General features: G+C 60.9%; 50 protein-coding genes (2 of these 50 cut by a window edge). 24 read left to right on the top strand and 26 right to left on the bottom strand.

The window, feature by feature from the left end; translation table 11 throughout:
• A protein-coding gene (locus J2W17_RS25445) for a DUF72 domain-containing protein (protein ID WP_307341148.1) crosses the window boundary here: on the bottom strand, positions 1-738 show its 5' portion. It extends 189 nt beyond the left edge of the window; only the first 738 of its 927 coding nucleotides appear in the window; its start codon is at positions 736-738; the stop codon falls past the left edge of the window.
• 308 nt (positions 739-1,046) lie between these two features.
• Between J2W17_RS25445 and J2W17_RS25450 the strand changes: the two genes are divergently transcribed.
• Positions 1,047-3,164, top strand: a complete 2,118-nt coding sequence (locus J2W17_RS25450; protein WP_307341151.1) for a mechanosensitive ion channel family protein — start codon at positions 1,047-1,049, stop codon at positions 3,162-3,164.
• Between the two features lie 135 nt (positions 3,165-3,299).
• On the opposite strand, the gene J2W17_RS25455 is transcribed toward J2W17_RS25450, so the two are convergent.
• Positions 3,300-7,616: a DEAD/DEAH box helicase gene (locus J2W17_RS25455; RefSeq protein ID WP_307341155.1), complete on the bottom strand. Its 4,317-nt coding sequence runs from the start codon at positions 7,614-7,616 to the stop codon at positions 3,300-3,302.
• Between the two features lie 348 nt (positions 7,617-7,964).
• Here J2W17_RS25455 and J2W17_RS25460 point away from each other — a divergent pair, with 348 nt between their 5' ends.
• On the top strand, positions 7,965-8,849 hold the full coding sequence (locus tag J2W17_RS25460; RefSeq protein ID WP_307341158.1) for a sugar nucleotide-binding protein: 885 nt from the start codon (positions 7,965-7,967) through the stop codon (positions 8,847-8,849).
• Complete coding sequence (locus tag J2W17_RS25465; protein ID WP_307341161.1) at positions 8,842-9,780, top strand: NAD-dependent epimerase/dehydratase family protein; 939 nt, start codon at positions 8,842-8,844, stop codon at positions 9,778-9,780. The genes J2W17_RS25460 and J2W17_RS25465 overlap by 8 nt, the downstream gene beginning before the upstream one ends.
• Positions 9,781-9,892: 112 nt before the next feature.
• Here the strand turns inward: J2W17_RS25465 and J2W17_RS25470 are convergent, their stop codons facing one another.
• From J2W17_RS25470 to J2W17_RS25490, 5 genes are all read right to left on the bottom strand, one after another.
• Positions 9,893-10,591, bottom strand: a complete 699-nt coding sequence (locus J2W17_RS25470; protein WP_307341164.1) for an OmpW/AlkL family protein — start codon at positions 10,589-10,591, stop codon at positions 9,893-9,895.
• Positions 10,592-10,823: 232 nt separating this feature from the next.
• Positions 10,824-11,342, bottom strand: a complete 519-nt coding sequence (locus tag J2W17_RS25475) for a DUF3299 domain-containing protein (protein ID WP_307341167.1) — start codon at positions 11,340-11,342, stop codon at positions 10,824-10,826.
• Between the two features lie 10 nt (positions 11,343-11,352).
• Complete coding sequence (locus J2W17_RS25480) at positions 11,353-12,618, bottom strand: ABC transporter permease (RefSeq protein WP_307341170.1); 1,266 nt, start codon at positions 12,616-12,618, stop codon at positions 11,353-11,355.
• 1 nt (position 12,619) lies between these two features.
• Entirely contained in the window at positions 12,620-13,330 is a 711-nt protein-coding gene (locus J2W17_RS25485; protein WP_307341173.1) for an ABC transporter ATP-binding protein, read from the bottom strand.
• Between the two features lie 154 nt (positions 13,331-13,484).
• Complete coding sequence (locus J2W17_RS25490; protein ID WP_307341176.1) at positions 13,485-14,063, bottom strand: DUF2796 domain-containing protein; 579 nt, start codon at positions 14,061-14,063, stop codon at positions 13,485-13,487.
• A 134-nt stretch (positions 14,064-14,197) separates the two neighbouring features.
• Between J2W17_RS25490 and J2W17_RS25495 the strand changes: the two genes are divergently transcribed.
• Positions 14,198-14,536 carry a hypothetical protein gene (locus J2W17_RS25495; RefSeq protein ID WP_307341179.1) on the top strand — a complete coding sequence of 113 codons (339 nt, stop codon included), beginning with the start codon at positions 14,198-14,200 and terminating at the stop codon, positions 14,534-14,536.
• 431 nt (positions 14,537-14,967) lie between these two features.
• Here J2W17_RS25495 and trxA read toward each other — a convergent pair whose 3' ends face one another.
• The 3 genes from trxA to J2W17_RS25510 all read right to left on the bottom strand — a co-directional run bounded on the left by trxA (position 14,968) and on the right by J2W17_RS25510 (position 17,144).
• Complete coding sequence (gene trxA, locus J2W17_RS25500) at positions 14,968-15,840, bottom strand: thioredoxin (RefSeq protein WP_307341182.1); 873 nt, start codon at positions 15,838-15,840, stop codon at positions 14,968-14,970.
• A 192-nt stretch (positions 15,841-16,032) separates the two neighbouring features.
• A complete protein-coding gene (locus J2W17_RS25505) occupies positions 16,033-16,689 on the bottom strand; it encodes a class I SAM-dependent methyltransferase (protein ID WP_307341185.1) in 657 nt (218 codons plus the stop codon).
• Complete coding sequence (locus J2W17_RS25510) at positions 16,686-17,144, bottom strand: YbaY family lipoprotein (RefSeq protein WP_307341190.1); 459 nt, start codon at positions 17,142-17,144, stop codon at positions 16,686-16,688. Before J2W17_RS25510 ends, J2W17_RS25505 begins: the two co-directional genes overlap by 4 nt.
• Positions 17,145-17,262: 118 nt before the next feature.
• Here J2W17_RS25510 and nrdR point away from each other — a divergent pair, with 118 nt between their 5' ends.
• The 12 genes from nrdR (at position 17,263) to J2W17_RS25570 (ending at position 26,092) form a co-directional block, all read left to right on the top strand.
• Positions 17,263-17,727, top strand: a complete 465-nt coding sequence (gene nrdR / locus J2W17_RS25515; RefSeq protein ID WP_003228656.1) for a transcriptional regulator NrdR — start codon at positions 17,263-17,265, stop codon at positions 17,725-17,727.
• Positions 17,724-18,857 carry a bifunctional diaminohydroxyphosphoribosylaminopyrimidine deaminase/5-amino-6-(5-phosphoribosylamino)uracil reductase RibD gene (gene ribD, locus J2W17_RS25520; protein ID WP_307341193.1) on the top strand — a complete coding sequence of 378 codons (1,134 nt, stop codon included), beginning with the start codon at positions 17,724-17,726 and terminating at the stop codon, positions 18,855-18,857. Before nrdR ends, ribD begins: the two co-directional genes overlap by 4 nt.
• Positions 18,858-18,903: 46 nt before the next feature.
• Positions 18,904-19,569 (top strand): riboflavin synthase, encoded by a 666-nt coding sequence (locus J2W17_RS25525; RefSeq protein WP_090179336.1) that lies wholly within the window; start codon positions 18,904-18,906, stop codon positions 19,567-19,569.
• A gap of 31 nt (positions 19,570-19,600) precedes the next feature.
• Positions 19,601-20,692, top strand: coding sequence for a bifunctional 3,4-dihydroxy-2-butanone-4-phosphate synthase/GTP cyclohydrolase II (gene ribBA, locus J2W17_RS25530; RefSeq protein ID WP_307341198.1), 1,092 nt, complete (start codon positions 19,601-19,603; stop codon positions 20,690-20,692).
• A 91-nt stretch (positions 20,693-20,783) separates the two neighbouring features.
• Positions 20,784-21,260, top strand: coding sequence for a 6,7-dimethyl-8-ribityllumazine synthase (gene ribH, locus J2W17_RS25535; RefSeq protein ID WP_003228649.1), 477 nt, complete (start codon positions 20,784-20,786; stop codon positions 21,258-21,260).
• The gene (nusB, locus tag J2W17_RS25540; RefSeq protein ID WP_307341202.1) at positions 21,257-21,757 is read left to right on the top strand and encodes a transcription antitermination factor NusB; all 501 of its coding nucleotides are present in this window, start codon (positions 21,257-21,259) and stop codon (positions 21,755-21,757) included. The genes ribH and nusB overlap by 4 nt, the downstream gene beginning before the upstream one ends.
• A 27-nt stretch (positions 21,758-21,784) precedes the next feature.
• Positions 21,785-22,750, top strand: coding sequence for a thiamine-phosphate kinase (gene thiL / locus J2W17_RS25545; protein ID WP_307341207.1), 966 nt, complete (start codon positions 21,785-21,787; stop codon positions 22,748-22,750).
• Positions 22,747-23,250, top strand: coding sequence for a phosphatidylglycerophosphatase A family protein (locus tag J2W17_RS25550; protein WP_064680019.1), 504 nt, complete (start codon positions 22,747-22,749; stop codon positions 23,248-23,250). Before thiL ends, J2W17_RS25550 begins: the two co-directional genes overlap by 4 nt.
• Before the next feature lie 22 nt (positions 23,251-23,272).
• On the top strand, positions 23,273-24,001 hold the full coding sequence (locus J2W17_RS25555) for a substrate-binding periplasmic protein (protein ID WP_307341214.1): 729 nt from the start codon (positions 23,273-23,275) through the stop codon (positions 23,999-24,001).
• Between the two features lie 257 nt (positions 24,002-24,258).
• On the top strand, positions 24,259-24,876 hold the full coding sequence (gene ribA, locus J2W17_RS25560; protein WP_150801124.1) for a GTP cyclohydrolase II: 618 nt from the start codon (positions 24,259-24,261) through the stop codon (positions 24,874-24,876).
• The gene (locus J2W17_RS25565) at positions 24,873-25,292 is read left to right on the top strand and encodes an MFS transporter (RefSeq protein ID WP_307341219.1); all 420 of its coding nucleotides are present in this window, start codon (positions 24,873-24,875) and stop codon (positions 25,290-25,292) included. Before ribA ends, J2W17_RS25565 begins: the two co-directional genes overlap by 4 nt.
• Complete coding sequence (locus J2W17_RS25570) at positions 25,292-26,092, top strand: cobalamin-binding protein (RefSeq protein WP_307341223.1); 801 nt, start codon at positions 25,292-25,294, stop codon at positions 26,090-26,092. Before J2W17_RS25565 ends, J2W17_RS25570 begins: the two co-directional genes overlap by 1 nt.
• Before the next feature lie 122 nt (positions 26,093-26,214).
• Here J2W17_RS25570 and J2W17_RS25575 read toward each other — a convergent pair whose 3' ends face one another.
• The 5 genes from J2W17_RS25575 to J2W17_RS25595 form a co-directional block, all read right to left on the bottom strand.
• A complete protein-coding gene (locus J2W17_RS25575; protein ID WP_307341226.1) occupies positions 26,215-28,098 on the bottom strand; it encodes a TonB-dependent receptor domain-containing protein in 1,884 nt (627 codons plus the stop codon).
• 123 nt (positions 28,099-28,221) lie between these two features.
• Positions 28,222-30,120 (bottom strand): 1-deoxy-D-xylulose-5-phosphate synthase, encoded by a 1,899-nt coding sequence (gene dxs, locus J2W17_RS25580; protein WP_307341229.1) that lies wholly within the window; start codon positions 30,118-30,120, stop codon positions 28,222-28,224.
• Positions 30,121-30,211: 91 nt separating this feature from the next.
• Entirely contained in the window at positions 30,212-31,099 is an 888-nt protein-coding gene (gene ispA / locus J2W17_RS25585; protein ID WP_307341232.1) for a (2E,6E)-farnesyl diphosphate synthase, read from the bottom strand.
• On the bottom strand, positions 31,096-31,338 hold the full coding sequence (locus tag J2W17_RS25590; RefSeq protein WP_064680011.1) for an exodeoxyribonuclease VII small subunit: 243 nt from the start codon (positions 31,336-31,338) through the stop codon (positions 31,096-31,098). Before J2W17_RS25590 ends, ispA begins: the two co-directional genes overlap by 4 nt.
• A 110-nt stretch (positions 31,339-31,448) precedes the next feature.
• Positions 31,449-32,594 carry a Fic family protein gene (locus tag J2W17_RS25595; protein ID WP_307341237.1) on the bottom strand — a complete coding sequence of 382 codons (1,146 nt, stop codon included), beginning with the start codon at positions 32,592-32,594 and terminating at the stop codon, positions 31,449-31,451.
• A 278-nt stretch (positions 32,595-32,872) separates the two neighbouring features.
• On the opposite strand from J2W17_RS25595, the gene J2W17_RS25600 reads away from it, so the two are divergent.
• From J2W17_RS25600 to J2W17_RS25625, 6 genes are read left to right on the top strand one after another with little or no spacing between them, the layout of a single operon-like run.
• Positions 32,873-33,664, top strand: coding sequence for a YfaP family protein (locus tag J2W17_RS25600; protein ID WP_307341239.1), 792 nt, complete (start codon positions 32,873-32,875; stop codon positions 33,662-33,664).
• A gap of 30 nt (positions 33,665-33,694) precedes the next feature.
• On the top strand, positions 33,695-35,413 hold the full coding sequence (locus J2W17_RS25605; protein WP_307341242.1) for a DUF2138 domain-containing protein: 1,719 nt from the start codon (positions 33,695-33,697) through the stop codon (positions 35,411-35,413).
• Positions 35,383-36,048 carry a DUF1175 domain-containing protein gene (locus tag J2W17_RS25610; RefSeq protein ID WP_307341244.1) on the top strand — a complete coding sequence of 222 codons (666 nt, stop codon included), beginning with the start codon at positions 35,383-35,385 and terminating at the stop codon, positions 36,046-36,048. Before J2W17_RS25605 ends, J2W17_RS25610 begins: the two co-directional genes overlap by 31 nt.
• On the top strand, positions 36,045-40,610 hold the full coding sequence (locus J2W17_RS25615; RefSeq protein WP_307341247.1) for an alpha-2-macroglobulin family protein: 4,566 nt from the start codon (positions 36,045-36,047) through the stop codon (positions 40,608-40,610). The genes J2W17_RS25610 and J2W17_RS25615 overlap by 4 nt, the downstream gene beginning before the upstream one ends.
• A 1-nt stretch (position 40,611) precedes the next feature.
• Positions 40,612-42,231, top strand: coding sequence for a DUF2300 domain-containing protein (locus J2W17_RS25620; protein WP_307341250.1), 1,620 nt, complete (start codon positions 40,612-40,614; stop codon positions 42,229-42,231).
• A 3-nt stretch (positions 42,232-42,234) separates the two neighbouring features.
• Complete coding sequence (locus J2W17_RS25625; RefSeq protein WP_307341252.1) at positions 42,235-43,050, top strand: YfaP family protein; 816 nt, start codon at positions 42,235-42,237, stop codon at positions 43,048-43,050.
• A gap of 92 nt (positions 43,051-43,142) precedes the next feature.
• Here the strand turns inward: J2W17_RS25625 and J2W17_RS25630 are convergent, their stop codons facing one another.
• Positions 43,143-44,204 carry a PDDEXK nuclease domain-containing protein gene (locus tag J2W17_RS25630; protein ID WP_307341255.1) on the bottom strand — a complete coding sequence of 354 codons (1,062 nt, stop codon included), beginning with the start codon at positions 44,202-44,204 and terminating at the stop codon, positions 43,143-43,145.
• A 521-nt stretch (positions 44,205-44,725) separates the two neighbouring features.
• Between J2W17_RS25630 and J2W17_RS25635 the strand changes: the two genes are divergently transcribed.
• Complete coding sequence (locus J2W17_RS25635) at positions 44,726-45,838, top strand: endonuclease NucS domain-containing protein (RefSeq protein WP_307341258.1); 1,113 nt, start codon at positions 44,726-44,728, stop codon at positions 45,836-45,838.
• Positions 45,839-46,114: 276 nt separating this feature from the next.
• Here the strand turns inward: J2W17_RS25635 and J2W17_RS25640 are convergent, their stop codons facing one another.
• From J2W17_RS25640 to exaC, 10 genes are all read right to left on the bottom strand, one after another.
• Positions 46,115-46,354 carry a type II toxin-antitoxin system RelB/DinJ family antitoxin gene (locus tag J2W17_RS25640; protein WP_054616768.1) on the bottom strand — a complete coding sequence of 80 codons (240 nt, stop codon included), beginning with the start codon at positions 46,352-46,354 and terminating at the stop codon, positions 46,115-46,117.
• 322 nt (positions 46,355-46,676) lie between these two features.
• The gene (locus tag J2W17_RS25645) at positions 46,677-47,423 is read right to left on the bottom strand and encodes a S24 family peptidase (protein ID WP_307341266.1); all 747 of its coding nucleotides are present in this window, start codon (positions 47,421-47,423) and stop codon (positions 46,677-46,679) included.
• Positions 47,424-47,651: 228 nt separating this feature from the next.
• Complete coding sequence (gene ppa, locus J2W17_RS25650; RefSeq protein WP_028620880.1) at positions 47,652-48,179, bottom strand: inorganic diphosphatase; 528 nt, start codon at positions 48,177-48,179, stop codon at positions 47,652-47,654.
• Positions 48,180-48,452: 273 nt separating this feature from the next.
• Positions 48,453-49,265 carry a M90 family metallopeptidase gene (locus J2W17_RS25655; protein ID WP_307341274.1) on the bottom strand — a complete coding sequence of 271 codons (813 nt, stop codon included), beginning with the start codon at positions 49,263-49,265 and terminating at the stop codon, positions 48,453-48,455.
• 6 nt (positions 49,266-49,271) lie between these two features.
• Positions 49,272-49,928 carry a DedA family protein gene (locus tag J2W17_RS25660; protein ID WP_307341277.1) on the bottom strand — a complete coding sequence of 219 codons (657 nt, stop codon included), beginning with the start codon at positions 49,926-49,928 and terminating at the stop codon, positions 49,272-49,274.
• Positions 49,929-50,230: 302 nt separating this feature from the next.
• Positions 50,231-50,692 (bottom strand): GNAT family N-acetyltransferase, encoded by a 462-nt coding sequence (locus J2W17_RS25665; RefSeq protein WP_307341279.1) that lies wholly within the window; start codon positions 50,690-50,692, stop codon positions 50,231-50,233.
• A 113-nt stretch (positions 50,693-50,805) separates the two neighbouring features.
• Positions 50,806-51,642: an ethanolamine ammonia-lyase subunit EutC gene (eutC, locus tag J2W17_RS25670; protein WP_373460033.1), complete on the bottom strand. Its 837-nt coding sequence runs from the start codon at positions 51,640-51,642 to the stop codon at positions 50,806-50,808.
• Entirely contained in the window at positions 51,639-53,033 is a 1,395-nt protein-coding gene (locus J2W17_RS25675; protein WP_307341285.1) for an ethanolamine ammonia-lyase subunit EutB, read from the bottom strand. Before J2W17_RS25675 ends, eutC begins: the two co-directional genes overlap by 4 nt.
• Before the next feature lie 50 nt (positions 53,034-53,083).
• Entirely contained in the window at positions 53,084-54,532 is a 1,449-nt protein-coding gene (gene eat, locus J2W17_RS25680) for an ethanolamine permease (protein ID WP_307341288.1), read from the bottom strand.
• Between the two features lie 185 nt (positions 54,533-54,717).
• Positions 54,718-56,238, bottom strand: a complete 1,521-nt coding sequence (exaC, locus tag J2W17_RS25685) for an acetaldehyde dehydrogenase ExaC (RefSeq protein WP_307341291.1) — start codon at positions 56,236-56,238, stop codon at positions 54,718-54,720.
• 298 nt (positions 56,239-56,536) lie between these two features.
• On the opposite strand from exaC, the gene J2W17_RS25690 reads away from it, so the two are divergent.
• Positions 56,537-57,671: the 5' portion of a sigma-54-dependent Fis family transcriptional regulator gene (locus J2W17_RS25690; protein WP_307341296.1), read on the top strand. The gene runs 779 nt beyond the window's last position; only the first 1,135 of its 1,914 coding nucleotides appear in the window; the start codon lies at positions 56,537-56,539; the stop codon falls past the right edge of the window.

A 57,671-nucleotide genomic window follows, 5' to 3' on the forward strand; every position in this document is an offset into this window, starting at 1 on the left:
GCTCGGTTGCTTGCCCTGGTGCCAGGCCTCGATGCGATCGCCCCAGCGTTTCAGCGCTTGTGGCGTGTAACCGCTGGCGTAGAGTTCTTCGGCGCCGTGCAGGCGAAGGTAGACGAAGTCGCTGGTGATATCTTCGCGGTAAGGCCATTTGCCGGCGGTATCGGCGATGACCAAGGCAGTGTCGTAGCGTTTCAGTAGACGGACGAAGGCCGGGTCGACGAAGCTTTCATGGCGAATTTCCACGGCATGACGCAACGGCTTTTTCTTGTAAGCCTTCAGGCTGGCGTGACCATTCACGTGCGAATCATGCTGACGGGCGAGGGCGGCGGCCTGTTCGGTGTCGTGGGGCAGTTGCTGCAGGAACGTCTCGAACAACTCGGCATTGAATTTTAAGTTGGGCGGGAATTGCCAAAGGATCGGACCGAGTTTGTCCTTGAGTTCCAGCACCCCGGAGGCGAAAAAGTTCGCCAGGGGTTTGTGGATGTCACGTAGGCGCTTGATGTGGGTGATGAAACGTGGCGCTTTGACACTGAACACGAAGCCCGTCGGCGTTTCGGTGTACCACTGGGCATAACGTTCGGGCCGTTGCAGGGCGTAAAACGATCCATTGATTTCGATACTGTTGACGGCCCGCGACGCGAATTGCAATTCGCGCTTCTGGGCCAGCCCCTTCGGGTAGAAATCCCCCCGCCAGGGCGTGTACCGCCAACCTGAAATGCCAATGTGAATCGCCGCCATATCGCCTCCCGTCTAATGGTCTTCGGACTGCCTGATCTTTTGATGACTGCGGGACGAGCAACAAAGTTTCGACGGAATTACGGGCGGTAAAACACTTTGAAGTACACAATCGATCAATTGTGGGAGCGAGACCGTCTTGTCACACGGCCCCCTGTAGGAGCTGGCTTGCCAGCGAAGGCAGTCTCAACTACACCACATCATTCAAGGGCCCCATTCGCCAGCAAGCCGGCTCCTACAGAGCGGTCCGTGAACTTGCCTGCCATTTGTCAATCAGTTCCTTACAGATCCTTTAGACGGAGCTCCGCGTTTTGCTCAAATTCAAGACCGCGATACTGCTGGGGGCGTTGCTGATTCTGGGTAGCAACGAGCTGGAAGCCGCCACACTGCCGGGTGTTCCTGACGCCACGGAGGAAGCCGCAAAGCCCGAGCCACTGGTGCAGGGCGGCCTGCTCGGGGCTATCAGTTCCAGCATCGACGACGTTCAGGATAAGCTCGACCTCAACGAAAACCTGGTCGACGCCTGGCGCCTGCGGGCCGATCGGGCGGTGGATGAAGTGGACAAACTGGTCAACCGGCCCTCGAGTCGTTCAGGCTGGAGCGTGGCGGGTGATTTTCTGACGTTGTCCGGTGTCTGGCTCGGCGTCTTTGCCTTGCTCACCGTGCTCGGTGGCCTTCTTGCCACACGGCTGAACCAGGGGCGCTGGCTGCGGACCCGCCAACGCAGCCAGGATTTGCTCACCTACTTGCTGCCTTACACCTTGCCTGCCGTGATCTGCCTGCCGTTGACACTCTATGTCAGCCACTTCCTGCCAGCTTCGGTGGGTCGCGCCCTGGCGTTGTGTTTCGCCTATGCCACCAGCAGCGGCATTTTCTCCACGTCGATGCTGCTTTGCGTGATTGTCATGTTCAACACCGGACACAAACGCGCAGCGGTGCAGATCATTCGCGATTACTGCCCCAAACCCCTGTTCCTGATCGGCTTCCTCGCAGCGCTCAGCGACGCCTTGACCAGCCCGCAAATCGCCCGACAACTGGGCGGTAACATCACCAGCAGCATCGCGGTGTTTACCGGTCTGTTTGCCTCGATCATCTTCGGTTTGCTGGTGATCCACCTGCGTCGTCCGGTGGCGCACCTGATCCGCAATCGGCCGCTGGCTCAACGTCTCAAACAGCCTTCGCTGCAGGAATCGCTGCGGATTTTTTCCGGGCTTTGGTTCTGGCCGATCCTGCTGATGGTCATGGTCTCGGCGATCAACCTGATCGGCGTCGGCGAGGACAACCAGAAGGCGCTGCGCTGCGCGCTGTTCACCACCATTTTGCTGATTGCCGCGGTATTCCTCAGCACGATTTTCCAGCACATGTTCAAGTCGAGCCAGGCCGAAGCGCTCAAGCGCAGCAGCGCCTACAAGGAACGCTTTCTCAGCCTGCTGCACGCCTTGTCGCGGATCGTCATGGCCGTGGCTTTCATTGAAGTCCTCGGGCGGATCTGGGGGGTGTCGCTGTTCGAATTCGCCGAACGCAACTCGGTGGGCCGCGCGATCAGCGATTCGTTGAGCAGCATCGGTCTGATCTTTCTGGTCACCTGGCTGCTCTGGGTGGTACTCGATACGGCGATCCAGGAAGCGCTGAAACCGCCGGTCAACAAGCGCGCGGCGCAGCCCAGTACGCGGGTCAAAACCATCCTGCCGCTGCTGCGCAACGCGATCAAGATCATCCTGGTGGTGATCTGTGCGATCACCACCATGGCCAACCTGGGCATCAACGTCGCGCCGCTGCTGGCCGGTGCCGGGGTGGTCGGCCTGGCCATCGGTTTCGGCTCGCAGCAATTGGTGCAGGACGTCATCACCGGGCTGTTCATCATCATTGAAGACACCTTGTCGATCGGCGACTGGGTGGTGCTCGATTCCGGTCATGCCGGGACGGTCGAAGGGCTGACCATCCGCACGTTGCGCCTGCGTGACGGCAAGGGGTTCGTGCATTCGGTGCCGTTCGGCCAGATCAAGGCGGTGACCAACCAATCGCGGCAATTCGCGTATGCGTTTTTCTCTGTACAGTTCACCTACGACACCGACGTGGACAAGGCCATCGAACTGATCCGCGAGGCGGGTGATTCGATCCGTGACGATGCGTTCCTCAAGTACAACCTGCAAGGGCCGCTGGATGTGTTCGGCGTCGACAAGATGGACCTCAACGGGGTGGTGCTGACGGCGCAGTTCCGTACCGTGTCGGGCGGTCAATATGCAGTGAGTCGGGCGTTCAATCAGCGCTTGAAAAAGCTGGTGGATAACAGCCCTTGGGTGCATTTCGCGCAGACTTATCCACAGCAGGTGTTGATGCCCGGGCGGCAGGTGCATGAGCCGGAGGATGAGGGGACGATGGTGGAGCATTCGTCGGTGTTGTTGCCGGATCAGCCGCGAACTCAGTGATTTGTGGTGGAGTTGCTGGCCTCTTCGCGAGCAGGCTCGCTCCCACAGGGGACATGTGTCGGTCACAAAACCTTGCTCAAACACAGATCAACTGTGGGAGCGAGCCTGCTCGCGAAGAGGCCCCGCCAGACGACATCAATGCCGGATCAGCTTGCTACGCACCTCGGCACTGGCTTGCTGATCCAGCTCCAGCCAAAAATGCTGTTTGCCGGCAATCTCCGCAGCCACCGGCAACCCGTCGCGATACACCAACCGATTACTCGCCAACGCCGGCACTTTCGCTCCGGGTAAAAGCGTACCCGCGAGATTCAGCGGATCAACCCCGCACACTGCTACCAGACTCCCGTCATGGGGCCGGCGCCGAACTTCGCGCAGCAACGGAATCGCTTCAGGCAATGCGAACTGCTCGCCCGCCAGACCACTGACAAACCGCCCGCCACGAATTTCACCCCGTGCCTCCAATCGGTGGAAGGTACGCAGCAATTCCCGCCAGCTCGGCAACCAGTCCGCTTCGCGTTCCAGCAGGCGCCAGAACACTACGCCATAGCGGTGCAGCAAGGTCATGGCGATATGTTCAAGGGTATCGGCCGGCGTCGGCGCCGCACGTTTGCCATCCACCACCGGCGCGGCAGCAGCGCGGCGCAGCAGGGCCCAGCGCCCGGCATCGTCCATCCCGCCGACAAACGCCCCGCGCCCGCGTCGGCTGCTGCGGGCCTGGCGTTTACTGGCCGGGGTGATCAGCGCTCGCAGGCCGGCGAAACTGTCGGCGTTCACCAGACCGGCCCCTACCAGCTCCTGCAAGGCGATTTCCAGCTCCGAACGCAGCAGGTGCGCCTCGTGCATCAGCTCATCGAAAAACAGTGCGCCATGCTGGCTGAGGGCCTGGTGAACCTTTTGGGTTTTCGGTGACAGATCGTCGACCGGGGTTTGCTCGGTCAGGCTGCTCCACAACCCCACCTGGCTGCGCGGCAACAGCAGAATCGGCGTGCTGCGCAGCGCCGTGCTGGCGCTCTTGTTGCGCGCGGTCAGGCGGGTCCAGACCAGTTTGCCGCTGCGGCACAGATCATCCAGCCAGCTCGCCGAATACCCTTTGATTCGTGCCGGCAGAATATCGCTGTCCCAGGCTGAAGCGGCGGCCGGGTAGCCTTCGAACTGAGCGACAATCGCCGGCAACACAGCGCTGCCCTGGCCTTGGGTCGTCGGGGACAGATGCTGCCAGTCAAACAGGAAACGGATGAAATCCTGCAGCGCCACCGGCTCGATTTCCCGCCGCAGACGCTTGACCGTGTAGCGATGGATGCGCGCCAGCAGATGCCGCTCGCACCATTCTTCCCGTGCCGCACCGGGCGTGAATTGGCCGCGCAGCACATAACCTTCGCGCTCCAGTTGAGCCAGTGCCTGGGTGACTTGAGTCGCGGGTAAGTCCAGAGGTTCGGCAATCGCTTGCAGCGGCAATGGACCAAAAGCACTGAGCCGTGCGCGAACCACTTCAAGTGCCGCAGCGTCCGCCTCCCAGGCTTCGTCGAAACCCGGCAATGCCTGCAGCGGCGGCGACAAGGGGGCCTGTGGATAAATAGCCTGCACACAGGTCAGCCGCTCCAGCGCCAGCCATACCGATTGCGCCGGGTTGATTTGCAAACGGCTGGCGCGGCCGCTGTCGGTCAAGGCGTCGAGCCATTCGCGCCAACGGGGATTGGCCTGTGCCTCGGCATCGCTGATGCACGCCAGGCTCATCAACGCCTCATGCATTTCATCGATGCCCGTGGGCGCGGGCCAGGCTTCGTCGCGCACGGCCTGGATCGCCTCGGCATCCAGCGCCCCGAGGTCGTCAGTGGATTGCGGATCGGTCCACCGACGATTGAGCACGGCTTGCGTGCGACGTTCTTCCAGCGGCGCATCGTCGAGAAAGGTGTAGGGCCGGGCGCTAAGGATTTCTGCCGCCAGCGGCGAGGGGGCTGGCAGGTCGCGGCTGATCAGGCGCACGTCGCCACGCTCCATGCGGCGCAACAAGGCCAGCCAGCCTTCGCAGTCCATGGCTTCGTGGAGGCAATCGTCGAGGGTCTGCTCCACCAGGGGATGCTCGGGAATCTCCCGTTCGCCGGCGAGGTTTTCCACGCAGGCACTTTGGTCGGGAAACACACTGGCGATCAGGTCTTCGCTCTTCATCCGCTGGATCTGCGGCGCGACTTTGCGTCCACCGGTATAACGCGGCAGTGCCAGCGCCACCCCGGCATTCCAGCGCCAACGTACGCCGAACAGCGGCGCTTCGAGCACCGCTTGAGTCAGGATATGCTCGGCGCTGTTGCTGTGCAGATAACGCCAGACCTCATCCAGCTCAAAGCTGTGGCTGCTGGACAGCGACAGCACGATGGCATCTTCGCTGGCGGCCGCCTGCAATTCGAAGTTGAAGGTGCGGCAGAAGCGCTTGCGCAGGGCCAGGCCCCAGGCGCGGTTGATGCGGCTGCCAAACGGGGTGTGAATGATCAGTTGGGTGCCGCCCGACTCGTCGAAAAACCGCTCCATCAGCAGCGTGTCCTGGGAGGGCAGGGCGCCGAGGGTCAGACGTGCACGGGCCAGGTAATCCACCAGTTGATCGGCGCTGGCCAGATTGAGGCCCAGGGTGTCGGTCAGCCAGTCGAGCGCGGGTTGCAAATTCCCGGGTGTGGCGCCCAGCAGGTCATCAAGTTGCCCTTGCAGGCGAGCCACGGCGAACGACAGTTCATCGCTGCGACCGGGCGCTTCGCCGAGCCAGAACGGGATGGTCGGCGGTTGACCCTGAGCGTCTTCGACCCGGACCTTGCCGGTTTCGACCCGCAGGATCCGGTAAGAGGTGTTGCCTAGCTGGAAGACATCGCCGGCGATGCTCTCCACCGCAAAGTCTTCGTTGACGCTGCCGATGTTCAGCCCTTGAGGCTCCAGCAGCACGCTGTAGTCGGCGTTGTCCGGGATGGTCCCGCCGCTGGTCACGGCGGTCAGTTTGCTGCCCCGGCGACCGCGCAGCGTGCGGGTCACGGCGTCGCGGTGCAGGTAAGCGCTGCGAACGCCCTGACGCCCGTTGTAGCCGTCGGCGAGCATGTGCAGCAGCGCCAGATAATGCTGTTCGTCGAGTTCGGCATAAGGTGAAGCCCGGCGGAACATCTCCAGCAATGCCTGCTCCTGCCATTCCTGACAGCTGACTTCAGCGATGATCTGTTGCGCAAGTACGTCCAACGGTGCCCGGGGAATCTGCAAGGTATCGAGTTCGCCGCGACGCACGCAGTCGAGCAGGGCGATGCATTCGATCAGGTCGTCGCGGGTGGTGGCAAACAATCGCCCCTTGGGCGTGCCGCCGACCTGGTGCCCGGAGCGGCCGACCCGTTGCAGGAACCCGGCAATCGAGCGCGGCGAAGCGATCTGGCAGACCAGGTCGACGTCGCCGATGTCGATCCCCAACTCCAGCGAGGCAGTCGCGATCAGCACTTGCAGGTCGCCGCGCTTGAGCCGTTGCTCGGCGTCGAGGCGAAATTCCTTGGCCAGGCTGCCGTGGTGGGCGGCGACCGCGTCCTTGCCCAGGCGCTCGCTCAAGTGCCGACTCAGGCGCTCGGCCAGGCGCCGGGTGTTGACGAAGACCAGCGTGGTGCGGTGCTCGCGGGCGAGGGCGGCGAGGCGGTCATACACCAGCTCCCAGACGTCGTTGGCCATGACCGCCGACAACGGCACGGGCGGCACTTCAATATCCAGATCCCGCGGCCGGGCGTGGCCGATATCGATGATTTCGCAGGCACGATCGCGACCGACCAGAAAACGCGAGACCGCGTCGATCGGCTTTTGCGTGGCGGACAGGCCGATGCGCATCAAGGGTTGCGTGCACATTGCCTGCAAGCGTTCCAGGCTCAGGGCCAGGTGGCTGCCGCGTTTGCTGGCGGCAATGGCGTGGATCTCGTCGACGATGACCGTACGAGTGGTCTTGAGCATTTGCCGACCGGAGTCAGAGCCGAGCAGCACGTACAGGGATTCGGGCGTTGTCACCAGAATGTGCGGCGCCGTCCTGCGCATGGCCGAGCGGTCTTTTTGCGGCGTATCGCCGGTGCGCACGGCGGTTGTGATCTGCAGTTCGGGCAGGCCCATCACGCGCAGTTGTCCGGTAATGCCGGCCAAGGGGGTTTGCAGGTTGATCTGGATGTCGTTTGACAGGGCTTTGAGCGGCGAGACATAGACCACCAGGGTTTCGTCGGGCAGGCCATCGGCGGTTTCCAGGCCGCGGTGGACCAGGTCGTCGATGACCGCGAGAAACGCGGTGAGGGTCTTGCCGGACCCGGTGGGTGCGGCGATCAATGTGGAACGATGCTGGCGGATCAACGGCCACGCCCGGGCCTGGGCGGCGGTGACCGTCGGGAAAGTGTTACGGAACCAGGCACTGACGGCGGGGTGGAAGCCTGTCAGGGCGCTGTCTGCGGGGATGGGCAGGTTCATGGAGTAATTTATGCGGGTGGGGGTGGTAAGTTGCAAGTACCGCTCAAGCTCTCTATTGGCCTGTAGGCCCTCATCGTCGGATCGCCGCCCGGGGCAAGCCCCACACAGGGACTGTGTTGAATGCAAAATTTGCAAACAATAGAGACCCCTGTGGGAGCGGGCTTGCCCCGGGCGGCGATCCGACGAAGAGGCCGGTAGCAGCACCACAATTGCAGGAGATGTACACTTTACGGATGACGGTTGCGCTCTAAACCCGCAAAATGCAACGATTCCGGCAACTATCGACGACATTGCCCCCGTGCAGTGTCGATAAGCCATTGTTTCAATCAGACTGGGCCTGCTGACTCTATGCGAATGCGCCTTATGTTACTGGGCGGCGGAAATGCCCTTGGGCAGGCGCTGATTCGCCTCGGTGCGGAGGAAGACATCGGCTTCCTCGCCCCCCGCCCACCGCAAGACGGCTGGGATGCCGCGAGCCTGACGCAACTGCTCGACGACACCCGCCCGGACGCGTTGATCAACCTCGCCTACTACTTCGACTGGTTCCAGGCGGAGGTGGTCAGCGAGCAGCGTCTGGCTGCGCAGGAGCGGGCGGTCGAACGTCTGGCCGAATTGTGCCAGCATCACAACATCGTTCTGATGCAACCGTCGAGCTATCGCGTATTCGACGGCTCCCGGGCCACGGCCTACAGCGAAAAAGACGAACCGGTTCCCTTGGGCCTGCGCGGTCAGGCCTTGTGGCGGATCGAGCAAAGTGTGCGCGCCACCTGCCCGCAACATGTGCTGCTGCGTTTCGGCTGGTTGCTCGATGACAGTCCCGACGGCAGCCTCGGACGTTTTCTGGCCCGGGCAGAAACGCCTGAAGAACTGCTGATGGCCGATGACCGTCGGGGCAATCCAACGCCCGTGGACGACGCCGCCCGCGTGATCATTTCAGTGCTCAAGCAACTCGATTGTGCCGCGCCGCTGTGGGGCACCTACCATTACGCCGGGCATGAGGCGACCACGCCGCTGGCGCTGGGGCAGGCGATCCTGACCGAAGCCCGTGCGTTGCATCCGCTGGCCATCGAAGCACCGACCCCCCAGGCTCACGCCACGCGTCCGGATGCCGCCGAGGAGCCGCAACACGCGGTGCTGGCCTGCAAGAAAATTCTGCACACGTTCGGCATCAAGCCCCGCGCCTGGCGCGCGGCACTCCCGGGCTTACTCGACAGGTTTTATCGCCATGGCTGACGGCCCTGTTTTCATCACCGGCGGTGCCGGTTTCATCGGCTCGCACCTGACCGACGCCTTGCTCGCCAAGGGCCATTCGGTGCGGATTCTCGATGACCTGTCCACCGGCAAGCGCAGCCATTTGCCGCTGGACAACCCCAAGCTCGAACTGATTTTGGGCGACGTCGCCGATGCGGCACTGGTGGCACGGGCGATGCTCGGTTGCAGCGCGGTCGCGCACCTGGCGGCGGTGGCTTCGGTGCAGGCCTCGGTGGACGATCCGGTGAAGACTCACCAGAGCAATTTCATTGGCTCGTTGAATGTCTGCGAAGCCATGCGCAAGGCCGGTATCAAGCGGGTGCTGTTTGCGTCCAGTGCGGCGGTCTACGGCAATAACGGCGAAGGCGAATCGATCGACGAAGACACGCCCAAGGCCCCGTTGACGCCATACGCATCGGACAAGTTGGCGAGCGAGCATTACTTCGATTTCTATCGTCGCCAGCATGACCTGGAACCGGTGATCTTCCGCTTCTTCAACATCTTCGGCCCACGTCAGGATCCGTCCTCGCCGTACTCCGGAGTCATCAGCATTTTCAGCGAGCGGGCGCAGAAAGGCCTGCCGATCACCGTGTTCGGTGATGGCGAGCAGACGCGTGATTTTGTCTACGTCGAAGACCTGGTCGACTTGTTGGTGCAAGCCATCGAGAAACCCCAGGTCGAGGTGGGCGCGGTCAATGTCGGCTGGAACCAGGCCACCACCCTCAAGCAAATGCTGGAAGCGCTGGAGGCGGTGGTCGGTCAATTGCCGCCCGTGAGCTACGGTCCGGCGCGCGCCGGTGACATCCGCCATTCGCGGGCGGACAACCGGCGGTTGCTGGAGCGCTTTACCTATCCGCAGCAGACTTCGTTGCGTGATGGTCTGGCGCGGTTGCTGGGACTTCACCCTTTGTAGGAGCGAGCTTGCTCGCGATGGACGTCAACGATAACGCGTACTTTCTGAATAAACGCGTCGTCCTTGAGACCATCGCGAGCAAGCTCGCTCCTACAAAGGGTAGGTGGCGGGTTTAGAACTTGTAGCCCAGGCCCACCATGTAGATGAACGGGTCGACATCCACGTCGACCTTGGCCCGGGTGCCCGGTGCCACGGCGTTATTTTCCACAGTCGCCGTGGTGTCGATGTCGATGTAGCGCACTTGGGCGTTGATCATCACGTTGTCGGTCAGCATGTAGTCGGCGCCGACCTGAAACGCCATGCCCCAGGAATTCTCCGCCTTGAAGTTGCTGAAGCCGTTGGCGCTGGCTTCGCTGCCGACGTGTTCGTCATAGATCCAGGTGTAGTTGATACCGGCACCGACATACGGCTGGAACGCGGACTTCGCATCCAGCGGGTAGTACACGACGCTCAAGGTTGGCGGCAGGTGTTTCAGGCTGCCGAGTTTGCCGTTGGCAGCCCCCAGGGCGGTACCCTTGAGCTTCACGTCATGCTCGAACGGCGAGGCCGCGAGCAGCTCGATGCCCCAATGGCTGTCAAGCATGTAAGCGAAGTTCAGGCCCAGTTGCGTGTCGCTGCTCATGGTGGCCTTGCCGCCCAGGTCGGCACCCGCCAGCGGGCCTTGGTCGACCTTGACACTGGAGCTGTCGGCATCCGGGTTGACGGTGATCGCACCGGCACGAACGATGATGTCGCCGGCGTCATGGGCATGGGCGAGCGGGGCTGCGAGCGCGAGGGCGAACAGCGAAGCGCTGAGCAAGGACTTGTGCATGGAGGCTCCAGAGGACGTTGAAAATATTCGATGTCCAATGGTACGGAGGCGTCTGGTATGGTCTTTTGATTCAGCTCAATGAAACAGTGATGGCCTTGGTTTTTGTGGGCGGCTCATGGTCTCTTCGCGGGCAAGCCCGCTCCCACAGGGGATTTGTGTTGATGCGCAGACCCAATGTGGGAGCGGGCTTGCCCGCGAATACTATCGATCACACAACTCAGAACTACCGGATTCACTCCGGCAGTTCATACGCATAAATCTTGTCCGCCTCCATCTGATACCCCGCATCCGCCAACTCACTGCTCGATGCCTTGACCTGCAACGCACCCTCGATCCAGTACGGCTGATACAGCTCATCAAGCTTCACACCGACTTCGCTTTTCACATGCACGATCTGGTTCGAAGGCGGTGGCGGCACATGAATGCAGGCGCCGAAATAGGGCACCAGCAAAAACTCCGTAGTGCGACCTTCTTCACTGACTTCCAGCGGCACGATGTAGCCAGGCAAGCGAATGTTCTGGCCGTCGAGGGTGTTCACCACTGGCGCATTCGGCATGTCTTGCCTGGCCGCGGGTGCGGACTCTGCCGCCAGCGCGTCCCCCATCTGCGACAGGTCGTGCAGTGGTGTCATGTTCGGCACTTCCGGTGCGGCATCCGGCGGGATCATTTCCGACCAGGTCAGGTCTTTCGGTGCGGCCGCCCACAGCGGCAGGGCGACCAGCATCAACAACGCAAACACAACGCGGGGCATCTTCACCTCCTCATAGACGGATCGACAGGCCATCGGCCAGGGATTGGCGATACGCACGCCAGGCCGGCACGCTGCCCATCAGCAACGCGGCGCCAAGGATGCCACCGAGCAGCGTCCATTCATATTCGCTTGGCCAGGCGAGGGGCAGATATAAACCGTAATTCGCCTGGACATAACCCTGGGCGACGGCGATGCCCAGGTAGAGCAGCACCACGCCGGCGATCACCCCGGACAGCGTCAACGCAAACGCTTCCAGCACCAGCAAGGTCGCGATGTGCCACGGTCGCGCGCCCACCGAACGCAGAATCGCCATCTCGCGCCGCCGTTCGTTGAGACTCGTGAGAATGGCGGTCAGCATGCCGATCAACCCGGTCAACACCACGAACAGCGAGACCACGAACAAGGCCTTTTCCGCTGTGCTCATCAAACTCCACAGTTCTTGCAGCGCCACCCCCGGCAGGATCGCCAGCATCGGTTCGCCACGGAACTCATTGATTTCGCGCTGCAGGGCAAAGGTCGAAATCTTGCTGTTGAGCCCGAGCATGAACGCGGTGATCGCTTGCGGCGTGAGGTCCATGTTGCGCGCCTGATCGGCGCTGATCCGTCCGTTGCCGCGCGCCGGCACCCCGTTGTGCCAATCGACATGGATCGCCTCCATGCCGCCGAGACTGATGTGCAACGTGCGGTCTACCGGGGTACCGGTGCGCTTGAGAATGCCGACCACGGTGAACGGTTTGTCGTCGTGCTTGACCAGGCTGATCACGGCCACGCCGTGGGCCAACACCAGCTTGTCGCCCAGCTTGTAGCGCAATGCATCGGCGACTTCGGCACCCAGCACCACTTCGAATGGGTCTGTGGCGAAGGCCCGACCGTCGGCCAGCTCCAGGTGTTGTCGACGGCCGTACTGGTAATGCTCGAAGTACGCCTCGGTGGTGCCCATCACCCGATATCCGCGATGGGAGTCACCGAGGGACATCGGGATCGCCCACTTCACTTTCGGGTTGTTGGCGAAGTGTTCGAAGCTGTCCCAGCGGATGTTGTTGGTGGCATTGCCGATGCGGAACACCGAGTACAACAACAGGTTCACCGAGCCTGAGCGGGCGCCGACGATCAGGTCGGTGCCGCTGATGGTGCTGGCGAAACTGGCTTTGGCCTCGGTGCGCACCCGTTCCACCGCCAGCAGCAGGCAGACCGACAGGGCGATGGCGAACGCGGTAAGGATCGCGGTAAAGCGGCGGTTAGCCAGGCTGGCCATGGCTAGACGGAACAAATACATCTCAAACCTCTAACGGGATGGCGGCGCGATTGAGATCGGCCAGCGACAGATTGCGATCGAACAACGGCGCCAGGCTCTGGTCGTGACTGACGAACAACAGGCTCGATCCGGCGTCGCGGCATTCGGCGAACAGCAAGCGGATGAAGTTCTCCCGGGCGTCGTAATCCAGGGCCGAAGTCGGTTCGTCGGCGATCACCAGTTCCGGCTGGCCGATCAACGCCCGTGCGGCGGCGACCCGTTGCTGTTGGCCGATGGACAGCGAATCGGCGCGCCGGCCGAGGATGTTTTCATCTTTCAGGCCCAAGTGCGCGAGCAGGGTGGCTGCGGCCTGATCGACACTGCCGTGACGCTGGATCGCCCGTTCGGCGCGCAGTCTGGAAAAGCGGCAGGGCAGCTCGACGTTTTCGCGCACCGAGAGAAACGGCAGCAGATTGAACTGCTGGAAGATGTAGCCGGTGTGATCGACACGAAAGCGATCACGCGCGCCGGCGCCGAGTTCGGTCAGTTCCTGGCCGAGCAGGCGAATGCTGCCGCGATCGGGCTTCTGCACGCCACCGAGCAGGCCGAGCAGGGTGGTCTTGCCGCTGCCGCTGGGGCCTTTGAGGAACAGGGTTTCCCCCGGCTCCAGACGAAACGCCGGGATATCCAGCAATTGCGGGTGGCCGGGCCAGCTGAAGCCCAGGTCGGTCAGTTCGATGAGTGCTTGGGTCATAGTGCCGGTTTCATGGGTTGTCTCAATCTCGCATCCAACACAACCCCTGTGGGAGCGAGCTTGCTCGCGATAGCGGTGTATCAGCCAACAGAGATGTTGAATGTCAGGGCCTCATCGCGAGCAAGCTCGCTCCCACAGGGGATCTTTGGTGAATTCAGAATTTCAGGGCAGCCGCCTTGGCCGTCACTTCAACCCCTTGCTGCCCGCTCGGGCTGATCAGTTGTACCTGCATTTTTTGCGTCGCCGGGAAGGTGTTGAAGATGTTCGCCAGGTCCAGCGTCTTCAGTGCGCCCGGTGACGGGCAACTGAATTGGTAATGCGCATGGATCTCGCTGTGATCGTGGTGATGCTCGTCCTTGGCGTCATGGTCGTGATCGTCATCGGCGTCCGGCTTGTCGCCGAACAAGGGGCTTTCCAGTTCCTGCTTTGCAATCACGCAGCCAGCGGCTGTCGGCAGATTGAACAGCGCCAGAGGTTTTTCCAGCTGCGCACGGACGGCGGCGACCTTGGCCTTGTCGGCGTCGGTAGTGGCTACGTGTTCGAAACCGACCAGGTTCATCGCCGGGCTTTGCAGCTCCAGTTCCAGGGTCTGGCCGTCCAGCGCAGCATTCAAGCGACCGACGCCGTGTTCGTGGGCACTCAAGCTGCCGTGCTCATGGTCATGGTCGTCGGCAGCATGGGCGACGGCCAGCGGCAGCAAGGCAAACGGCAGAGCGAGAAGCAGACGGCGCATGACGAGTCTCCGGAAGTAAAATGAATATTGTGTTATGTAATCTTATAACGTAATCGTGGAGAGTTTGACCGTCCGCTTGGCGTTACACAAGTCCCATGGGAGCATGTGAGTCAGAAATGTGCAGGAGCAGACTTATGTTGCGTATACGCGGAAGCATCGGCGACTGGCCGGTGGATTTGACACTGGAGCTCGATGACGCCGACTGGGCGCGGCTGGGTGCGCAGTTGCAGGTGGTCAAGCCTGAAGCCAGTGCGGCGCCGGCCAAACCTGTGAATCAGGATGATACGCAGTGGCAGATCGCCAAGGATTTGCTGCGCAAGGCGGGGCAAATGAGCGGGCCGGATTTGCTGGAGCAGCTTGAAGGATTGACCGGCAGCGCGGCGTCGGGCAAGCGGCTGCTGGTGCGTTTGCGCCATTGCGCACAGGTGAAGGTCGAGAGCGGCGCAGATACGCCACTGTACCTCTGGCTGTAGGAGCCGGCTTGTTGGCGAAAGCGGCGTGTCAGGCAACATTAATGCTGGACGTGATGGCTTCTTCGCTGGCAAGCCAGCTCCTACAGGGTTTGAGGTGTTCGGGGGCTGGGGTGATCCCGGTACTGTAGGAGCCGGCTTGCTGGCGAAAGCGGCGTGTCAGGCAACATTAATGCTGGATGTGATGGCCTCTTCGCTGGCAAGCCAGCTCCTACAGGGTTTGAGGTGTTCGGGGGCTGGGGTGATCCCGATACTGTAGGAGCCGGCTTGCTGGCGAAAGCGGCGTGTCAGGCAACATTAATGCTGGATGTGATGGCCTCTTCGCTGGCAAGCCAGCTCTTACAGGGTTTGAGGTGTTCGGGGGCTGGGGTGATCCCGATACTGTAGGAGCCGGCTTGCTGGCGATGAACGCTGACGCGGTGTGTCAGTGATACTCAGTACAACGCAGCAAACAACTTGCGCCGATACGTGGTTACCAGCGGGTGATCGTTGCCCAGCAGTTCGAACACCTGCAGCAATGTCTTGTGCGGTAAGCCTTCGCTGTAGCTGCGATTGCGGATGAACAGCTTGAGCAAGGCATCCAGCGCCGCATCGTACTGCTGGCGGGCAAGCTGCTGGATCGCCAGTTGGTACACCGCTTCATCGTCCTGCGGGTTCTTCGCCAGGCGCGCTTTAAGGTCCGCCGCATCCGGCAGGTCACTGGCCTGGCCGAGAAACTGGATTTGTGCCTTGGCACCGGCCAGGGCCGCCTTGTGCTCATCGCTCTTGACCGCGTCGAGCACGGTTTGCGCTTCGCCCAGCTCGCCGCGTTCGGTGAGGCAGCGGGCGTAGAGAATCAGCGCACCGGCGTTGGTGTTGTCTTCGCCCAGCAGCACCTTGAGGGCGGCTTCGGCGTCGGCGAAGCGGTTGTCATCGAACAAGGCCTGGGCCTGTTCGAAAGGATCGGCCGCCGCGGGCGGTGGCATCTGCACATGAGGTTCAAGCAGGGCGCGGACGGCGGATTCCGGTTGTGCGCCGGCAAAGCCGTCCACCGGTTGACCGTCCTTGAATAGCACGACCGTTGGCAGGCTGCGAATGCCGAAGCGCGAGACGATGTCCGGCTCCACGTCGCAATTGACCTTGGCCAGCAGCAACTCGCCCTGATAGCTCTCGGCGATGGTTTGCAGCATCGGCATCAATGCCTTGCACGGTGCACACCATTCGGCCCAGAAATCCACCAGCACCGGTTTGTGGAAAGAGTTTTCGATCACCGATTGCTCGAAGTCGGCAGTCGTGGCGTCGAAGATGTACGGCGTTTCCTGACTCATGGGGGAATCTCGTAAAAGCGTGGATTGCGCCACTATAAGGCTTGGTGGGGGCTGGCCGGAAGGGTGGGGCATAGGGAGATGCGTTGCCTGACAGGGCGCCTTCGCGGGCAAGCCACGCTCCCACAGGTTCAGCGTCGGTCTTGAGAACACCGCTGAACTTGTGGGAACGAGACCGGCTTGCCGGCGAAGCTTTTAAACACGCCGCGCGTGGTACAGGCTCACATGCCGAAACTCTTCGGGCTCGGCCAGATCCGGCAAGGTCATCGCCTCCAGCATCTCGATGCGCTGATACAACGGATGACGAAAATCCCTAACCCGCGAATCCGCCACCAATGCCTCCCTGCCGCGACTTAGAAATTCGTCGAGCAGCGGCAGGTTCGCCCGGTCATACAGTACATCGGCCACCAGAATCAGATCAAACCGATCCGCCTCGGCAAAAAAATCCGTCGAGTAGTCGAGCTGTACCCCATTGAGTTCGGCATTCGCCCGACACGCGGCGATCGCCAGCGGGTCGAGGTCGCAAGCCACCACTTCCAGCGCGCCGGCCTTGACCGCGGCAATCCCCGCCACCCCGGATCCGGCGCCGAAATCCAGCACCCGCTTGCCTTTGACCCATTCAGGGAATCGGTCGAGATAGCGCGCCACCGCCAGCCCGCTGGCCCAGCAGAAACTCCAGTAGGGCGGTTCATGCAGAATTCGCCGGGTTTCTTCCGGGCTGAACGCGCGGTCCATGTTGTCGCCGTCGATCAGCCAAAGCTTCAGTTCGGTGTCCGGCAAGGCACAGGCCACCAACTGTGCATCGCCGAGCAGCCCGGCCAACGCCTGCTGCAGGTCGAGCGGTGCAATCATGGTGCTTTGACGAACTGCAGTTGACCCATCGCCTGGGTCGTTGGCTGGGTGATGACTTGCGATGGCAGGTGCAAAATCAACTGGCCGGACTGGCTGGCGCGGCCACGCAGTTCAACGCGGGCACTTGCTGGAAAGGATGCCGGGTTGAATCGCAGACGAAACGGCAATATCTGATTGGTGCCTATCAGGCTGGAACTGGCGAGCAATTGTTGCGGGCGGTCCTGGTTGTCGACCACCAGCAGCGCCAGTTCGACCTCGGCACCGGCCGGTACGCCTTGCAAGGTGCCGCTCAATTCACGTTGATGCGCGGGCAACGGGCCGAGGTCGGCGGACTCCCTGGCTTTTTTCTGCGCCTGTTGCGGCGCAGGGCCGGGTTCCGGTGGCTGGGGCGCATCGCTGCTACAGGCCACCAGGAGGCTGAAAAGACTGAGCAAAATGAGCGGGCGTATGGACATCGGTTGCTCCAGCTGGGTGAAATCCATGGATGACCCGTCTGTATACCGCAAAGCCTATGGCTTGTCTTGCCACCCGGATGCGCTACCATGGCCCTCCCTTTTTTTGTTGCCTGCCACCATGCACTGTCCCTTCTGCGGTGCCAACGACACCAAGGTCATCGACTCGCGTCTGGTCGCCGAGGGCGAACAGGTGCGCCGCCGGCGCGAATGCCTGGCCTGCGGCGAACGTTTCACGACGTTCGAGACGGCTGAACTGGTGTTGCCGCGCCTGATCAAAACCGACGGCAGCCGCCAGCCGTTCGACGAAGAAAAACTGCGCGCCGGCATGCAGCGTGCGCTGGAGAAGCGTCCGGTGAGTGTCGAGCGCCTCGAATCGTCGCTGGTGCACATCAAACATAAACTGCGCGCCACCGGCGAGCGCGAGGTCAAATCCCTCGTGGTCGGTGAACTGGTGATGGCCGAGCTGCAAAAGCTCGACGAAGTCGCCTACATTCGTTTCGCCTCCGTGTATCGGCGCTTCCAGGACCTCAACGAGTTCCGCGAAGAGATCGATCGCCTGGCCCGTGAGCCGGTGAAAGAATGACCCAGTCCCCAGAACAAGCCATCCTCGACGCCCACTACATGGCCCGTGCCCTGGAGCTGGCGCGCAAAGGTCACTACACGACGCATCCCAACCCGCGGGTGGGTTGCGTGATCGTGCGTGACGGGCAGATCGTCGGCGAAGGCTGGCACGTGCGCACCGGCGAACCCCATGCCGAAATTCACGCCCTGCACGCCGCTGGCGACAAGGCTCGCGGCGCCACGGCTTACGTGACCCTCGAACCTTGCAGCCATCACGGTCGCACGCCGCCCTGCGCCGATGCGCTGGTGAATGCCGGGCTGGCGCGGGTGGTTGCGGCGATGCAGGACCCGAACCCGGAAGTCGCCGGTCGCGGCCTGCAACGCCTGGCCCAGGCCGGCATCGCCATCGAAAGCGGGGTGCTCGAAGGCGAGGCGCGCAAGCTCAACGAAGGCTTCCTCAAACGCATGGAGCACGGCTTGCCGTTCGTACGGGTCAAGTTGGCCATGAGCCTGGACGGTCGCACGGCGATGGAAAGCGGCGAAAGCCAGTGGATCACCGGCACGGCGGCGCGCTCGGCGGTACAACGCTTGCGCGCCCAGGCCAGTGTGGTGCTGACCGGTGCCGACACGGTGCTGGCGGACAACGCCCGCTTGACCGTGCGTGCCGATGAGTTGGGGCTGGACGCCGGGCAAACCGCGTTGGCGATGAGCCGTCCACCGCTGCGCGTGCTGATCGACGGCCGTTTGCGGGTGCCGCTGGATGCACCGTTCTTCAAGGCTGGCCCGGCGCTGGTCGCCACCTGCATGGCCATCGAAGAGCAATACGCCAACGGCCCGGAATGCCTGATCGTGACCGGCGACGATGGCCTGGTCGACTTGCGCAAACTGCTCGTCGAACTCGCCCATCGTGGCGTCAACGAAGTATTGGTCGAAGCGGGTCCGCGTCTCGCCGGGGCCTTTGCCCGGCAGGGACTGGTGGACGAGTTCCAGATTTTCGTCGCCGGCAAGTTCCTTGGCTCCTCGGCGCGGCCGCTGCTGGACTGGCCGCTGGCGCAGATGAAAGACGCGCCCGAGCTCAAAATCACCGAAATCCGCGCGGTTGGCGAAGACTGGCGAGTCATTGCCATTCCTGTGCCGGCGGCGAGCGTATAATTCCCGGCCTGCGCCACGCGACGGCTTTGTTCTCGAGGAGGACTCCATGTTTACCGGCATCATCGAATCCATCGGCAGTATTCGTGCATTAACCCCCAAAGGCGGAGATGTGCGGGTACACGTAGAAACCGGCAAGCTCGACTTGAGCGACGTCAAACTGGGCGACAGCATTGCGGTCAACGGCGTATGCCTGACGGCGGTTGAATTGCCGGGTAACGGCTTTGCCGCGGACGTCAGTCGTGAAACCCTCGACTGCACGGCCATGAATGACCTCAAAAGCGGCAGCCCGGTCAACCTGGAAAAGGCTCTGACCCCGACCACACGTCTGGGCGGGCACCTGGTCAGCGGTCATGTCGATGGCGTGGGCGAAGTGGTTGCCCGTACTGAAAACGCCCGGGCCGTGGAATTCCGCATCCGCGCGCCGAAAGAACTGGCCAAGTACATCGCCCACAAAGGCTCGATCACCGTCGATGGCACCAGCCTGACCGTGAACGCGGTCGATGGCGCCGAGTTCCTGTTGACGATCATTCCGCACACCCTGAGCGAAACCATCATGGCGTCGTACCAGCCGGGTCGCCGGGTCAATCTGGAAGTGGACTTGCTGGCCCGTTATCTGGAGCGCCTGTTGCTGGGCGACAAGGCTGCAGAACCTACAAAATCCGGAAACATTACTGAAAGCTTTCTGGCCGCCAACGGCTATCTCAAATCCTGAAGCTCAAATTTCGAAAGAAGGGGGGTGCCTTGTGGCGCTCAATAGCATCGAAGAACTGGTTGAAGATATCCGCCAAGGCAAGATGGTCATCCTCATGGATGACGAAGACCGCGAGAACGAAGGCGACCTGATCATGGCCGCCGAATGCTGCCAGCCTGAACACATCAACTTCATGGCCAAGCACGCCCGTGGCCTGATCTGCATGCCAATGAGCCGCGAGCGCTGCGAACTGCTGAAGCTGCCGTTGATGGCGCCGCGCAACGGTTCCGGTTTCGGCACCAAGTTTACCGTGTCCATCGAAGCGGCCACCGGCGTGACCACCGGCATCTCCGCCGCCGACCGTGCGCGCACCGTGCAGGCCGCCGCCGCGAAAGACGCCAAGGCTGAAGACATCGTCAGCCCCGGCCACATCTTCCCGCTGATGGCCCAGGCCGGCGGTACCCTGGCCCGTGCCGGCCACACCGAAGCGGCGTGTGACCTGGCGCGCATGGCCGGGTTCGAGCCGAGCGGGGTGATCTGCGAAGTGATGAACGACGACGGCACCATGTCCCGTCGTGCCGAGCTTGAGGCTTTCGCAGCCGAACACAGCATCAAGATCGGCACCATCGCCGACTTGATCCACTACCGGATGATCCATGAACGTACCGTTCAGCGGATTGCCGAGCAGCCATTGGATAGCGAACTGGGTCAATTCAACCTGGTGACCTATCGTGATTCCGTGGAAGGCGACGTGCACATGGCCCTGACCCTGGGCACCGTGAGCAGTGACGAGCCGACCCTGGTCAGGGTGCACAACATGGACCCGTTGCGTGACCTGTTGATGGTCAAGCAGCCTGGCCGCTGGAGCTTGCGCGCCGCCATGGCCGCGGTCGCCGAGGCCGGCAGCGGCGTGGTGCTGTTGCTCGGTCACCCGCTCGATGGCGACGTGTTGCTGGCACACATCCGTGAAACCGCGGAGCACGCTCCGGCGAAAAAACCGACCACCTACAGTATCGTCGGTGCCGGTTCGCAGATCCTTCGGGACCTGGGCGTGCGCAAAATGCGCCTGATGAGTGCGCCGATGAAATTTAATGCGATATCCGGTTTCGATCTGGAAGTTGTAGAATACGTGCCCTCCGAATAATGACCGGCAGTTTGCGGGCTTGTATTCGCGGTTAACAAATCACTGAGGGACGCGTAGAAAACGCGTTCCGGCTCTTTAAGAGATCTAACGAATGACCCTGAAGACCATCGAAGGTACCTTCATCGCCCCTAAAGGCCGCTACGCTCTGGTAGTAGGTCGTTTCAACAGCTTCGTGGTTGAAAGCCTGGTCAGCGGTGCAGTCGATGCCCTGGTTCGCCATGGCGTGAGCGAAAGCGACATCACCATCATCCGTGCGCCTGGCGCCTTCGAAATCCCGCTGGTTGCGCAGAAAGTCGCTCAGAAAGGCGAGTTTGCCGCCATCATCGCCCTGGGCGCGGTCATTCGTGGCGGTACGCCGCACTTCGAATACGTGGCGGGCGAATGCACCAAGGGCCTGGCCCAAGTGTCCATGGAGTTCGGCGTACCGGTCGCTTTCGGCGTACTGACCGTTGATTCCATCGAACAAGCCATCGAACGTTCCGGCACCAAGGCCGGTAACAAAGGTGCCGAAGCTGCCCTGTCCGCTCTGGAAATGGTCAGCCTGCTGGCGCAGTTGGAGGCCAAGTGATTAGCGACGATAGCGATCGTTTCAACCCGCGCGATCCAAAGCCTGCGGATGCCGGCAAGCCATCGAAAAGCGTCAAGCGTCGCGAAGCCCGTCAGCTTGCGACTCAGGCGCTGTACCAATGGCACATGGCCAAGCAATCTTTGAACGAGATCGAAGCGCAGTTCCGGGTCGATAACGATTTCAGCGATGTCGACGGCGCCTACTTCCGTGAAATCCTGCATGGGGTTCCAGCGCAGAAGGACCGGATCGACGCCGCACTGGCGCCATGCCTGGACATCACGATCGACGAGCTGGACCCGGTTGAACTGGCGGTCCTGCGCCTGTCCACCTGGGAACTGCTCGAGCGCGTCGACGTGCCGTACCGCGTTGTGATCAACGAAGGTATCGAACTGGCGAAAGTCTTCGGTTCCACCGACGGCCACAAGTTCGTCAACGGTGTACTCGACAAGCTGGCCCCGCGTCTGCGTGAAGCTGAAGTGAAGGCGTTCAAGCGCTGATCGGCGCTTGAATACTTTGTCTCAGCCATGGGCGAATTTGAGCTGATCCGCAATTTCTTCGCCGCCGCGCCCTGTGCGCAGGGCGGCGAGGGCGTTGCTATGGGGATCGGTGACGACTGCGCCTTGCTGGCTGTTCCCCCAGGGGAGCAGTTGGCGATTTCCACCGACACCCTCGTGGCCGGTGTGCATTTCGCAGATCCTTGCGATCCGTTTCTGCTCGGTCAGCGCTCGCTGGCCGTGGCCGTCAGCGACCTGGCGGCCATGGGCGCCACTCCCGTTGCCTTTACCCTTGCCTTGACGTTGCCGACGGTCACGCCCGATTGGCTGCAATCCTATGCCCGTGGTTTGAACCTCATGGCGCAAAGCTGCGGTGTGGCACTGGTCGGCGGCGATACCACTCGTGGGCCATTGAGCCTGACCATGACCGTGTTCGGGCGTGTGCCCAGTGGTTTGGCGTTGACCCGTAGCGGCGCGCGGCCGGGCGATCTGTTGTGCGTTGGCGGTGAGTTGGGCAATGCCGCTGGCGCCTTGCCACTGGTGCTCGGCCAGCGTACGGCTGAAGCCGCCATTGCCGATCCGCTGCTGGCGCATTACTGGTCGCCGCAACCGCAACTCGGGCTGGGCATGGCATTGCGGGGCAAGGCGACCTCGGCGCTGGACATTTCCGACGGCCTGCTTGCCGACTGTGGGCATATTGCCCTGGCATCGAAGGTCGGCATTCAAGTTGAACGGGACGGTTTGCCGCTGTCGAAGGCTTTGGTGGCCTTGCTCGGTCAATCGGGCGCCGAAGCGGCAGCCCTCAGCGGCGGTGACGATTACGTGCTGGCCTTCACTTTGCCGTCCGTCGAGTTAGCCCCCTTGCTGGCTGACGGCTGGCCAATCCATGTGGTCGGACGGATCGTCGCGGGGCAGGGCGTGACATTGCTCGATGCCGACGGACAAGACATCACCCCGCAAACCCGGGGCTACCAACATTTTCGGGAGACACCGTGACAGATCATCCCAATCAAGTCCCGGCGGAATTCGTACCGCCCTCGGTCTGGCGCAATCCCTGGCATTTCATCGCGTTCGGCTTCGGTTCGGGCACCCTGCCAAAAGCACCGGGGACCTGGGGTTCGTTAGTTGCACTACCCTTTATTCCGTTATGGCAGATGCTGCCCGACTGGGGTTACTGGCTGATGCTGGGCATCACCATGCTGTTCGGCTTCTGGCTCTGCGGCAAGGTGGCCGACGATCTGCGGGTACACGACCACGAAGGAATCGTCTGGGACGAAATGGTCGGGATGTGGATCACGCTGTGGCTGGTACCGGAAGGTTGGTATTGGTTGCTGGCAGGTTTTCTGGTGTTCCGTTTCTTCGATATCCTCAAGCCATGGCCAATTCACTGGATAGACAAGCATGTGCACGGTGGCGTCGGGATCATGCTCGACGACGTATTGGCCGGGGTGTTTGCGTGGCTGGCGATGCAGGGGCTGGTATGGATCTTCGCCTGAGTGGCGCAACAGGGGATTAGGGATGGTTCGACGCTGGTTGTGGGTGATGGTGTTCGCAACGTTGGGTGCGCTGGCCCAGGCGGCTGATGAGCCGATGACCCCGTCCGTGATTCATCTGGCCAGCGAAGAATGGGAAGACTACACCGCTACGGACGGTCACGGTCTGGGCTGGGACGTGTTGCGCGAGGTGTTCGAGCCGGCCGGGGTCAAGCTGGATATTCGTACCGAGCCCTACTTGCGTTCCCTGGGATTGGCCCAGCGCGGCGAAGTGGACGCCTGTGTCGGCTCCTACCGTGACGAGACCAGCGACCTGCTGTATCCACACTGGAACTTCGATACCGATCACATCTATGCGCTGGGGCTTTCCAGCAATCCGGCGCCGACCCCGGAAACCCTGGGCAATTACCGATTGGCCTGGGTCCGCGGCTACGATTATCAGGACCACCTGCCCAACGTGCGTCGCTACAACGAAGTCTTGCGTCGTACCGGAATCCTGTCAATGCTGGTTCACAATCGTGCCGATTTTTACATCGATGCGCTGACCGAGGTCGACTACGTCGTCCAACGGGCCAGGGATCCTTCGCAGTTTCGTCGCACCCATATAGCTGAGTTGCCGCTGTACCTGTGCTTCGCCGATACCCCCAGGGCCCGTGCGTTGATGGCGCTATTCGACCAGCGCATGGAAAAGCTGGTCAAAAGCGGCCGGCTGAAACCGATTTTCGAGCGCTGGAAACAACCTTATCCGTTTTGATTCGAACTAAGCACGGCGCTTGAAACCGACGATCAACCTACTGTAGGAGCAAGCTTGCTCGCGATGGGGTATCAGATACGCAGGTGTCGACTGACACTCCATCGCGAGCAAGCTTGCTCCTACAGGTTGTCATGCGAATTCAATGATCAAACATTTTGATCGTTATGCCCCATAATTCAGCCTAAGCGTCTGTTGGAACCTGCTGTTACAATGCCGCGTCTGCGAATCTCCAGTACCTATAGAACAGGAGCACACCGGTGCCTGTCGTTTTTGTCGCCGCTTCCAAGCTGCCAACGCCTTTTGCGAATTTCACCATGCACGGCTTTCTCGATGAGGAAAACGGGCGTGAGCACGTCGTGCTGAGTCTGGGTGAGTTCGTCGACGGTGCCCCGGTACTCGGCCGGTTGCACTCCGAATGCCTGACGGGCGATGCCTTGTTCAGCCAGCGTTGCGATTGCGGCTCGCAGCTCGAAGCCGCCTTGCAGGCCATCGCTCGAGAAGGCCGTGGCGTGTTGCTGTACTTGCGCCAGGAAGGCCGTGGCATTGGCTTGCTGAACAAGATCCGCGCCTATGAATTGCAGGATGGCGGTGCCGACACCGTTGAAGCCAACGAGCGCCTGGGCTTTGCCGCCGACCAGCGCGATTACGCCATGTGCCTGCCGATGCTGCAGCACCTGGGCGTGGAATCCCTGCGCTTGATGACCAACAACCCACGCAAGGTCAAGGCCTTGACCGACATGGGTATCGTGGTCGCCGAGCGCGTGCCGCTGCACACCGGCCACAATCCGCACAACAAACTCTACCTGGCTACCAAGGCCAGCAAGCTAGACCACATGATGGGCAACGAGCACCAGGGCGAGGTAGACCGGGCGTGACCCGCGGTCAGGTGCGGCGGCGACTGACCGTCAATTGGTGGCAATACCTGGCGCTGGCCCTGGTGCCACTGTTCGTGATCAACGGCGTATTTGGCCAGGGCGAGGCGATGCTGCCGGTGCTGGCGATGCCATTGTTCATCGCCGGTGTGGCCTCGATGTTTGTCAGCCTGAAATTTTTTGGTAGCTACAAGCACGGGCTGATCGCCACCCAGAAAGCCCTCGACACCCCTGAAGAGCCCGCCGCCTGGATTGCCTTGGCCGCCAGGCGTCGTACCGCATTCCTGGCCGCCGCCTTGCCGGCGTGGATCGGTGCGCTGGCGGTGTTCGTAGGCCTTGAAGCGGTGCCATTGATGCTATTGGCGCTGTCGACCCTGGTGCTGTTCTACCTCTACCGTATTCCGCGTCAACTCGGTTGATGCGCAGCGTCTGGCTGGCGGGGTTGCTGCTGGCCGTCAGCGGCTCGGTGACTGCGATCGAGCGCGTAGTCAGCCTGGCACCATCGCTGTCCGAAATCGTCGTCGAACTGGGTTCGGCCGATCTGCTGGTGGGGGTGCTGGATGCCGGTGAGCGTCCTGCCGAGCTCAAGGATATTCCTTCCGTTGGCCGCTATGGTCAGCTGGACATGGAACAATTGCTCAGCCTGAAGCCCGACTTGCTGCTGCTCTGGCCCGGCAGCGTCGGCCCGGCCCAGCGTGAGCAACTGCAGCGGCTGAACATACCGACCTACGTCGCCGAACCCCACACCTTCGAACAACTTGCCGCGCAGATCGAGGCGATTGCCACGCAACTCGGCCGCCCGGAGCGTGGTGTTCAACTGGCTGGGAATTTGCGTCAGCAACTGGATTCATTGCGCCAGCGTTATCGCCGGGATGAGCCGTTACGGGTGTTTTACCAGGTCTGGGATCGGCCGCTGTACACCGTGGGCGGCGGGCAGATCATCAGTGATGCGCTCGAAGTATGCGGGGCGCGCAATGTGTTCGCCGACCTGACATTGCCGGCGCCGCAGGTCAGCGTGGAGGCGGTGTTGCAGCGCAATCCCGAGGTGATTCTGGCCGGTGACCAGGCGCAGCTCGATGCGTGGAGGGTGTGGCCGCAGGTGGCGGCGGTGGCGCGGGGGCAGTTGTTGTTGGTGACGAACAGGGGCCTGGAACGGCCGAGTGGGCAGATGATCGACGCGACCGCCAAGTTGTGCCAGGTCATCGCGCCGGACCTCTAAAGTCGAGGTGCGGCCTCTTCGCGAGCAGGCTCGCTCCCACACTGGATCTCTGCGCACCACAAATCTCCTGTGGGAGCGGGCTTGCCCGCGAAGAGGCCGGCCTGGGCAGCGCAAATCCTTGATCAGATCTCCGGCGTCCAGGTCACCCCAAACATCCAGGCCCGACCTTCCTCACGATACCCATACTGACTACTGTCATGGCTGTACAGCGCCCGGCTGTAGCCCTTGTCCAGCAGGTTATCCACCTTCAGCTCAAGCTTGACCTCGCGATTCAGCGCCCAACTGCTGCGCAACCCCAACAAGGCGTACCCACCCAATGGCTGCTGATTGTTCTCATCGTCATAGCTGCTGCTCACCGCCTGCCAGCTGGCGCCTAAGCCCAGGCGGTCAAACTGCCGATCCAGATCCAGGCTCAAGGTCCGCCGCGCGCGCCGGGCCAGGGTGTGACCGCTGTCGCGATCCCTTGGGTCGATGATCGCCAGGCCGAGGTTACTCTGCCAGCCGAACAGCTCTTGCTTCAATGCAGCTTCAAACCCGTTGATCCGGGCCGAGGCAACGTTCTGCGGCCGTGAGTTGCTGCCGAAAATAATCGCGTCTTCCAGATCCGTACGATACAGCGAAGCTTCCAGCCGGCTGGTTTCAGTCAGCTGGCTGCGCCATTGCAGCTCATAGCTTTTCGAGGTCTCGGGCTTGAGATCCGGGTTGCTGAAGTCCGGGTAATACAGATCGTTAAAGGTCGGTGCGCGGAAGCCTTCGCTGTAGGTCAGCAGCAGGTCGTTATCCGGGTTCAGTGGCAGGGTGAAGGTGCCGCTCCAGCTGTTCTGGCCACCGAACTGCTGGTTCTGGTCGCGACGAAGTCCCAATTCCGTGGAGAAGTTGTCCGCCTGATAGCGATGCTGAATAAACGCCGCACGGTTCCAGCGGCTGTCTTCGTCGAAGGGGGTGCTGCTGTTGATGCGGTCTTCGTACCAGTCACCGCCGAGGATCAGGCTGTTGCGGTCGTTCAGGGTCAGATCGTTCTGCCAGTTCACCGAGTCGCGATAGGTGTTGAATACGCTGCGCTCTTCGCTGAGCGTGTCGAGTGTCTTCTCGCGGTTTTCGCCGTGGCCGACTTCGACGCGGGTTTTCCAGATATCGTTGACCCGGGCATCCACGTAACTGCTGATGCTGCTGACGGCGAAATCGCTGTAAGGCTGCTGCTGGAGCGACTCGAAGGTCGTCAGGTCGAAGCGGCCGAACGGATTGTCGAACGCGCTTTTGCCGCGGTTATCGAGAACGTTGGCGCCGATCTCGATGTCGTCGGTGAGGGCGTGGCTCAGGCTCACGCTGACCGATTTATTGCGGTATTCGTCGTGGTCGCCGTCGCTGGGATACGAGGCGTGAGTGCGATTGATCCCGGCGGTTTCATCGAGGCTGGCGCCGAGGTTGAAGCGGGTTTTCTCATCGCCACCCGACAAGCCGAGGCTGCGCTCCCAGGTCTGGTTGCTGCCAAAGCCCAGGTGCAGCTGCGGATGCAGGCCTTGTTCGCCGCCACGACGGGTAAATATCTGAATCACCCCGCCAATCGCATCGCTGCCGTAAATCACCGAGCGCGAGCCGCGCAGCACTTCCACGCGCTCGACTTGCTCGATATTGATGTGTTGCAGGTTGCTGTCGCCGGAGGTGGAGTTGCCGATGCGTTGACCGTCAACCAGCACCAGGCTCTGCGCCGACTTGGTTCCGCGTATGTACACCCCCGGCAGACTGCCGCGCCCGCCGGTTTGCCCGATCTGGACACCCGGCACGCGACGCAGCAGATCCGTGACGCTGCCTGGTTGCAGGCGATCGATATCGTCGCGGGTGAACACGGTGTTGGCGGCGCTGCTGTCATTGCGGGCTTCGACCTGGCGGTTGGCGCTGATCAGTACGTCGGGCAGCTTCAGGGCCTGGTCGCGTTCGAAGGTGTCGGCCAGGAGTGGGCCGGACGGCAGAAGGGTCAGCGTCAGGGCGAGGCGAAAGAAATTCATGGTTTATTCGTAGAAATCGAAGAAAAACTCGGTCCCCTGTAGGAGCTGGCTTGCCAGCGAAGCTTTTGGCGTCCTTGAGGACGCCTTCGCCAGCAAGCCGGCTCCTACAGAGGTGGATTGGGTTTACAGGGCCAGCAATTGCAGGCGCTGACGAATCGATGCTTCGATTCCGGCCTCATCCAACCCACATTCCGCCAGCATCTGCGCAGGCTTGGCATGTTCGACATAGCTATCCGGCAAGCCCAGATGCAGTATCGACTTGAGAATGTTTTCCCGGGCGAGGAACTCGCTGACCGCGCCACCGGCGCCGCCCATGATTGCGTTCTCTTCGACGGTCACCAACAGCTCGTGACTGCCGGCGATCTCGCGAACCAGCGCTTCATCCAGCGGCTTGACAAAGCGCATGTCGACCACGGTCGCATTCAGCGTCTGGGCAACTTTCAACGCCTCGGCCAGTTGCACACCGAACACCAACAGGGCGACCTTGCTGCCCTGGCGGCGCACCACGCCCTTGCCGATTTCGATCGGCTCGAGGTCTTTCTCGATCGTCGCGTTCGGGCCCGAGCCGCGGGGGTAGCGCACCGCCGCCGGGCCGTCGAACAGGTGGCCGGTGGTGAGCATCTTGCGCAGTTCGTTTTCGTCGCTCGGGGTCATCACCAGCATGCCGGGGATGCAGCGCAGGAACGACAGGTCGAAACTGCCGGCGTGCGTCGGGCCGTCTTCGCCCACCAGGCCGGCACGGTCGATGGCGAACAGTACGTCGAGATTTTGCACCGCCACGTCATGCACCAGCTGGTCATAGCCCCGTTGCAGGAACGTCGAATAGATCGCCACCACCGGTTTCGCGCCTTCACAGGCCATGCCGGCGGCGAAGGTCACGGCGTGTTGCTCGGCAATCGCCACGTCGAAGTAGCGCTGCGGGAAGCGTTCGCTGAACGCCACCAGGTCGGAGCCTTCCTTCATCGCCGGGGTGATGCCCACCAAACGTGCGTCGGCGGCAGCCATGTCGCACAGCCATTCGCCGAACACGCCGGAATACTTCGGCCCACTGGCTTTTTTCGGCACTGCGGCCGGCGCGTCCAGCGGTTCGAGCTTGGTGATGGCGTGGTAGCCGATCGGGTCGACTTCCGCGGGGGCGAAGCCTTTACCCTTCTTGGTGACCACGTGCAGGAACTGCGGACCTTTGAGGTCGCGCATGTTGCGCAGGGTGGCGATCAGGGTCGGCAGGTCGTGGCCATCGATCGGGCCGATGTAGTTCCAGCCCAGCTCTTCGAACAGCGTGCCGGGAACCAGCATGCCCTTGGCATATTCTTCGGTGCGGCGCGCGATCTCCCAGGCGCCGGGCAGGCGCGACAGCACTTTCTTGCTGCCTTCGCGCATGCTCGCATAGGTGCGGCTGGAAAGGATCTTCGCCAGATAGTTCGACAAGCCACCGACGTTGCGCGAGATCGACATGTCGTTGTCGTTGAGGATCACCAGCATGTTGGCGTCCACTTCCGGCGCATGGTTCAGCGCCTCGAACGCCATGCCCGCGGTCAACGCGCCGTCGCCGATCACCGCGATCGCCTTGCGCTCGCTGTTTTGCAGGCGGGCGGCAATCGCCATGCCCAGCGCGGCACTGATCGAAGTGCTGGAGTGGCCGACGCCAAAGGTGTCGTATTCGCTCTCGGAGCGACGCGGGAAGGCAGCGATGCCGTCCTTCTGGCGCAGGGTGCCCATGCGCTCGCGACGGCCCGTGAGGATTTTGTGCGGATAAGCCTGATGACCCACGTCCCACACCAGCCGGTCATCCGGGGTGTCGAACACGTAATGCAACGCGATGGTCAGCTCGATGACGCCCAGGCCAGCACCGAAATGCCCACCGGTCTGACCGACCGTATAGAGCAATTCCAGGCGCAACTCATCAGCCAGGGTTTCCAGCTCGGCTTCGCCTAACCGGCGCAAGCCGTCCGGCGTATTAGCACGGTCGAGCAGGGGCGTGGTCGGGCGTTTGCGGGGAATCTCATGAAACGTCGTGGGCATCAGGCGAATCGTTATAGGTATAAAAGATGCGGCAGTTTACCTGATGCTTCGCCCCCTGCCCACGCGTTGGTTTTAACTTGGCGGATATGCCTTAGCTGCGCCGGTCGACAATATAACGGGCCAGGTCGCGTAATGGCTCGGCTGCCGCGTCAAACGGTCGCAGGGCGTGCAGGGCCTGATCGCGCAGTTCCAGGGCGTAGGCCTTGGCTGCATCGAGGCCGAGCAGGGCCGGGTAGGTTGGCTTGTCCCGCGCGATGTCCGCCCCCTGGCGTTTACCGAGGGTTTCGGTATCGCTTTCAACGTCGAGAATGTCGTCCTGCACCTGAAACGCCAGGCCGATGGCTTGTGCATAAGCCTGCAACGACGTCAGTTGGTCTTTCTCTGCACGGCCGCTGGCCAGGGCACCAAGCTGGACGCTGGCCTCGATCAGCGCACCGGTCTTGTGCCGATGCATGTACTCGAGGGCTTGTTGATCGAGCTTAAGGCCGACCGAACCGAGGTCGATGGCTTGGCCGCCGACCATGCCGCCCGGGCCTGCCGCCAACGCCAGGGCGCTGACCATTTGCAGGCGGGTCTGGGCATCCGCAGTGCTCAGGCGCGGATCGAGCAGGGCGCTGAAAGCCAGGCTCTGCAAGCCGTCACCGGCGAGGATCGCGCAGGCTTCATCGAATTTCTTGTGGGTAGTCGGCTGGCCACGACGCAAGTCGTCGTCGTCCATGGCAGGCAAATCGTCGTGCACCAGGGAATAGGCGTGGATCAGCTCCACGGCACATGCCGCGCCGTTGGCTTGTTCAGCCTTGCCTCCCAGCGCTTCGCAGGCGGCGTAGGCCAGCAGCGGACGCACCCGTTTGCCGCCATTCATCACGCTGTAGCGCATGGCTTCGTAAAGACGTGCGAGCTCAGGGCCGGGCGCGATGAACAGGCTTTCCAGTGCCGCATTGACGCGGGCCTGGCTGGTTGCCGAATACGCGGCAATCATTCCGGCAAGTCCGCGTCGAAGGGTTCCTCGGCCAGCTCGCCATCGCGCTCGAGCAGCACTTGGACCTTTTGCTCGGCCTGGGCCAGCGCCGCCTGGCAATCGCGGGTCAAGCCGATGCCTTGCTCGAAAGCCGTCAGCGAGTCTTCCAGCGACAATTCACCATTCTCCAGGCGCTCGACCAGCGTTTGCAGTTCAGCGAGCGATTGTTCGAAATCCAGTGCAGCTTTTTTGCGGGCCATGGCGGCTATTTCCGGTTGACGTTAAACCGGCGCGACACTAGCAGACATGGGGTGTATGGGCAAATGAGGCGGACCTGACGCCCCCTGTTGCAGCGCTGAAAAAATCATACTCAGGATGTCGCGTCATCGGGATAAACGATCTTGTATCGCGTACTGCGCCCGCCGCCTGGCAGGCGTTTCAGGCAGCCCTTTTCCAGCAGTTCGGCCAGATGACGAGTCGCAGTGGCCTTCGATACCTTGGCCACAGCTTGATACTGAGCTGCGCTGATTCCATCCGTGAAACCTTTCTCCCCGCCATGGAGCAAGCGGTTAAGGACCTTTATTTGTTCGGCCGACAATCCGGACTGCCGATGTGCCTGCCAGAAACGCGCCTTGCCCAGTACGCTTTCGATCCGGGTCATCGCTAGACCCAGGCTGCGCAGCAGGGTTGTCAAAAACCATTCCAGCCATTCGGTGATATCCAGCGTGGCTTTCTGGCTGGTTTCGAGCACCCGATAATAGCCGGAGCGATCCTCTAGAATGCTCGCCGACATCGCATAGAAGCGGATGGCTTGAGCCTCGCCTTGAGCCAGCGCCAAGTCAGTGATAGTTCGCGTCAGACGACCGTTACCATCGTCGAAGGGGTGCAATGTAACGAACCAGAAATGCGCGATACCGGCCCGAAGCAATGGATCAAGCCCCACCTGATGTCGACTGGTCTCAAACCAGGTGAGGAATATGTCGAGTTGGCGCTCAAGGCCTCGGCGCGGCGGAGCTTCAAAATGCACGGTCGGTCTGTCGAGTCGGCCGGAGACCACTTGCATCGGCTCATCGCCGCGTAAGGTGCCGATACGAATCGGCCGGGTGGCGAAATCGGTGTCGTGTTCTGGAAACAGCCATACGTGCCAATCCAGCAATCGCTGCCACGTCAACGGCTCATCGAAATGCTGAGTGGCATCGAGCATCAATTGCGCCAACCCTTCGCTGCGCTGGCTGACGTTATTGCCATCGAGCGGCTCCAGGCCCAGTCGCCGTGCCAGAGACGAGCGAACCGAGCCGACATTCAGTTGTTCACCTTCGATGGCGGATGAAGTCACTATATTTTGTAACAGCGCGTCGAGTTCGCTCTGTGCACTCAGCGAATTGCCTACGGAGCTGGCCATGCCCATCAGCCGCCCTTGTGCCTGCACGCAATCGCGCAGTAGCGGTCCCAAGCGCTCAGCTTGCCAAATGAAATCTGGCCAATCAGGCTGCTGCCAGATCCATTTGTGTGCCATGACTGGATGCTCCAAGGGTAGGGTGAGCCGAATAAAAGACTTATTCGGCTCATGTGGTGAGCCGAATATGACGCTTATTCGGCTCACCGTCCAATCATCACCGAGTTTCCTACAGCAAGTGCTGAGATTTCCGATTGTTAAAAATTATCCGAATGACTAATCTTCGGCTCTTCTACAACCCCACAAACGCGGGGCTTTCAGACGAAACGCAGGGTTTGGACCTGTAGCGCGCCGAGGATCAGGCGCAAGGTTTCGTCAGGCATGGCAGGAGGCGTCACATGCGTTCATTGCTGCTGTTGCTGATGGGGTTGGTCTGCGCAATCGCTGCCAAGGCCGAGCCTGCGGCCGGGCTGTCGGAACCGGTAGGCGGCTGGCGCTACAACGGCCTGCTGGACCGCAGTGAGTATCCTCAGGTCGCCTACCCTACGCCGCCCATAGACCGGGGCGTGCAACGCAATCGTACAATGATCGAAGGCCGGCTCGAGGCCATCGGCACCCAGCGCGGGCCCCATACCCTGGCGGTCAACGGCAATCCCCTCAATCTGTACACCGACGACCAGGGGCGTTTCTCCCGGCCGTATGCCTTCGGCGCCGGCTCCAACAGCGTCGAGGTGCGCAGTGCCGAAGGCCAGTCGCTCAAGCGCGTTCAGTTCTATGAGGCGAACAACCTGCGCACGCCGGCGCGGATCCGTGTGGTGCTGGGTTGGGACGATCCGAAGGCCGAACTCGACCTGCACATCATTACCCCTGACGGCCAGCATGCGTTCTGGGCACGCCCGGCGATGACTAACGGCGGCGGGCTGGACCCGGATGGCGTCGACGGCCCCGGCCCGGAAATGTTCACCATGACAGCGCCGATGCAGGGCACCTATCTGGTTTATGTGAACTACTGGGGCAACTTCGGCAGCGGCGGCTATAACTTCGATGAGCGCGGCAACCAGAACGAGGTGATCACCTCGCAGGTCAACCTGGTAATGAACGAAAACACCGTCGACGAGAAACGCGAGACCTTCATCGTGCCTCTGCGTGCGATCGGTGATCTGCTGCTGGTCAAGACCTTCAACTATTGAACATCCTGTACCACGGATTGGGCTTGCGAAATGAGCGATAACACTGTGACTCCGGCCACCGCCGCAACCGCAACCGCCACCAAGCCTTCCAGGCGCTGGCCGGTGATGCTATGTGGACTGTGCCTGGTGGCTGGCGGGGCGCAGGCCTTGAGCTGGTTCATGCATCAGCCCAAGGCCCCGCCAGCGCAGTTGGCCAGTGACAAACTGGGCATGAGCCGGCCGGACGGGTTGCTCGAAACCCATTCCTTGAGCCAATTGCCCAAGGATTTGCTTGCGGTGCCGTTTCTCAAGGAAACCCTCACCGAAGATTTCGTCTTCTATTACCAAACCCATGCCGATCGTCTCGGGTTGATCGGCAGTCTGCGGCGGATCATTTACGAGCATGACCTGAAGCTGCAGGACAGTCTGATCGAGCAACTGTTCGATCAACCGGCAGATGTAGCCCTTTGGCGCGGGGCGGATGGCCGGCTCAAGGACTTCCTGTTGGTGATGGATCGCGGTGGCCTGGCCAAGGTGCTGGAGCCGCTGGCCAAAGTGGCGCTGGACGATACGCAACTGACCAGGCTTGGCGAGGTGAAGGTCGGTGTCGACGAGGTAGCGCTTTATCAACTCAACTACAACGCCAGCAAGGCGCTGGTATTCGCCTCCCACGGCGACAAACTGGTGGTGCTGTCGAATCCGGCCAAACTCTACGATCCGGGCAGCGGCATGCTGGAAGTGCCGGGCAGCGTCTCGATCCAGGCCATCGGCGCATTGCTCAATGGCGACAAACTGTTCCCCGAGGCCTTCGGCCTGCAACCCCGTGCCGCTGAGGTGAAACAACGTTTGTCGATCAATGCCAGCGTCCTGGCCATGGGGTATCAGCGCTTCATCCCCAACTTCGCCGGCCTGCGCTTCGACATGGACGACAAGGGCTGGCACAGCTTTCTCGCCATGGACGAACAGGACAACCAGCCGGACTTCGATTTCAAGCCGATCTGGCATGCCATGCCCATGGGGGCCAGCGCGTGCGTGGCCTTGCCCCTGGCCGCCGTGCAACAGCAACCGCTGCTGGTGAAACTCGGTGCGGAAGAAGAGGTGGCTCAGGCCCTGACCGAACACATGGCGGGCACCGCCGGCCTCTGCTGGTACGCCGATTCGCGGCTGTACACGCCATTGCTGGTGGCCAGCCTGAATGACGATGACAGCGCAAAGCTCGACGGCGATCTGGGTAACCTGTTTGGCTCGATGGTCGGTGCTTACGAAGGCAAGGTCGAAGCGCATGCGTTCCCGGTGGTCGAGAAGCAGGGAGGTGAAATCCATCAGTGGCAGCGTCAGGTCAGCTCCAACTTCGGTCCCTACAAGGCCAAGGATGCCGAGCAGCCGGACGCGATCACCGGCAAGGCATTCATGCGCGTGAGCCTGGCACGCCACGGTTCGACACTGCTGTTTTCCCTCGACGACAAATTAGTGGATAAAGCCCTCGACACCCTGGATAAACGCTTCCCGCCGATGGCCGACGTCGTGCCCAAAGACCTGCTGATGCCGATCTACTTCGGCCCGGACTCCATGGCGCAACTGATTCAACAGGAAACCCTCGACAGCTTGCCGCAGGACATGGAGCCGGTGTTCTACAACGCTGCGCAAACCTACCTGATGCCGAAACTGCGCACACTCGGCGGCTATGGCAAATATGCCCTGACCTTGCCCGAAGGCAGTGAACCTGACGGTCACTGGCAATGGCTGCCGCTGGAGTGGAAAGCCCTGTGACCGTACTTATCCGGGGCCTCGGCTTGCTGGTCATGCTGTTGGGCAGTCGTGTCCTTGCCAGCGAAGCCGCAGCGCTCGACCCGCAGCAATCCCAGGTCTTCCGCGCCTGGTTCGTGCGCATCGCCCAGGAGCAACTGACCCAGGGCCCGAGTCCGCGCTGGTATCAGCAGGACTGCGCCGGCCTGGTGCGGTTTGCCGCCAACGAAGCACTGAAAGTCCATGACGATAAATGGCTGCGCAGCAACGGCCTGTCCAACCGCTACCTGCCGCCGGAGCTGCAATTGAGCGATGCCCAACGTGGCCTCGCCCAGAAATGGCAGCAGGGCGGTGGCGATGTCGGACCGTACGTCAATGCAATCAAGTTGATCCAGTACAACAGTCACTTGATCGGTCGCGACCTGGCGCAAGCCCGGCCCGGCGACCTGATGTTCTTCGATCAGGGTGACGACCAGCACCTGATGATCTGGATGGGCCGCTACGTCGCCTATCACACCGGTACCACCACCCCTACCGACAACGGCATGCGTTCCGCGAGCCTGCAACAACTCATGACATGGAAGGACACCCGATGGATCCCCGACGCAGCCAACCCCAACTTCATCGGCGTCTATCGACTGAACTTTCTTTCTCAATGATCGGTGCCCGCATGCTGCGTTTTTTGCCTTTGCTGTTGGTATGGGTGCTGCCTTTCTCGGCGGTGTATGCCGAAGACACCGTCGAGCCGAGCGGCTATTCGCCGGTGGCCGGTGAAAGCTTCTTCCTGCTGGCCGACAGCAGCTTCGCCAGCGATGAACAGGCAATGGTGCGCCTCGAAGCCCCCGGCCGTGACTATCGCCGGTTTCGCATGGAGCCTTATGGCGGCGCCGACATTCGCGTGTACCGGATCGACAAGCCGCTGGATTTCCTCAAGCGCCAGAAGAACCTGCACCGGGTGGTCAGTGACGGTCAGTTCAAGGGCGAAGGCCTGTCGAACACCCTCGCGTACCTGTGGGACAACTGGTACCGCAAATCCCGTCGGGTGATGCAGCGGGCGTTTTCCTACGAGTCGCGTAAACAAGTCACCGAGGAAGTGCCGGAGCTGAAGATGGGCACCGCGATCGCCGCGCCAACGCCTTACGACGCACAGCCGCAATTCGCGTTGATTCCCGGTTTGCCTGTGGTCAGTCAATTTCGTTACCCACTCTGGCAAGCCAAACCGATCCAGCCGCCTGAAGGGGTGAACCTGGCCGGTTCTTCCAGTCAATTCGTCAGTGTCGCGCCGGGAAACGTGTACATCCCGTTGGGTAACCTGAAGCCGGGCCTGTACCTGGTCGAAGCACTGATCGGCAAGTACCGCGCGACCACCATGGTCTTCGTGTCCAATACGGTGGCGGTGAGCAAGATCGCCGGTGATGAACTGGTCGTCTGGGCCGCGCGCAAACATCAAGGCAGTTCTGTGCCGAAGGTCAATGTGCTGTGGACCGATGGCCTGGGCGTGATGAGCAGTGGCGCCACCGATGCCGATGGTTTGTTGCGGTTGAAACACGTCAGCCCGGAACGTTCGTTCGTGATTGGCGAGGACGAAGAGGGTGGGGTATTCGTCGCTGAAAACTTCTACTACGACAGCGAAATCTACGACACCAAACTCTATGCCTTTACCGACCGACCGCTCTATCGGCCAGGGGATTGGGTGTCGCTGAAAATCGTCGGCCGCGAGTTCAAGAATGCTCGTGACTCGGTGCAGCCGACCGCCGCCGACGTCAACGTCAGCGTGCTCGATGCCACCGGTACCGCCTTGCAAACGCTGGCGCTGAAACTCGACTCCAAGGCGGGTACCCAAGGTCGCTTCCAGTTGCCGGACAACGCCGTGGCTGGCGGTTATGAATTGCGTTTCAACTACAAGGACCAGGCCTACAGCAGTGCCTTCCGCGTCGCCGAATACATCAAGCCACACTTCGAAATTTCCCTGAACCTGGCCAGGCAGGATTACGGCACCGGCGAACGGGTAAAAGGCAGCCTGGTGCTGCTGTACCCGGACGGCAAACCCGTGGCCAATGCCAAATTGAGCCTGAGCCTGCGCGCCCAGCAACTGTCGATGGTCGACAACGAGCTGCAGTACCTCGGGCAGTTTCCGGTGGAGCTGACCAGTAGCGAACTGACTACCGATGCCAAAGGCAACGCGGCCCTCGAGCTGCCGGCCGCCGAGAAGCCGAGCCGCTACATGCTGACCGTATTCGCCAGCGATGGCGCGGCGTACCGGGTCAAGACCACTAAGGAAATCCTCATCGACCGCGGTGCCGCGAGTTTCAGTTTGCGCGCGCCCCAGCGTTTCAGCGCGGTGGGCGACAAGGTTGCGTTCACTTATCTGAATGAAGGAAGCAGCGAGCAAAACAAGGCCGTCACGCCAAGCGGTTATGGCTGGGTACGCCTGGAAGACCAGAGCACCGGCGATGGCCAGCTAGCTGCCGTCGATAAAGGCTTCACCCTCGCGTTCGACCGTCCGGGCACTTACAACCTGACCTTGAAGGATGATCATGGCCGCGTCGTCGGCGCGACCGGTCATTCGGTCACCGGCGATGGCGTCAAGGCCGTGCCGGGCACCGTGGAAATCGTCCTAGATAAACCGGAATACAAAGCTGGCGATGAAGCGCTGGCGCTGATCACTTTCCCCGAGCCGATCAGCGATGCACTGCTGTCGCTGGAGCGCGACAAAGTCGAGGCCACAGCGCTGCTGTCGAAGGGCGGCGACTGGCTGCAGATGGAAAAACTCAGCGAGACGCAATACCGCGCGCGGATCCCGGTGAAAGACAGCTTCGCGCCAAACCTGACTTTCTCGGTGCTTTATACCAAGGGCGGCCAGTACAGCTTTCAAAACGCCGGCATCAAGGTCGTTGCGCCGCAAATCGATGTAGCGATCGCTACAGATAAAGAGTCCTATCAACCTGGCGACACAGTGTCTGTCGACCTCACGACTCAATTCGCCGGCAAACCGATCCCGACGCATCTGACGGTCAGTGTGGTGGACGAAATGGTTTATGCGCTGCAACCGGAAGTCGCACCGAGCATCGACCAGTTCTTCTATCACCCGCGCCGCAATAACGTGCGCACCAGCGCCAGCCTGTCGTTCATCAGCTATGACGTGGCACTGCCGGGCAGCCCGAGTGCGCCGGGCAAAGCCAGCCGCAACGAGCGCGGGGTGAAAGTGCTGGAACGGCCGCGTCGCGAAGACGTCGACACCGCCGCCTGGCAACCGGAACTGGTGACCGATGCCAATGGCAAAACCCGCTTCACCTTCAAGATGCCGGACTCCTTGACCCGATGGCGCATCACCGCCCGGGCCATCGCCGATGATGGTCAGGTCGGGCAGAAGAAACAGTTCGTACGTTCGGAAAAACCGCTGTACCTGAAGTGGAGCGGGCCGACCCGATTCCGCAGTGGCGATAAACCGGATCTTGGGGTATTCGCCTTCAGCCAGGCAGAGAAACCAGTGGCCGCTGAGCTGGTGATTCATTACGGCGGCACTGAACAGCGTGTTCCGGTGACGTTGAATAACGGCATCAATTACATCCCGTTACCCACATCCGCATTGACCAGCGGTGAGTGGGCCGCCGAGTTGGTGCAAGATGGAAAAACCGCTGACGCATTGGCCGTACGCCTGTCTGCGACCGGTGAAGGCTGGCAGGTCACCCAAAGCCAAAGCCTGGACGTAGCCAGCGGTGATACGCCGCTGACCTTGCCGGCGGATGCGACAGATATTCGCCTGCGCCTGGATGACAGCGCGCAAGCGCTGTTCCGTTCGGCACTGGACGATTTGCTGAGTTATCCGTACGGCGGCGTGGAACAGACCGCCAGCCGTTTGCTGCCATTGAGCATCGCCTATCCGACCCTGTCGTCGAACCCGCGGATCCGCGATCGCTTGCGCCTGATCATGCAGAACAGCCGTCTGCGTCTGGTGCAAATGGCCGGGCCTTCGGCAAGCTTCACCTGGTGGGGCATGGAGGGTGAGCCGAATGCGTTTCTCACCGCTTACGCCTATTACGCCGACTGGCACGCCAGCAAGGCGCTCGGGTTGAGCCTGCCGCCGGAGCATTGGCAGCGGGTGCTGGAAGTCTATGCGAAGCAGGCGAAGAACACGCCGCTGTTGCAGCGAGCGCTGATTGTGTCCTTTGCCAAACAGATGCAACTGCCAGTGAACACCTTGCTCGGCGGATTAATGGATGACCTGGCGAACGCCGGCGAGGGTCACGCCGCGAACTTGATGGAAGATGGCGAGGACAGCATCGTCATGAGCGATCCGGATTCGACGCTGGGGTTGGCCAGCGCTCGCGTCTTGACCGCGTCTTTGGCTCGCCAGGCGAAGGTCGATGTGCCAGAGGCTTTCACTCGGCAACTGGCTGATGCGCAGCAGCGCCTGGACGTGAGTTCCCAGCCGTTTGCTGAAGCGTTGAATCTATCGCTGCAAACCTTCGATCAGGCTCACGCTCAAGCACTGCTGCAGCGTTTGCTGCCACAGCAATCGACACTGGAGCGTGCCCTGGCGCTGACCTGGCTGCAACGCAGCATCGAGCAGGCATCGCCCGCTGTCGCACTGAAGCCGGGTGAAGGCTGGAAGCAGGAGCAGGGTGCGACCGGTGAAGTTTACTGGACGTGGCAAGGTGCTTCGCCCGTCCCTGAAGCGTTATCGCTGACTGGCGCGCAGGAGCGACCGCTGCGAGCGGCATTGAGCTTCCAGACTACACAACCGCCGGTTGATCCGATGGCCGTGACCCTCACTCGTCGACTGTCGCGCCTGGTTCCTGGCGATCAAGCCTTCACCTTCAAGCTGGAAGCGGTCGGCAACCAGCCGTTGTCCAGCGACAGCCTCTACCTGGACGAAGTGATCATCACCAGCAAAGCCACGCAACCGCTGCGCTACGGCATGCTCGAAGTGCCGCTGCCGCCGGGTGCTGACGTCGAGCGCACCACCTGGGGCATCAAACTCATGGGCAAGGCCGGCACCGAGCCGACGGCGCTGGAGAAAGCGCGTTTCGAACCGGGACAGATGGCCTACGCCATTCCAGTCGACGCCTTGAGCGGCGAATTGCGCCTGCGTCACTTGGTGCGCTTCTCGCAAAAAGGTCAGTTCAATCTGCCGCCGGTTCGCTTCACCCAGGTTTATGCGCCGCAGCATCAGGCGCAGGAGCAAAAGCCGGCACTGGGCCAGGTCACGGTCCACTGACATGACCCGGTCCCTGGTCTGGATGCTGCTGTGCTTGATGCCTGCGCTGGCGACTGCGCAGGACGAGCCGCTGCGCCTGGGCTTCAAAGGTGAATTGCTATCCTTGAACCGGACTCAGGTGATCTCACGCGAGCCGTTGCCTGCCGGGTTGGAGACCCCGCTGGGCAGTGTGTGGAAATTATTTGTCTACGGCTGGCTGGTGGATACCGGTGCGCGTGAGCCGGCTTTTGAATGTCGCGGGCAGTCGAAGGAGGAAGTGTATTGCTGCACGGCAGGCGGCAAGATTGAGCGCGATCAGGCGCTGGTCAAGTCCTGCGGGTTGTATTTTGAACCTGGGCGCTTGGGCATTACTGGCGTTGAGTGGCGCCAGTATTGGCAGGCGCGCCAGGCGCCGGAGTGGTTGCTCGACTTGCCATCGTTGCAACCTGCCACTCGGGTCCCAGTGCCTCAATTGTTGCAGGCGCTGAGCATGATGCCCGCGCAGGACCAGGCACGGCGGGTGTTGCTGGATGTGGTCTTGAATGCCGCTGATGGCAATGTCGTGGGCGAACTTGGCGGCCGACTGCGGGTGAAAACCTGGAGCTGGTTGGGGGATCGGGATCCTTCGTCACGCCAGGGCGGGTTTGCCGGGTGGTTGGCAGATGGAACGCCGATCTGGGCCGGTGGGCGGGGGACCAGTCACATGGTCTGGCGCAATTATGGTGCGGCCTTGTCATCCGTGCTGCCGGTCGAGTGGCCAGCAGACGCGGGGCGTTGCGTTGAAGTCGGGCTGTTTTCCCGCTATCCGATCGAACGCGTTCTCGCGGGGGATCAAGTGGTCGAGTCCGGTCCCATGCAGGGTGATTACCGGGTCGAATTCACCAACGGCAATCAACTCGATATCCACAGTGACGGCGAACTGTTTTTAACGGGCGACAAGCTGGTCGCCCGCCTGGACCGCGAAGAATACGTCGCCCGCGTCCTGCAGCGCGAAGCCACGTCCGAACCCGCCGAAGCGGCCAAAGCCCTGGCCGTCGCCATTCGCACCTACCTCCTGCAAAACGCCACCCGCAATGGCGACTGCCTGAGCATCGACGACAGCAGCCAGCGTCAACGGGTCGCCCCGCGCCCGGCCACCGTCGCGTCGCGCAACATCGCCGCCTGGACCGGCGACCTGGTCCTCGCCGGCAGCACCGTTACCTATCATTCCGACCAGCCCGGCCCGGATAAGCTCTCCTGGCTACAAGCCGTCGAACAAGCCAAGGCCGGCCAACGCTACGACGCCATCCTGCTACACGCCTACCCGCGCGCCAGCCTCAGTCGCTGGGACAACCCCGTCGCCTCCTGCGAAGCATTGCCCGCCGCCCAGGACTGGTTACAACAACAGCGCCGCGGCTGGCGCCAACGCCTGGAAAGCGAAACCGGCTACAGCGAGGTCAGCACCTTCGCCGTCTGCCGCCTGGCCTTCGGCCGTCCCCATGTCGACCGCGAACGCCAACGCATCTATGTGCGCGGCGTGCTATCACTGCAAGACCGTCTCGACCTGACCCACGAATACCTGCACCTGGCCTTCGCAGCACACCCCAACGGCCAGGATGAAACCTACATCGAAGGGCTCGCCCGCCACCTCTTGCTGGAATAGACCATGAAATTCCGTTATCCACAGGGCTTGCTGCTCCTTTGCGCCTGTTGCGTACTGCCGATGACGATGGCCGCCGATACCGCCGTCAAACTCGACACGCCGATGGGCGGCTGGCGTGCCGGTGCGCCTGAAGGAGAAGGCGAACATTTCCGCCAGGTCGTCAACTACCCGGCGTCCTCGGTGAACATCCCGGTCGGGCAGGCCAACACTGCCCGCATCACCGGCCAGATCCAGGCCACGCCCAAGTCCGCTGAACCCGGCCGGTTGATCGTCAATGGCGTCAGCATGCCGCTGAAGTTCGATCCCGCTGGCCGCTTTGATCGCCCGTTCTCATTCCCTAACGGCAGCAACAGCGTTGAAGTGCGCAGCGCCGATGGCCAGCAACGCCACCGCACGCAGTTCCTCAACACCAGCGGCGGCGCCACCGCGGCCAAATTGCGGGTGCTGCTGGCCTGGGACAGCGATGGCACGGATCTGGATCTGCACCTGATAACCCCGGATGGTGCGCACATCTGGTACGGCGATCGCGTCGTCTCCAATGGTGCAGCACTCGATGTCGACGTGACGACAGGCTACGGCCCGGAAATCTTCGCCATGCCGGCGCCGATCAAGGGTCAATACCTCGTTTACGTGAATTATTTCGGAGGCGGGTATCGGAGTGATGAGCAGGGGCAGGAGGAGGCGGTGCAGCCGCTGACGACGGCACAGGTGACGGTAATTACGGAGGAAGGGACGCCGAACGAAAAGATGGAGACGTTCCTGGTGCCGATGCGGGCGGTGGGGGAGTTGACGTTGGTTAAGGCGTTTAGTTATCCGTGAGGCTCAGATACAGCGAACGTAGCTTTGCTTACATAGACTCATCCGATCGAGCCACTTACCAGTCCAGTACAGGGGTGTATAGATCTGTCCCGTCATTGCGAGTCATCCTCCATGGAGTCGTCATCACTTGCCAGCTCGCGCTCGATCTGTTCAATGCTGGGCAGGCTGGTTTGCAGCTCTGCCGGCAGGGATTCCACCAATTGGTATTCGGCCACGCCAATGGGGCGTGCGTTATCACGCAGGGCATATTCGGCCACTACCTTGTTCTTGCTCTTACACAGCAGAAGGCCGATGGTCGGGCCGTCCTGCGGATGTTTGAGCTGAGCATCTATTGCGGTGAGGTAAAAACTCAGCTGACCCAAATGCTCGGGCTTGAACTTGCCAGACTTGAGTTCGATTACCACATAGCAGCGTAACTTGAGGTGATAAAACAGCAGGTCGATGAAGAATTCGTCACCACCTACATCCAGCAGCACTTGCTGGCCGACGAAGGCAAAGCCTGCACCTAGTTCCAGTAAGAACTCGGTGACATGCTTGACCAGAGCGTTTTCGATCTCGCGCTCCTGGGCATCAAGAGTCAAACCGAGGAAGTCGAAACGGTACGGATCTTTCAGTGATTCGCGAGCCAGATCGGACTGCGGTTTGGGCAAGTGACTATCGAAGTTACTGACTGCATTTCCGCTTCGCTCCAGCAGACGGGTCTCGATCTGCATTACCAAAATGTTGCGCGACCAGTTGTGCTCGATGGCCTGGGCGGCGTACCAGCAGCGGGTTTCCGGGCTGGGCAATTTGTCCAGCAGCGCTAACTGGTGATACCAAGGCAATTGTGCAAGCACCTCTTGCACAAATCTTGCGTCCGGCCACGCTTCGGCAAAGGCTCGCATGTATTTGAGGTTACGTGGGGAAAACCCTTTCATATCAGGAAAGGCGGCGCGCAAATCCTGAGCCAGGCGGTCGATTACCTTGGTTCCCCAACCCTGTTGTGCTTGCCGAGACAAAATATCCTGACCAATCTGCCAGTAGAGCAGCACTAGTTCGCGGTTCACCGCCAGAGTGGCGCGCTGCTGGGCGTTATGGATGCGGCCTTTGAGGTCGGCCAGCCAATCTCCATAGCCTTCGGGCGGCATGGTCAGGCTAGCAGGGGTGTCGCTCATGCTTTTTTCCTTTGTGGCTTTTTCGGCGCGGACTTTGCCGCGTTTGCAGCCATCTCGGTGTAGAGGTCATAGAAAGGCGAGACCATAAAAAGCGCCGAGCGAATGGGACCTTTGCACCGATTCAAACGGTGGGCTAAGTCCATATCTGTTTTGGCACTGACGATCGGAGATTAGTCAGCGCATTAATCAGACGCAAGCAGGTTGGACATTCAAGGAAATTTCCTTCAAAAGAAAGAGATGCTTCTCACTTTGAAGCCTATCGAATCGCTCATCGGCGGCGACCGCCATCGCATACCTTTCGATTTGTGCTTTATCTTAAGTCGATTTTCTGTGATGGACGCTTCAGCTCTACGACAGTGCGCGAGCAGGCCCCGATTGATGGCCTGGAATGGGGCACGATTGGGGCTGGCTTCATCCCACAAAAAAAAATTCGAACAAAAGATAGTTGCAGCACTGCTGCGACAAATAGATTCGTTGCCGTTAGGGTATCGATCATCATTAGGTTTTTAAGGACGTATCACTTGCCTATCAAAACGGATGTCTGGACGGTGGGTATGTCACCGACCAAGTTGCGCCAAAGCCGATTGGCAAGCGAGCAGCTGCTGGAGGAGATGATCATCAATTCCCCGAGCATTCTCTCGGATGAATGGATGCTGATAGGCAGGCAAGAAAACACCGGAATGGGTGGCCGAATCGATTTGTTGGCCCTCGCACCCGATGGTGCTCTGGTGTTGATCGAACTCAAACGTGATCGCACACCTCGCGAAGTCGTTGCCCAAACCCTAGATTACGCCGCTTGGGTTGAAAATTTGCGAGGGGACGAAATTGCAGCGATCTACAAGCGCTTCCGACCCGGATGCAGCTTGGACGTAGATTTTCTGGTTCGCTTTGGACGCGTACTGGATGATGATGAACTGAACAAAAGCCATCAGTTGATCATCGTCGCCACCGAGTTGGATGCCAGTAGTGAGCGAATCGTTGAGTACCTCAGTAAACGAGATATTCCGATCAATGTGCTCTGCTTTCAGATTTTCGAGGTGGGCGATCAACAGCTGTTGAGTCGATCCTGGTTGCTCGACCCTGTTCAGACCCAGGTGAATGCTGTATCGACGAGTGAAGGGCATAACGAACCTTGGAACGGCGAGTTTTATTGCTCGTTCGGCGACTCCGTGTCCCGATCTTGGGCTGATGCCGTTGAGTTTGGCTTCATTGCCGGTGGTGGCGGCGCGTGGTACAGCAAAACTTTGCAGGTGCTATCTCCAGGGGATCGAGTCTGGGTCAACATTCCTCAAAAAGGCTACGTTGGCGTTGGACTTGTTCTTGGCACCGCCACACCTGCAAATGAATTCACGGTTATTCAAGACGGCGTTGAGCGACGTGTACTTGAGGTCGCGACGCGCGCCAGATATCACGCTGAATTTGTGGCTGATCCCGAGCGATGCGAATACTTCGTACCAATCCGATGGCTGGAAACCGTTCCTTTGGAGCAAGCAGTGCGGGAAATCGGGATGTTTGGGAATCAAAATACAATCTGTCGGCCGACGACGCCGAAGTGGCGATGGACAATTGAGCGGCTAAAGCAACGGTTTCCCCTGTTTGAAGCGGAAGCAGTAACCGAAAAGGATGGCGTTTAACCGGTTTGGAGATGGCTAGTCAGATTGAGCTTGGCAATCTGGTGATCCAACCCCCTTCACTGACATCACCCCGAGCGGCCCGAACGGGTTGCTCGAGCCCAAGCAGGTTGATGAGCTGTTCTCGGCATTGATTAAGATTGAGGTGAGTGGTTGGGTAGCGTGGGCAGGTGTTAAGTGGCGTTTGTCGCAGCAGTGCTGCGACAAATCAAATTAGTCAGCAGGCTGCTGTCGCCCAGTCTCTTCCACTCTTTCAGCGCGCGACGATCAAATTCGAGGCTATAGGTCATCCAGGCTTACCTTGACTCGTTGAGGAGCGGCAAGGCGCTCGGTAACCACTGCAATGAGGGCTTCATCCTCTTCGCTGAGTAATGCTGCCTTGAAAGGCAATTTGCCTCGCTCGGCGACGTATTGGAGGGTTTGGCGCAGAAGCTCGGAGGGCGTTACCCCGAGTTTTTCCAACTCGGCAAATGAACGCTGCTTCAGGTCATCGTCAATGCGAATGTTGATAGAAGCCATGGTGAGATACCTGTAATGACGTTTGTCGTTACGGTAGCAATTGCTTCCCTGCTTCACAACCTCTTGTTCAGAGTTTTAGACGACGGGCCTGCTTTCTGTCAGGCATTAAAAAGCCGGCTTGTGGCCGGCTTCTCGGGGACTGGCTTGGTTTATTTTTGGTAAACCGCAACAGCCTTCAAAACGTACACCCGGCTCTTGCGTCCGGCTGTGGGACTCGGCGAGAAAGTGATCTGCCGGGTCGGTGCGATCTGGGCCTTGGGAAGGGTCGATGCGCAAATGTGGGGCGTAGCATACTGATTTTTTTGGGGAATTCCCAGCTTGGTTACAGGAACGGCACCGGCGGTCTGCGTTTGTTCAGGGTCGACCACCAGAATACCCAGCCCAGTACCCTGATGTTTTGCTCTTCGATTTGCGCGGCCCTGAAGATCTCGTCCGGGTATTCGGCGCTGTTGTGGCTGCGCATGCGTAGTGCGTTGCCCGGAATCCTGTGCAGGTATTTGATCCGCAACATGCCGTCATGCTCGATGGCGTAAATCTCGCCGTCGATGATTTGCGTGAGCCCGCGGTCGATGGCGAGGAGGGAGCCGTCTTCAATCTTTTCGGCCATGCTGTTGCCGATCATGCGCGTGCAGATGGCGTCGGCGTGGTTGATTTCCAGGGAGTCGAGATCGCTGCGAGGCAGGCGGATGGATTGGCTGTGGTCTTTTATGATCTGGGTTTTGTGGGGGTCGGGCGTGATGGCTATTTCTTTGTAGAAGGGCAGTTCGACATCGGTCGGCTCGATGACTCTGTAGGTGCCGCGGATAGCCTGGGCGTCGAAGGTGTTGCCGGACTCGTCGAGCAGGCGCAGTTCCTTGGGGTCTTTCGGACCTTCGCCGGTTTTCAGCCATTGACTGTTCACGGACAGTTTTCTGGCCACTTCTTCCATGCAGTGGGCGGGTACACCCCGGGCGTACCAGTTGTGGACGTTTTGCGGCGCCGTGTCCAGGAATTCGGCGAATCCTGTCGTCGTGATGTTCGCCGCTTCGAGGAGCGCTTTAAACCGTGGACCGCTAGTGTTCTTTTTCATGAACGGGAGTCTACTGGCGCCGGGTGGGGCTTTGAATAAACGAACTGTTCAATTTGCGCGGGAAATTTAGACCGGATGTAAGACGCTATTGGGGAAAATTAAACAACAAAACCCATGTTCGCTGGCTCTTATACGGCGTGTTTAAAGAAGGCTTTTCAGGCGCCCACAAAAAACCCCGGATCAACCGGGGTTTTCTTGCAGCTTGCCGCTAAACGCTGACAGCTGGCTTCAGCCTTTGTAGGCAGCAACCGACTTCATGATCTCGGTGCGAGCGGCTTCTGCGTCGCCCCAGCCTTCGATCTTCACCCATTTGCCTTTTTCGAGGTCTTTGTAGTTCTCGAAGAAGTGCTTGATCTGTTCCAGCAGCAGCGGCGGCAGATCGGTGTATTCCTTCACGTCGACGTACAGCTGGGACAGCTTGTCGTGTGGGACTGCGATGACTTTGGCATCGCCGCCGCCGTCGTCGGTCATGTGCAGGATGCCGACCGGGCGGGCGCGGATCACCGAGCCTGGAGCAACCGGGTAAGGGGTCACGACCAGCACGTCGAGGGGATCACCGTCGTCGGCCAGGGTGTTCGGGATGAAACCGTAGTTGGCCGGGTAGAACATCGGGGTGGCCATGAAACGGTCAACGAACAGGCAATCGCTGTCTTTGTCGATTTCGTACTTGATCGGCGCGTGGTTGGCCGGGATCTCGATCGCGACGTAGATGTCGTTCGGCAGGTCTTTGCCAGCCGGAATCTTGCTGTAGCTCATTGGGCGGTGCCCCCGTTAGTTGACCAAAAACACTTGGCCGGATTGACCAAAAAGTGGCGGCGATTATAGGCATATTCCGCCACCGATGCTATGTACCAGAGGTCGTAGAGACCTGGGTGTCCTGTCTCACCGATACTATCGCTTTTTGACGGCGTCCGTTGCGGCCATGCTGCGTTGCCGCTCCACGCCATAGCCAGCTATGACTCGTCGCGGCGCCTTGCCTGGCCACAACGGCCACTCGTCAAAAGAGCGACGTATCGGTGAGACAGGACACTAGTCGTGTGCCTGATAGACCGGGTTCTCGGCCAGAAGTTGCCGCAGCCGGGCGAGCGGGTCCTGCAGGTAAAACAGCTTCAGCTGTTCATAAACCTCAGGATACGCCTCGTGCAGCAAATCCGGGGCGCTGAAGAAGTATTCGCTGGTGACCGCGAAAAACTCGGCGGCGTTTTCCGCTGCGTACGGGTCGATGGCGGTTTCGGCGTCGGGATTGCGCTCCAGTTGGCGGTCGAGGTCGTCGTAGGCCTCTTGCATCACCCTGGCCCAGTCGCTGACGCGCATGTCGGCGTGCAGCGGCGGCAGGCCGTTGGCGTCGCCGTTGAGCATGTCGAGTTTGTGCGCGAGTTCGTGGATCACCAGGTTGTAGCCTTCCCAGCCGCCGCTGGCCATCACGCCAGGCCAGGCGAGGATGATCGGGCCTTGTTGCCAGGCCTCGCCGCTGTGCTCGCCCTCCCACTCGTGCTCGACGCCGCTGGCGTCCCGATGACGTTGGGGGCTGAGGAAGTCGTCGGGGTACAGGACGATTTCGTGGAAGCCTTGGTACCAGTTCAGATCGCCCAGATGCATCAGCGGCAACTGCGCCTGGGCGGCAAGCAGCAGGCGCTGCTCCTGGTGAAGTTCGACGCCGGGCAGGGCGGTCAGGTGTTTGTCGTCGAGAAACAGCACGCAGGCTTCGCGCAGCCATTGATCTTCGGCGGCGCTGATGCCATCGAGAAAACTCAGGTGATGGCGCACCCGCTGCCACATGTCATCGGCAATCGGGTGCTTGGCCAGTATACGTCGGCGACGCCAGGCGCTAAGTGACCACATGCCGGATCAGCGGGGGTGGGCTTTGGACGCGGCGTTGCCGAAGCGGCTGCGGACGATGCCGATGATCATCGGTACCAGCGACAGCAGGATGATGCCGACCACCAGCAACGACAGGTTTTGCTTGATGAAGGGCACGTTGCCGAAGAAGTAACCGAGGGTGACCAGACCGCCGACCCACAGGATGGTGCCGAGGACGCTGAAGCCGAAGAAGCGCGGATACGGCATTTTCGCCACACCGGCGACGAAGGGGGCAAAGGTACGGATGATCGGCAGGAAGCGCGCCAGGGTCACGGTTTTACCGCCATGCTTGTCATAGAAATCATGGGTTTGTTGCAGGTAGTCGCGACGGAAGATCTTCGAGTTCGGGTTACTGAACAGTTTTTCTCCCGCTGTTCGTCCGATCACGTAGTTGGTGCTGTCGCCGAGGATCGCCGCCAGCATCAGCAAGCCGCCCAGCAGCACCGGGTCCATGCCGCCACCGGCCGCAACAGCGCCAGCGATGAACAGCAGGGAATCGCCCGGCAGGAATGGCATCACCACCAGGCCGGTTTCGCAGAAGATCACCAGAAACAGGATGGCGTAGATCCATGGCCCGTAGTTGTTCACCAGCAAGTCGAGGTAAACATCGAGATGCAGGATAAGGTCGAGCGGGTTGAAATCCATGGAAAGCACCTGTGGTATCGGCCCGACTCGGCAGGCCTGTGCGGATGACTTCGCGAAAGCCTACGAGTGGGAGTAGTTTTTCTTACAAGCCGGAAAGATCAGCATTATACGGGCAGAGGGATGAAAAGCGCGTCGAGTTTGTAGCGGGGGATTTCGCGTGAGACAGACGGCGGGTGCGGTATGTTTTTGCAGGAGCAAGCTTGCTTGCGATGCTCCTGAGAACGCTGCGGGGTATCAGGCTTGCAGCGTTATCGTTGACGAACATCGCGAGCGAGCTCGCTCCTACAGTTATCCGCTGTGGATCAGAGCCCTTCGCTGATGGGCAACACGTAGTTCTTGAACTCGGTGTCTTCCTTGAACCCTATGGATTCGTAGGTCTTCTGCGCCACTTCATTGTTGCTGCTGGTGGAGACACGCATGCGCACGGCATTGGTTTCCTTGGCCATTTTCTTCGCCGTACGGATCAGGTTATCGGCTACCAACTGGCGACGAGCATCTTCGGCGACGTAGATGTCGTTGAGAATCCACACGCGCTTGAGCGACAGTGACGAAAAGCTTGGGTACAACTGACAGAAACCCAGCAGTCGATTGCTATCGTCATCGGCCAGAGCCAGATAGATCACCGATTCCTTGCGACGCAAGCGTTTCTCAAGGAACGCCCGGGAAGAGTCCGGATACGCCAACGAGCCATAAAACTCGCGATATTTGACGAATAAGGGAGCCAACAGGTCCAGGTGTTCGAGGGTCGCTTGAATAATCCGCATGGTAGGTCTCGTCTTCAAGTGGCTGTCTTACGTGATGACGGCGATGGGAAACCCCTGGCGGCCGTGCCTCGATCCTGCCTCAAAGCGGAATGGAAATGCAATGCGGAAACGGTTCAGGTATTCGGCGGGCTCAGTAGGAAATTTCCTTTCATGTCCGTTTCTGCTTCTGACTCCAACGTGTGAACCTGGGCCTCGTCCTTCAGATTGACTCCCGACAACTGGCGTCGGCAGGCTTCGCGCATCAGATAAAGCAACCGATGTGCCGCCATGCCGTAGCTCAGGCCTTCGAGTCGCACGTTGGAGATGCAATTGCGATAGGCATCCGTCAGGCCGATTTTTGGATTGTAAGTGAAATACAGTCCCAGACTGTCGGGCGAGCTAAGGCCCGGGCGTTCGCCGATCAGGATGACGACCATCCTGGCCTCCAACAACTCACCAATCTCGTCGGCCACGGCAACCCGGCCTTGCTCGACCAGAATCACCGGTGACACGGACCAGCCCTCTGCTTCGATTTGTTCCTCCATCCGGGTCAGAAAAGGCACGGCGTGGCGATGAACGGCCAAGGCCGACAAGCCATCGGCGACGACGATGGCCAGATCGACGCCACCGGGATTGGCCGCTGCGTGTTCGCGCAGGGTCTGCGCCGCGGCATCGCTCAATTTTCGCCCCAGGTCGGGGCGCTGCAGGTAACTGTTACGGTCCGTTGCCGCGCTGTGCAGCAACAGGCTTTCACGTCCAAGCACCGCCAGTTGCGAACCGAGTGCGGCATGGTCGAACGGCAAGTGCACCGCATCCCGGGCCTGGGCGTGCGCATATTGGAACTCCAGCTGTGCGCTGGTTGGCATGCTGGTGCCGGTGCGGCCCAAGGCAATCCGCGCAGGCGTCAGCCGGCGCAGTTCCAGTAAGGGGTTTTGCTGATCAACAGGTGGTTTATCCATTACGACACTCATCCCAGTTGCGCCAGGGCCTGGCGGAAGGCCGGCGGCAGGCTGTCGCCGAAGAGAATCTTGCCGTCCGCCTGGGTGAAGATACCCATATTTGCCAACCATGTTTCGAACTCCGGCGCTGGTTTCAGCCCCAGGGTCTGGCGAGCGTAGAGTGCGTCGTGGAACGAAGTGGTCTGGTAATTGAGCATGATGTCGTCGGAACCGGGGATGCCCATGATGAAGTTGATCCCGGCCACACCCAGCAGGGTCAGCAGGGTGTCCATGTCATCCTGATCGGCTTCGGCGTGGTTGGTGTAGCAGATGTCGCAGCCCATCGGAACCCCCAGAAGCTTGCCGCAGAAGTGGTCTTCGAGGCCGGCGCGGATGATTTGCTTACCGTTGTAGAGGTATTCCGGGCCGATGAATCCGACGACGGTATTTACCAGGAACGGGTTGAAATGGCGCGCCACGGCGTAGGCGCGCGTTTCACAGGTCTGTTGATCGATGCCGTGGTGGGCATTGGCCGACAGGGCGCTGCCCTGGCCCGTCTCGAAATACATCAGATTCTGACCCAGGGTGCCACGGTTCAGGCTCAGACCGGCGTCATAGCCTTCCTGCAAGACGTTGAGGTTGATGCCGAAGCTGGCGTTGGCCGCCTCGGTTCCGGCGATCGACTGGAACACTAGGTCCAGCGGAATCCCGCGATTGATGGCTTCGATCGAGGTGGTGACGTGGGTCAGCACGCAGGCTTGAGTGGGGATTTCGTAGCGCTGAATGATGGCATCGAGCATTTCCAGCATGGCGCAGATGGAGGTGATGCTGTCGGTGGCCGGGTTGATGCCGATCATCGCATCGCCATTGCCGTACAGCAGGCCGTCGAGAATGCTCGCGGCGATGCCGGCGGGTTCGTCGGTGGGATGGTTCGGTTGCAGGCGTGTGGATAACCGGCCGCGCAGGCCCAGCGTGCCGCGGAATCGGGTGACCACGCGGATTTTCTGCGCCACCAGCACCAGATCCTGCACGCGCATGATTTTCGACACGGCGGCGGCCATTTCCGGGGTCAGGCCGGGCGCAAGGTTACGCAGGCTGTGTTCGTCGGCGGCATCGCTGAGCAGCCAATCGCGAAAACCGCCGACGGTGAGGTGGCTGACCGGCGCAAACGCCCGTTTATCGTGGGTATCGATGATCAGCCGGGTGACTTCATCGGACTCGTACGGAACCAGTACTTCCTGCAGGAAGTGGGAGAGCGGGATATTCGCCAGCGCCATCTGCGCGGCCACCCGTTCGCCGTCGTTGAGTGCCGCGACCCCCGCCAGAAAGTCCCCGGAGCGCGCCGGGCTGGCCTTGGCCATGACTTCCTTGAGGCTGTCGAAACGGTAGGTGTGACCACCGACAGTGTGAGCAAAACTAGCCATGAAGATTCTCCGTGACGGCGCAGAGGGGGCTGCGCCGTAATTTGCGGCCGTTAGTGCAGGGCTTTTTCGGCGTTCTGAATGGCCGCGAATTCTTCTTCGGGCGTGCCGGCTACCAAGTGATGCCGACTGTAGAAAGCGAAGTAAGCAATTAACACTCCATAGATGATCGCAGCGCCAATCACCACGCGCGGATCCACCAGGAAACCCGCCACCACGGCGATGCAAGCCAGCACCAGCGCAACACCAGAGGTAAAGATACCGCCCGGCGTGCGGTATGGCCGATCCATTTTGGGGCGCCGAATGCGCAACGTGATGTGTGCCGCCATCATCAGGACGTAGGAAATGGTCGCACCGAACACCGCCACCAGGATCAGCAAGTCACCCTGACCGGTCAGCGACAACCCGAACCCGATGATGCCAGGAATGATCAACGCCAGTACGGGGGCCTTGCTCTTGTTGGTTTCCGACAGTTTGCGCGGCAGGTAGCCGGCGCGGGACAGCGCGAAAATCTGCCGCGAGTAGGCATAGATGATGGAGAAGAAACTGGCGATCAGCCCGGCCAGGCCCACCAGGTTGACGAAATGGCCCATCCAGGTCGAGCCGCCATAAGCCTTGCTCAGTGCTTCGACCAACGGATTGCCCGAGGTTACCAAGGCATGGGCACCGGCTCCTCCCGGGCCGATCACCAGAATCAGCAGGGCAAAGCTCACCAGCACCAGCATGGCGCCAATCAGCCCGCGGGGCAGGTCGCGTTTCGGGTTTTTGGTTTCTTCTGCTGCCAGTGGTACGCCTTCGACCGCCAGGAAGAACCAGATGGCGTAGGGAATGGCGGCCCAGACCCCGACGTAGCCGAAGGGCAGGAAACTGCTGGCGCCCTTGGCCTCGGTGACCGGGATGTCGAGCAGGTTGGCGACGTTGAAGTGCGGCACCATGCTGATCAGAAACACGCCCAATGCCAGGGCGGCGACGGCGGTGATGCCGAACATCAGCTTCAGGGCTTCACCGACGCCGAAAATATGGATGGCAATAAAGATGATGTAGAACGCCAGGTAAATCATCCAGCCGCCGATGCCGAACAGGGACTCGCAATAGGCGCCGATAAACACCGCGATCGCCGCTGGTGCGATGGCGTATTCGATCAGGATCGCGGTGCCGGTCAGGAACCCGCCCCAAGGACCGAACGCACTGCGGGCAAAACCGTAGCCACCGCCTGCGGTCGGGATCATGGAGGACAATTCCGCCAGGGAAAAGCACATGCACAGGTACATGGTCGCCATCAGCAGCGTGGCGAGAAACATGCCGCCCCAGCCGCCCTGGGCCAGGCCGAAGTTCCACCCGGCATAGTCGCCGGAGATGACGTAGGCCACGCCGAGGCCGACCAGCAGGACCCAGCCCGCGGCACCTTTTTTCAGTTCGCGTTGCTGGAAATAGTCGGAGCCGACTTTTTCAAAGTCGACAGAGGAGGTAGCCGGCTGCACGCTGGCTTGATCGCTAGGCATAGGGGTTCACCTGTTCTTATTCTTTTGACCGGCGTGGTGGCCGGGATGGCGCGAAGGCTGTTTGTAGGAGCGAGCTTGCTCGCGAAGGACGAGAGGGAGCCGCGTACATCCAGGCGGCCCCGTCTTCGTTCACGTCCCTCGCGAGCAGGCTCGCTCCTACAGGGTTTTGCGGTGTTCCTGCCCGGTTAGAAGAAGCCCAGCGGATTGATGTCGTAGCTCACCAGCAGGTTTTTGGTCTGCTGATAGTGATCGAGCATCATCTTGTGGGTTTCACGGCCGACGCCGGACTTCTTGTAGCCACCGAACGCGGCATGCGCCGGGTACAGGTGGTAGCAGTTGGTCCACACGCGACCGGCCTTGATCGCGCGGCCCATGCGGTAGGCGCGGTTGATGTCGCGGGTCCACAGGCCGGCACCGAGGCCGAACTCGGTGTCGTTGGCGATGGCCAGGGCTTCGGCTTCGTCCTTGAAGGTGGTGATGCTCACCACCGGGCCAAAGATCTCTTCCTGGAACACGCGCATTTTGTTGGTGCCCTTGAGCAGCGTCGGCTGGATGTAATACCCGGTCGCAAGATTGCCCTCGAGTTTTTCCACCTTGCCGCCGGTCAACAGCTCGGCGCCTTCGCCCTTGGCGATTTCCAGGTACGACAGGATTTTGTCGAATTGCTGCTCGGATGCCTGGGCGCCGACCATGGTGTCGGTGTCCAGTGGGTCGCCGCGTTTGATTTGCAGGACTTTATCCATGACCACTTTCATGAACTCGTCGTAGATCGATTCCTGCACCAGGGCGCGGGAAGGGCAGGTGCAGACTTCGCCCTGGTTGAAGAACGCCAGCACCAGGCCTTCGGCGGCTTTTTCGATGAAGGACGGCTCGGCCTGCATGATGTCTTCAAAGAAGATGTTCGGCGACTTGCCACCCAGTTCCACGGTAGACGGAATGATGTTTTCCGCGGCGCATTTCATGATGTGCGAGCCGACCGGGGTCGAACCGGTGAAGGCGATCTTGGCGATGCGTTTGCTGGTGGCCAGGGCTTCACCGGCTTCTTTGCCGAAGCCTTGCACCACGTTGAGCACGCCAGGCGGCAGCAGGTCGCCGATCAGCTCCATCAGCACGGTAATGCCCAGCGGGGTTTGCTCGGCGGGCTTGAGCACCACGCAGTTGCCGGCGGCCAGGGCCGGGGCGAGTTTCCAGGCGGCCATCAGAATCGGGAAGTTCCACGGGATGATCTGCCCGACCACGCCCAGCGGTTCATGGATGTGATAGGCCACGGTGTTGCCGTCGATTTCGGCGGCGCTGCCTTCCTGGGCACGGATGCAACCGGCGTAGTAGCGGAAATGGTCGGCAGCCAGCGGGATGTCGGCGTTCAGGGTTTCGCGCACGGCTTTACCGTTGTCCCAGGACTCGGTGATTGCCAGCAGTTCCAGGTTCTGTTCGATGCGGTCGGCGATTTTCAGCAGCACCAGCGAGCGCGCCTGGACGGATGTGGCGCCCCAGGCATCGGCGGCGGCGTGGGCAGCGTCCAAGGCTTTTTCGATGTCTTCGGCACTGGAGCGCGGGAATTCGGCAATGGGTTGGCCATTCACTGGCGAGGTATTGGTGAAGTACTGACCTTTTACAGGCGCGACGAACTCGCCGCCGATGTAGTTACCGTATTGGCTCTTGAACGAAACGATAGCGCCTTCAGTACCGGGGTGAGCGTAACGCATGATGTTTTCTCCTTGGCTTTTGTACTTATAAGAGAGCGCGCATGTGCGCTTGTTATAAGCGTAGAGCAAAGGTCGGGCCACTGCGCTGCAGCTCAGGTAAATCAACACCTTGCGCGATTTTTGTCGGATAGGCGGGCGCAGTCTGTGATGCTTCCGGTACAGCCTCTGCGACACTTTGTACCGGTTCTGGCACAGCTTGTGACCGTGGGGTCTTGCCAGCATTGCAATGCAAGCTCGGCTGGAGGATGCTCGCGTACGACAGGGCGGCGTGAAAATCGCTCGGGGAGAAGAACAAGAAATGCACGACAACCATTTGAGTCGCCATGCCCAGCAGGTCTTGACCGTGACTCAGGGCAAGTCCCACTTGCAGGGACCTGGCAGCGATCCCTCCATTGCCCGCTCCTGGCTGCGCTGTCTTGAGGACTACCACCTCGACCCGGCCCTGGCCATGGCCCCGACGGTGCTGGAGCATGGACGCCTGCTGGAAAGTCGCGAACGCTTGCAGCAGGTGCTGCAGATTGCCGGCAACGAAATGTCCAGCCTCCATCAGCAGCTCTCCGGCGCTGGCCACGCGGTGCTGCTCACCGATGCCCGCGGGGTCATTCTCAACTGCGTCACCGCGCCGGCCGAGCGAAAGATTTTCGAACGCGCCGGGCTTTGGCTGGGCGCCGACTGGAGCGAAGCCTGTGAAGGCACCAATGGGATCGGCACTTGCCTGGTGGAGCGTCAGTCCCTGACCATCCACCAGGACGAACACTTTCGCGGTCGCCATACGGGTCTGACCTGCTCGGCAAGCCCGGTATTCGACCCTCATGGCGAACTGCTGGCGGTGCTCGACGTGTCCTCGGCGCGCCACGAAGTCTCGCGGCAGAGCCAGTTCCACACCATGGCGCTGGTCAACCTGTCGGCGAAAATGATCGAGAGCTGCTATTTCCTGCGGTATTTCGACAATCAGTGGTTGCTGCGTTTTCACCTTCAGGCCGAATCGGTTGGCTTGTTCAGCGAAGGACTGCTGGCGTTCGATGGGGAAGGGCGCATCAGCGCAGTCAACCAGAGCGCGCTGAACCTGTTGGGGCATATCCGCGGTGGACTATTGGGCAAACCGGTCGAGGCGTTTTTCGATTGCTCGCTGGATGAACTGCTCGGTCGTGCGAGCGTCAATGCCAGCGCCAGTTGGCCGTTGCGCACCCGTGACGGGCGGAATCTGTTTGCCTTGCTGCGGGGGCAACCACGCAGCATTCCGGTGCCGCTGGTGCACAATCCGGCGGTGGCCGAGCGTCCCCGGCTGTCCGGGATCTGTCTGGGCGACACGGCGCTGCAGGACGATTTCCGCAAGTCCCTGCGAGTCTTCGAGCGTGACGTGCCATTGCTGATCAACGGCGAAACCGGCTCCGGCAAGGAGGCTTTCGCCAAGGCCGTGCACCACGCCAGTC

The organism is Pseudomonas lini, from assembly GCF_030812475.1.
Classification (GTDB): domain Bacteria; phylum Pseudomonadota; class Gammaproteobacteria; order Pseudomonadales; family Pseudomonadaceae; genus Aquipseudomonas; species Aquipseudomonas lini_A.

Bases quoted from the DNA above. Each gene is read 5' to 3' on its own strand.
- J2W17_RS25605 (WP_307341242.1), top strand. From the start codon at position 33,695: ATGAGCGATAACACTGTGACTCCGGCCACCGCCGCAACCGCAACCGCC.
- J2W17_RS25485 (WP_307341173.1), bottom strand. From the start codon at position 13,330: ATGACCCAAGCACTCATCGAACTGACCGACCTGGGCTTCAGCTGGCCC.
- thiL (WP_307341207.1), top strand. From the start codon at position 21,785: ATGGGCGAATTTGAGCTGATCCGCAATTTCTTCGCCGCCGCGCCCTGT.
- J2W17_RS25610 (WP_307341244.1), top strand. From the start codon at position 35,383: ATGGCTGCCGCTGGAGTGGAAAGCCCTGTGACCGTACTTATCCGGGGC.
- J2W17_RS25455 (WP_307341155.1), bottom strand. From the start codon at position 7,616: ATGAACCTGCCCATCCCCGCAGACAGCGCCCTGACAGGCTTCCACCCC.
- J2W17_RS25555 (WP_307341214.1), top strand. From the start codon at position 23,273: ATGGTTCGACGCTGGTTGTGGGTGATGGTGTTCGCAACGTTGGGTGCG.
- J2W17_RS25645 (WP_307341266.1), bottom strand. From the start codon at position 47,423: ATGAAAAAGAACACTAGCGGTCCACGGTTTAAAGCGCTCCTCGAAGCG.
- J2W17_RS25665 (WP_307341279.1), bottom strand. From the start codon at position 50,692: ATGCGGATTATTCAAGCGACCCTCGAACACCTGGACCTGTTGGCTCCC.
- exaC (WP_307341291.1), bottom strand. From the start codon at position 56,238: ATGCGTTACGCTCACCCCGGTACTGAAGGCGCTATCGTTTCGTTCAAG.
- J2W17_RS25490 (WP_307341176.1), bottom strand. From the start codon at position 14,063: ATGCGCCGTCTGCTTCTCGCTCTGCCGTTTGCCTTGCTGCCGCTGGCC.
- J2W17_RS25575 (WP_307341226.1), bottom strand. From the start codon at position 28,098: ATGAATTTCTTTCGCCTCGCCCTGACGCTGACCCTTCTGCCGTCCGGC.
- eat (WP_307341288.1), bottom strand. From the start codon at position 54,532: ATGCCTAGCGATCAAGCCAGCGTGCAGCCGGCTACCTCCTCTGTCGAC.
- J2W17_RS25480 (WP_307341170.1), bottom strand. From the start codon at position 12,618: ATGTATTTGTTCCGTCTAGCCATGGCCAGCCTGGCTAACCGCCGCTTT.
- J2W17_RS25655 (WP_307341274.1), bottom strand. From the start codon at position 49,265: ATGTGGTCACTTAGCGCCTGGCGTCGCCGACGTATACTGGCCAAGCAC.
- J2W17_RS25460 (WP_307341158.1), top strand. From the start codon at position 7,965: ATGCGAATGCGCCTTATGTTACTGGGCGGCGGAAATGCCCTTGGGCAG.
- ribH (WP_003228649.1), top strand. From the start codon at position 20,784: ATGACCCTGAAGACCATCGAAGGTACCTTCATCGCCCCTAAAGGCCGC.
- nrdR (WP_003228656.1), top strand. From the start codon at position 17,263: ATGCACTGTCCCTTCTGCGGTGCCAACGACACCAAGGTCATCGACTCG.
- J2W17_RS25630 (WP_307341255.1), bottom strand. From the start codon at position 44,204: ATGAGCGACACCCCTGCTAGCCTGACCATGCCGCCCGAAGGCTATGGA.
- J2W17_RS25510 (WP_307341190.1), bottom strand. From the start codon at position 17,144: ATGTCCATACGCCCGCTCATTTTGCTCAGTCTTTTCAGCCTCCTGGTG.
- ispA (WP_307341232.1), bottom strand. From the start codon at position 31,099: ATGATTGCCGCGTATTCGGCAACCAGCCAGGCCCGCGTCAATGCGGCA.
- ribD (WP_307341193.1), top strand. From the start codon at position 17,724: ATGACCCAGTCCCCAGAACAAGCCATCCTCGACGCCCACTACATGGCC.
- J2W17_RS25465 (WP_307341161.1), top strand. From the start codon at position 8,842: ATGGCTGACGGCCCTGTTTTCATCACCGGCGGTGCCGGTTTCATCGGC.
- J2W17_RS25660 (WP_307341277.1), bottom strand. From the start codon at position 49,928: ATGGATTTCAACCCGCTCGACCTTATCCTGCATCTCGATGTTTACCTC.
- J2W17_RS25600 (WP_307341239.1), top strand. From the start codon at position 32,873: ATGCGTTCATTGCTGCTGTTGCTGATGGGGTTGGTCTGCGCAATCGCT.
- J2W17_RS25620 (WP_307341250.1), top strand. From the start codon at position 40,612: ATGACCCGGTCCCTGGTCTGGATGCTGCTGTGCTTGATGCCTGCGCTG.
- J2W17_RS25570 (WP_307341223.1), top strand. From the start codon at position 25,292: ATGCGCAGCGTCTGGCTGGCGGGGTTGCTGCTGGCCGTCAGCGGCTCG.
- J2W17_RS25495 (WP_307341179.1), top strand. From the start codon at position 14,198: ATGTTGCGTATACGCGGAAGCATCGGCGACTGGCCGGTGGATTTGACA.
- J2W17_RS25640 (WP_054616768.1), bottom strand. From the start codon at position 46,354: ATGGCTTCTATCAACATTCGCATTGACGATGACCTGAAGCAGCGTTCA.
- J2W17_RS25625 (WP_307341252.1), top strand. From the start codon at position 42,235: ATGAAATTCCGTTATCCACAGGGCTTGCTGCTCCTTTGCGCCTGTTGC.
- dxs (WP_307341229.1), bottom strand. From the start codon at position 30,120: ATGCCCACGACGTTTCATGAGATTCCCCGCAAACGCCCGACCACGCCC.
- J2W17_RS25595 (WP_307341237.1), bottom strand. From the start codon at position 32,594: ATGGCACACAAATGGATCTGGCAGCAGCCTGATTGGCCAGATTTCATT.
- J2W17_RS25675 (WP_307341285.1), bottom strand. From the start codon at position 53,033: ATGGCTAGTTTTGCTCACACTGTCGGTGGTCACACCTACCGTTTCGAC.
- J2W17_RS25505 (WP_307341185.1), bottom strand. From the start codon at position 16,689: ATGATTGCACCGCTCGACCTGCAGCAGGCGTTGGCCGGGCTGCTCGGC.
- J2W17_RS25615 (WP_307341247.1), top strand. From the start codon at position 36,045: ATGATCGGTGCCCGCATGCTGCGTTTTTTGCCTTTGCTGTTGGTATGG.
- J2W17_RS25590 (WP_064680011.1), bottom strand. From the start codon at position 31,338: ATGGCCCGCAAAAAAGCTGCACTGGATTTCGAACAATCGCTCGCTGAA.
- J2W17_RS25470 (WP_307341164.1), bottom strand. From the start codon at position 10,591: ATGCACAAGTCCTTGCTCAGCGCTTCGCTGTTCGCCCTCGCGCTCGCA.
- J2W17_RS25475 (WP_307341167.1), bottom strand. From the start codon at position 11,342: ATGCCCCGCGTTGTGTTTGCGTTGTTGATGCTGGTCGCCCTGCCGCTG.
- ppa (WP_028620880.1), bottom strand. From the start codon at position 48,179: ATGAGCTACAGCAAGATTCCGGCTGGCAAAGACCTGCCGAACGACATC.
- eutC (WP_373460033.1), bottom strand. From the start codon at position 51,642: ATGAGTGTCGTAATGGATAAACCACCTGTTGATCAGCAAAACCCCTTA.
- trxA (WP_307341182.1), bottom strand. From the start codon at position 15,840: ATGAGTCAGGAAACGCCGTACATCTTCGACGCCACGACTGCCGACTTC.
- J2W17_RS25525 (WP_090179336.1), top strand. From the start codon at position 18,904: ATGTTTACCGGCATCATCGAATCCATCGGCAGTATTCGTGCATTAACC.